Below are 55,675 nucleotides of genomic sequence, written 5' to 3' on the forward strand. Positions count from 1 at the left end.
ATCGCGGCGAGGGCCTCGGCGATGATCGGCTCGACATCGGCAGCATCGGGCGCGGGGACGGGCGGCTCGGCCTCGGCGCGGCGCGTGGTCACGGCGGCGGCAAGCTGCTCCATCATCGTCTCGGACGCCAATGGCTTGGGCGCGGCCTTCTCGGGCTTGGGCGGCTCGGGCGCATCCGCTAGGTCGTCGAACAACAGGCTCGCCGCCTCCTCTCCGGTCGCGGTCGGTAGCGGAGTCAGCTGGGGCGTTGCATCCTTCGGCCCCGTCTCGACCGCGCCGATCTTCACCTTCAAGGGCCGCCGCGAGATCGCGGGACCCAATCCGAGGAACTGCCCGCGCTCCAAATCGCGGATCGCTTCCGCCTGCCGCCGCTCCATGCCCAAGAGATCGGCGGCGCGCGCCATGTCGATGTCGAGGAAGGTGCGGCCCATGAGGAAGTTGGAGGCTTCCGCCGCGACATTCTTCGCCAGCTTCGCGAGCCGCTGCGTCGCGATGATCCCCGCCAGCCCGCGCTTGCGGCCCCGGCACATGAGGTTGGTCATCGCGCCGAGCGAGGCGCGGCGCACGTCCTCGGGCACCTCGCCGCCCGCCGTCGGCGCGAACATCTGCGCTTCATCGACGATGACGAGCGCGGGAAACCACATGTCGCGCGGGGCGTCGAACAGCGTGTTGAGGAAATTGGCGGCGCAGCGCATCTGTCCGTCGGCCTCGAGGCCTTCGAGGCTAAGCACCACGCTCAGACGATGCTCGCGAATGCGGATGGCGAGCTTGCCGATCTCGCTTTCCGAATGCGCCGCGCCCTCGATCACGACATGGCCATAGGCCTCGGACAGCGTCGTGAATTCGCCCTCGGGGTCGATGATGACCTGTTGCACCTGCCCCGCGCTCTTCTCGAGGAGGCGCCGCAACAGGTGCGACTTGCCGCTCCCCGAATTGCCCTGGACGAGCAGCCGGGTGGCGAGCAATTCTTCGAGATTGAGGGGAACGGTCGTCCCGTGCGGGTCGACCCCCATGTCGACGGCGATAGGCATTGCCCCACCCTAGCCACAACTGGTTGCAAGCCCCAAGCGAAACCGGCAGGGGTCCCCGCGCATTGTGCATTTCAAACGGGAGTGTGATCGATGATCCTCAAGAGAGTGGCCTTGGACGGCGATTTCCATGTCGGCAGCCAGATGGGGCTCGACGATGTCGAGACGCTGAAGGCCGAAGGCTTCACCATGGTCATCAACAATCGCCCCGATCACGAAGTCGACGACCAGCCGAGCGCCGCCGATCTCGAAACGGCGTGCAAGGCCGCCGGCATGGAATATGCCCATGTGCCGATCAGCCGGGGCATTTCGCCCGCCGACGTCGCCGCCGAATGCGCCGCGATCGAGAAGGCGGGCAGCGCCAAGACCTTCGCCTTCTGCCGCTCGGGCACCCGCTCGACATTGTTGTGGGCGCTGGCGCATCACGAGAAGGGTCGCTCGATCGACGAGCTGAAGGAAAAAGCGTCCGAGGCGGGCTACAGCCTCGATCCGATCAACCACTTGTTGTGACCCGCGCCCGCGCACGCTAGCAAGCCAGGCGTGCGCGATCCTCTCGATATCCTCCACGACACCTTCGGCTTTTCCGCCTTCCGCGGGGTGCAGGAGGCGGTCGTCAATCGTATTCTCGGCGGGAAGGACGCCCTCGGGGTGATGCCGACGGGCGCTGGCAAGTCGCTATGCTACCAGCTGCCAGCGCTCGCCATGGACGGCACCGCCATCGTCATCTCGCCGCTGATCGCGCTGATGGAGGACCAGGTCCGTTCGGCCCGCGCCAACGGCATCGCGGCGGCTGCGCTGACCAGCGCTTCAGCGGACCGCATCGGTACAGAGCGCGCCTTCGAGGCGGGCGAACTCGACCTTCTCTATGTCGCACCCGAACGCGCCACGACCGATCATTTCGGGCGGCTGCTCGAACGCCAGCGCATCAGCCTCGTCGCGGTCGACGAAGCGCATTGCGTGAGCGAATGGGGGCACGACTTCCGGCCCGATTATCGGCTCCTGCGCCCGCTGCTCGATCATCTTGCCGTGCCGCGTCTCGCGCTGACCGCGACCGCCGACAAGCGCACCCGCGCCGACATTCTCCAGCAGCTCGGCATCGAGCCCGAGGGTCTCATCGTCTCGGGCTTCGACCGACCCAATATCCGCTATCATGTCGTGCCGCGCGCCGGTTTGCCTGGACAGGTTCGCAAGCTTCTGGGCGCGCATGAAGGCGCGGGCATCGTCTATTGCCCGAGCCGCGCGAAAACTGAGGCGCTCGCCGCCGACATCCGCGAGGCGGGGCGTCCCGCGGGCGCCTATCACGCCGGGCTCGAACCGCATATCCGCGCCAACAACCAGGATGCCTTCGTCCGGTCCGAAGACATGGTGATGGCCGCGACCATCGCCTTCGGCATGGGCATCGACAAGCCCGACGTGCGCTTCGTCGCCCATGCCGCCACGCCCAAGTCGATCGAGGCTTATTATCAGGAAACCGGGCGCGCGGGGCGCGATGGCGAACCCGCCGAGGCCTGGCTGTTCTGGGGCGCGGAGGATTTCGCGCGCGCCCGCCAGCGGATCGAGGCCGAGGTCGAGCCGCATCGCCAGGGCGCCGAGCGCGAACGGCTCAATACGCTCGCCGCCTTCGTCGAGGCCTCGACCTGTCGCCGCGCCATCCTCCTCAAGCATTTCGGCGAAAATCCGCCCGAGACCTGCGGCAATTGCGACAATTGCCTCGACCCGCCCGAGACCATCGACGTCACCGTCGTGGCGCAGAAACTGCTCTCGGCGGCGTTTCGCACGGGCATGCGCTTCGGTGTCGGTTACCTCAAGCAGGTGCTGGCGGGCGACGATAACGAGAAGGTGCGCACCAACGGGCATCATGCCCTGTCGGTGTTCGGCATCATGGACGCCGCCGAGCTGCGGCTCGTCCAGCCGGTGGCCCGCGCGCTCGTCGCCCGCGATGCACTGCGCGCCGATGCCTATGGTGGCCTGTCCTTCGGTCCCGGCGCCAAGCCGATCCTCAAGGGCGAGCAAAAACTCGAGATTGCCGAGCCGCCCAAGCGCTCGGGCAGCGGTCGCAGCCGCAAAAACGCCGGCGACCATCCCCCCGACCCCGTGTTCGACGCGCTACGCGAATGGCGCCGCGCCGAGGCGAAGGAACAGGGCGTCCCGCCTTATGTGATCTTCCACGACAGCACCCTGCGGCAGGTCGCGGCGATGAAGCCCGACAGCCTGTCGGCGCTCAGCCAGGTCGACGGCGTGGGCGAGAAGAAGCTGGAGCGATACGGGACAAGCCTGCTCGAGGCCCTCTACGCGGCGCTCTAGTCGGCGACGACCTCGGCATCGGGCGACGACTTGAGGATGTCACGCGCCACGGCGAGGTCGCTGTCATCGACCATCAACCGCACCCATGCCAGCCCGGCCCCGCCGAAGACATTGTTGAGGCCGGTGTCGAACACCACCGCCATGATGTCTTCGGCCTCGAGCCGATGGCGGGCGAGGTCGGCCTCGACCTGGGTGGCGTAGCGCGCGACTTCGACGAGACTCACGCCTCGGTGCCGCCGACGGTAATGGCACTGATGAGGCAGCTCGGCTGGCCGACGCCCGCGGGCACCGACTGGCCGCCCTTGCCGCACATGCCGACGCCCTCGTCCAGCGCCATATCGTTGCCGATGCCGGTAACGCGCTGCATCACTGTGGGCCCGTCGCCGATCAGGGTGGCGCCCTTGATCGGATCGCCCAGCTTGCCCTTCTCGACCTTGTAAGCCTCGGTGCAGCCGAACACGAACTTGCCGCTGACGATGTCGACCTGCCCGCCGCCGAAACTCTTGGCATAGATGCCCTTGTCGATGCGTGAGAGCAGTTCTTGCGGATCGTCTTGGCCGCCCAGCATGAACGTATTGGTCATGCGCGGCATGGGGGCGTGGGCGAAGCTTTCGCGGCGCCCGTTGCCGGTCGGCTCGACGCCCATCAGCCGGGCGTTCAAACGGTCCTGCATATAGCCCTTGAGGATGCCGTCCTCGATCAGCACGTTGCGCTGCGTCGGCGTGCCTTCATCGTCGATCGTCAGGCTGCCGCGCCGATCCTCGATATTGCCTTCATCGACCACGGTGACGCCCTTCGATGCCACCCTTTCGCCGATGCGGCCCGAGAAGGTCGACTGGCCCTTGCGGTTGAAATCGCCTTCCAGCCCATGGCCGACCGCTTCGTGCAGCAGCACCCCGCACCAGCCCGAGCCGAGCAGGACCGGCATGTCGCCCGCGGGCGCAGGCACCGAGCGCATGTTCACATCGGCCATGCGCACGGCTTCATCGACGCAGCGCAACCAGGTCGCGCGCTCGAACAGGCGGTCGTAAAGGTAGCGTCCGCCAAGGCCATGGCTGCCGCTCTCGCGCCGCTCGCCATCGGCCATCACGACCGAGACGTTGAGGCGCACGAGCGGGCGGATATCGGTGCCGATGAAACCGTCGGCGCGGACGATCTCGACCAGGCTCCAGCTGCCCGACAGGATCACGCTGACCTGGTCGATGCGCGGATCGCGCGCGCGCGCTTCGGCCTCGATCTCGCCGATCAGCGCGAGTTTCTTCTCGAACGGCACCGCAACGAGCGGATCGGCGTCGGTATAGAGCCGTACGTTGGTGCCGCGCGGCGGCCCGGCGGGTGCCTGCTTGGACGGATCGAGCAGCCGCAGCGTCTCGGCGGCGCGGTCGATCGCCGCCATGCTCAGTTCATTGGCATGGGCGAAACCGGTCATCTCGCCGGTCACCCCGCGCAGGCCGAAGCCCCGGTCGGTCGAATAGTCGGCAGCGCGCAGGCGTCCATCGTCGAACGCCACCATCTCGCTGGCGCGATATTGCAGATAGAGTTCGCCATCGTCGCGGATCGACAGATGCGCGCGCGCGGCGGCCTGCGCATCACTCGGTTCGAACGCGCCTGACGTATAGAGAAAGCCTCGCGGGCCGAGGCTCACGCCGCATCCTCTTGATCGGCCGGGCCGCCCTTGAGGACGAAACGCCGGTCGCAATATTTACACTCGACATAGCCATTGTCGTCGATGTGATAGTAGACGCGCGGATGGCCGAGCGCGGGCGAAATGTCGCCGGCGCCGTCGCAATGGACGCGAAGCGTGTCGACTCGCAGCGTCTCGGGCGGAGGAATGTTGCTCATCCGCCCCAGATAGCGAGGCACCCCGCGCGCATCAATGACCCGGCTCAGCGGAGGCGCGGCGTTTGCGCTCAATGAGCGCGCGGCAGGGGCGTCCCGCGCAGCGTCAGCGCGCCGATGCCGCCATTCTCATCCTCGACAACGCCCCACAGCTGTTGGTCGACGAGGCGCAGGAGCCGTCCGTCGGCAAGCAGCCGCACGGCGAACGGCTCGCCCCCGCTCGCGATCATCGCCAGCCCGCCCTCGTGGCGGACGAGGTCGTAGGTATATTCATCGAGCCGATAGAGCCCCTCGTAGCGCGCCAACGCGGCCTCGCTCCACGACGCCGCCTCCACCTCTTCGCGATAGGGAAGCGGGAGGCCCATTTCCTCAGCCAGCGCATCGGCCAAGGCGCGATAGAGGATCGGCCCGCGCTCGCTATTGGTCAGGATCACCATCCCCGCTTTCGCCTCGGGCCAACCGAACAGGATCGACTTCATGCCGATATTGCTGCCCGAATGGGCAAAGCGCCGCAGTCCGCCTTCGGTGACCACGCCGAAGCCATGGGCGTAGACCGAGCTGTCGTCGGGTGCGGTGAGCAGGAAGTCGGCCATCGCCGGGCTAATCGGTCCGCCGTCCTCGCCTGCCGCGGCGCGGTTCATCGCGATGACGAAGCGCGCCACGTCGCTCGGCGTCGACCACAGCCCCGCCGCCGCCGCCTCGGGTTGACTGCGATGCCCGCCAGCGATGGGCTGGCCGTCGGCGTCATGCGCATTGCTCGCGGCGGTGGCGGGTTCGTTGAACTGCGATGCGCTCATGCCGAGCGGACTGAGCAGCAGCCGGTCCATGACAGCGGCGAACCCTTCGCCCTCGCTTGCCTCGATCGCCTTCTGGACCACGGTGTAGCCGCCGCCCGAATAGCGAAAGCGCCCGCGCGCCTCGGGCTCGACGCGAACCTTCTCGTTGCTCGCGCCATCGACCCCGTCGAGGATCGCGTCGAGCGTCGGAATTTCCTGATCGGGACCATAGCCGGGAAAGCCCGACACGGTGGTCCCACCGCGATGGCTGAGCAGGTCGGCAAGGCTCACGTCCTCGCCATTCTCCAGCGTCCAGTCCCCGAGCAGCGGCTGGACCGGCGCGTCGAGCGCGATGCCTCGCGTGTCTGCCCAGATAGCCGTCCCCGCCGCGCTCACTGCTTTGGATAGGCTGGCGACCTGGAAGCGGGTGTCGGTGGTCATCGGCTGTGCCACCCAACCCTCACCATGCCGCGCCCATCCGAAACTGCGGGCCGCGACGATCTCATTATCCTCGATGATCGCCACCGACACGCCTGGCACCGCCAGTTCGGCCATCAATGCTTCGATGCTGCGCGGCGTTTCTTCCTCGCCGGCGATGATGACGGCAGGTTGCAGCTGCTCGGCAGCGCGGTCGATCGCATTCGGCATGGCCTGCGTCGTCGCGGCCTGCAGCCCGGCCAATGCCATCAGCGTCACGTACATTGCCCGTCCCCTTAATGCTCCGCCCAGCCGTACCAAGCGGGCGGCGCAGCGCCAGTCCGCCGGTCGATCCCAGCTGTCGCTCGTCGAGCGCGGCTATTGCTTGGGCAGCACGGTGCTCCCCGCCGACAGGCCGGTGACGGTCCCGTCCTCGCCGCGCACGATGTCGACCAGCTGGTCGCTTTCGGGCAAATAGAGCCGGTCTTCCTCGATCAGGATCCCCGGCGCGGTCTCGCCCTCGGGATCGGTCAACAGGAGGCCGTCGCCATCCACGCTGAAGCGGAAAATGCGCTCGCCCAGCTTGTAACCGCCCGCCACCGCGCCGAGCGTTTCGGGGGTCGCTTCGGCGCGCACCAGCCGTTCCTGCTCGTAGCCCGGCCAGCCCATCTCCAGGCCGACCGCACGGGCAAGCGCATCGAACAACGTCCAGCCGCGATCGCCGTTGGTCATGATGACGACCCCTTCGCCGCGCTCGGGATAGGAGACCATCAGCGCCTTGTAGCCTGCGTTCGAGCCCGTATGCGAAAAGCGCAGCGCATCGCCCTCGCCCTCGATGCCGAAGCCGAGCGCGTAATTCGCGCCCTCGGCGGGCGGCGCGATGAGCATGCGCGCGCCTTCGGGGCTTACCGGTGCGCCCGTCTCGCCCGCCAGCGAACGGTTCATCGTGATGAGAAAGCGTGCCATGTCGCTCGGCGTCGTCCACAGGCTCGCCGCCGCCGTCTCGGGATAGAGATGGTAGCCATCGGCGATCGGCCGCCCATTTTCGTCATGCGCGAGCGCCAGCGTCGAGCGAGGCCCGCGCGGCGGCATGTCGAAGCTCGAATGGTCCATGCCGAGCGGCATCAAAACCATCCGCGCCATCACGTCCTCGAAGGACTGGCGTTCCGCTTCCTCGACCAGCAGCTGCGCGACGGTATAGCCGCCGCCCGAATAGCTATAGTCGCCCGGCGTCTTGTCGATGCGCACCACGGGGCTGTTGCCCTCGCCTTTCAGCACGCCGAGCGTATCGGGCATGGCGGCCGCGTCGGCATAGCCTTCGAAGCCCGGCACGCTGGTCCCCGCGCGATGCGACAACAACGTGCGCAAGGTGGCGGGCGCATATTCGCCTTCGTCGAGCTGCCATCCTTCGAGCCGCGCATTGACCGGCTGGTCGAGATCGACCTCGCCGGCCTCGGCCAGCGCCATCACGCCATAAGCGGCCACCGACTTGGACAGGCTGGCGGCCTGGAAGCGCGTGTCGAGATGTGCCGGCACCCGGCCCGCCGGGTCGGCCCAGCCGAAGCTGCGTGCGGCGATGATCTCATTGTCGTCGAAGAGCGCGATGGAGACGGCGGGCACGTTGAGCTCGGCCATCATCTCGTAGATGTCCCGCAGCGGCGGCTCGTCACCGACGACCACGCGCTGTGGGGCGATCGCCTCGATGGCGCGGTCGATGGGGGTCGGCTCGATCGGCGCGCTGGAGATCAGCGCGGCGGACAGGATGGACAGCATAGGTAATTCCCCTCGCGGACACTGCGTGTATCGCCCGTGTAGGACAGCAAAGGGATTGGCGCAACGGCGCGCATGTCGCTAAGGCGCAAGGCATGAGCACTGCCCCCGCGATCCGCATCGACCGCCTGTCCAAGACCTATGCCGGCGGCAAACGTGCGCTCGACGATGTCAGCTTCGAAGTGCCGCAGGGCCAGATCTTCGGGCTGCTGGGCCCGAATGGCGCGGGCAAGTCGACGCTCATCAACATTCTCGCGGGGCTCGTCACCAAGACGAGCGGGACCGCCGAAATCTGGGGCTTCGACATCGACGCCGACCATCGCAGCGCCAAGCGCTCGATCGGGATCGTGCCGCAGGAAATCCTGTTCGACCCCTTTTTCACCCCCGCCGAGGCGCTCGAAATCCAGGCCGGCCTCTACGGCATTCCCAAGGCCGAGCGTCGCACCGCCGAATTGCTCGAGGCGGTGGCGCTGACCGACAAGGCCGATGCCTATGCGCGCACTTTGTCGGGCGGCATGAAACGCCGCCTGCTGGTCGCCAAGGCCATGGTCCATTCGCCCCCCATCCTCGTCCTCGACGAACCCACGGCGGGCGTCGACATCGACCTTCGCCAGCAGCTGTGGGACTATGTCCGAGAGCTCCACGCACGGGGCGTGACGGTGGTGCTGACCACCCATTATCTCGAGGAAGCCGAGGAACTGTGCGACCGCATCGCCATCATCAATCACGGCAAGCTCGTCACCAACGAGCCGACCCGCGAGCTCCTCGCCCGGGCACAGGAAAAGCAGGTCGTCGTCACCTTCGACCGCGCGGTGGCAGGGTTGCCCGCCGACGATCGCTTCGAGAAGATCGAGCGGATCGGCGAGACCGAGGTCGCCATCTCCTATTCGAAGGACAAGGTGAATGCGGGCGAGGTGCTGCGCCTTCTCGCCCGTGAGGGCTATGACATCGTCGATGTACGCACCCGCGAACCTGACCTCGAGGATGTGTTCCTCAGCCTGACGAGAGGCAGCGCTGCATGAGCCATCAAGAGTTCGACATCCTCGTCATCGGTACCGGCGCGGCAGGGCTGACTGCCGCCCTCAATCTCGCCGAGCGGTTCAAGGTCGGGGTGCTCGCCAAGGGCAAGCTCGGCGGGGGGGCGACCGAATGGGCGCAGGGCGGGATCGCCGCCGTGCTCGAGGACGAAGACAGTTTCGAGAACCATATCCGCGACACGATGATCGCGGGGGCGGGGCTGAACGACCGCGAGGTCGTCGAGATGGTCGTCCAGCGCGCGCCGGCGGCAATCGAGAAACTCGCCAAGCTGGGCGTTCCCTTCAATCTCGACACCGACGGCGACTGGCACCTGACGCGCGAGGGCGGGCACAGCCATCGCCGCATCGTCCACGTCCATGACGCCACCGGCTGGGCGGTCGCACAGGCGCTCGAGAAGGCGGCGGTGAGCAACGCCAACATCACGTTGCTACCGAACCGCGTGGCGATCGACTTCGTCCAAGGTCGCCACGGTACCGAATATTCCACCAGCGGCGCGGTCCACGGCGTCTATGCACTCAATCGCGAGAGCGGCGATGTCGAAACGCTGACCGCGCGCGCCACCGTGCTGGCGACCGGCGGGGCGGGGCGGGCCTATCAATTCTCGACCGCGCCGCGCGGCGCCACCGGCGACGGCATCGCCATGGCGTGGCGTAGCGGTTGCCGCGTGTCGAACATGGAATTCATGCAATTCCACCCGACCTGCCTTTATAATCTCGAGGTGAAGAACTTCCTCATCACCGAGGCGGTGCGCGGCGAGGGCGGTTACCTGCTCCACCCGCAGACGGGCGAGCGCTTCATGGCCAATTACGACGAGCGGCTCGAACTGGCGCCACGCGACATCGTCGCCCGCGCCATCGACGCCGAGATCAAGCGCGACGGCCTCGACTATGTCCATCTCGACATCTCGCACCGCGGCGAGGCGTTCGTGAAGGAGCATTTCCCGACCATCTACGACAAGCTGATCGGGCTCGGCATCGACATCACGAAGCAGCCCATCCCCGTCGTGCCCGCCCAGCATTACACCTGCGGCGGGGTCGTCGTGGACATGGACGGGCGCACCGACGCCCCCGGCCTCTATGCAGCGGGCGAGGTCACCCAGTCGGGGCTCCACGGCGCCAATCGCCTCGCCAGCAACAGCCTCCTCGAATGCTTCGTCTTCGGCGATGCCGCGGCCGAACATATCAAGGCGCATTGGGACGCGCTGCCCCAGCCCATCGCCGTGCGCGCCTGGGACGAAAGCCGTGTTACCGACAGCGACGAGGAAGTCGTCATCCAGCAGGTTTGGGGCGAAATCCGCCGCTTCATGTGGAATTTCGTCGGCATCGTGCGCACCACCAAGCGGCTCGAACGCGCCAAGGCCCGTATCGACCTGCTGCGGCAGGAGGTCGACGATTATTACAAGAATTTCCGCGTGACTCCGGATCTCATCGAATTGCGCAGCCTCGTCGAGGTCGCCGATTTGATCGTGCGCTGCGCGCTGGCCCGCCACGAAAGCCGCGGGCTCCACTACACGCTCGATTATCCTGAAACGGCCGAGGTCGCGAAGGATACGGTGCTGGCGCCATGAAGCTGCAATGCGACACCTGCCCCGTGCGTGACAGCGCCGCTTGCGCCTCGCTCTCCATCGAGGAGCGCGACGAGTTGGCGCGGATCGGGTCGCATCGTCATTTGAAGCGCGGCGAGGTGCTGTTTCATGCGGGCGACGAAGCCGATGTCTGCGCGACCTTGAACATCGGGCTCCTGAAGATTTCGCACCTCGATGCCGAGGGCAACGAGCGCATCTTGAGCCTTGTCCACCCGGCGGGCTTCGTCGGCGAGATGTTCGCGCCGGTCGAAAATCACGACGTTGTCGCGCTGACCGACAGCCGCCTGTGCCTGTTCGACCGGCGCGAATATGAAAAGGCGATCGAGCGTTTCCCCGCGCTCGCCCGCGCGCTGCTGCGGCGCTCGGCCGCCGATTTGTTCGAGGCGCGCGCGCAGATCGCATTGGATGCCAAGAAGGGCGCGGGCGCGAAGATCGCCAACCTGCTGCGCTCGCTCGCCCGCGCGGCGAGTGGCTCGCCCTGTCACTCGGCGGGCGAATTCGACCTGCCGCTGACCCGCGGCGAGATGGCGGGCCTCTTGGGCCTCACCATCGAGACCGTCTCGCGCCAACTCACGAAAATGGAAAAGAGCGACATCATCGCCCGCACGGGCACGCGCGGGATCCGTATCACGGACCCCGCGCGGCTCGCGGACCTGGCCGAATAGCCGGGAGGCTAGACCAAGGCGGCGATACTCACCGCGGCGATGCCCCAGCCGACGATGAGGATGGGGAGGATGAGAACCTGCGCCACCGCATCGCCGCCCGAGCTCTTGCCGGTTTCGGTGGCGATGCCCTTGGCGAGCAGCGTGTCGAGACGCATCGCGCGGCTCGAGCGTTCGGGGGCGATCTTGGTCCAGGCCATCGGCACCGCGAAGGCGGCGACGACGAACAGGAAGAAGATCGCCATCGGCAGCACCATTTCGGGATGCGGGAAGCCGACCCCCATGATGCCGAGATAGAGAAGGAAGGCGCCGAAATACATGGCGTGTAGCGCGGCGGGCAGGCCAAAGCTGCGATCCTCCACATCGGTGCGAATGTTGCGCAGCTCAGGCGCGGCGACGCGCTCGGCACTGGCGATAACTTGGGCTTCGGTAAGCGGCTTGGACATTGGGCATCTCCTTTTGGATGCCCTCCTTTTGACGGCCGATTGACGCGGTCGCCTTGATCGCGATCAAAGCTCAGGCAGGAATCCGGAACGGTACCGTTTCATGCCCGCCGACCTCGCCGACGCAGCGCGCGCCCGACCAGATTTCGGCGCGCCGCCCGCGCCGCACCCTGTTGGCATAGTCGATTGCCTCGAGCACGTCGCCGCCGGGCAGCGTCTCGGCATCGACCACCTTGCTCTGTTCGAAATAGAGGATGGAAAAACGGGGCATGACAAAACCTTACGCGTCGGAACCAGAATCGTAAGACGCGCGGCGTGGTTAATGGGTCCGCGCCGCCGCCTCGGTTCGTCGCATCTCCGCCGACGCCCGTCGTTAAGCGCCCCAATTCTCCTTCGCGCCTTCATCATCAGTCCGCTCGCAATGGTCGCCTTCGTCTTCCCCACGGACGAGATCGAGGTTGCGCAGCAGCGGCGGCATGGTGATCCCTTGCACGAAGATCGAGAAAGCGACGACGAGGAAGGCTGCCGAGATGATCGCCGCGCGCTCGGGCACGCTTTCGGGGATCGACAGCGCCAGCGCGAGGCTCAGGGCGCCGCGGAGCCCGCCCCAGAAGAGAATGTGCTTGTAGCGCCACGGGATCGCGAGTTTCGATCTGGTCCATGCATAGGTGACCGGGTAGATCGCCACCGCGCGTCCGGCGAGTTGGAGGACGACTGCGATGGCGGCAATGGGAATGGCGGCCAGCAGGGTCGGCGAGGCCTCGCCATCGCCGATGAGGATGAACACGAAGCTGTTGGCGAGGAAGGCGGCATAGTCCCAGAAACTGAGGACCGCGCCGCGCCCTTCGTCGCTGATCGAGCCGAGCCAGCCGACATTGCCGACCATGATGCCAGCAGCGACACAGGCGAGTACGCCCGACATGCCGAAATGTTCGGCCGCGAGGAAGCTGCCATAGGCCGCGAGCACGGTCAGCGAGATTTCGACGAGCTTGTCCTCGGTCCGCCCCGCGACCAACAACAGCCCACCCGACACGACGAGCCCGATGACGATGCCGCCGCCTGCGATGCGGACAAGGTCCCAAGCCGCACCGCCCACCGACAGCGCTTCAAAGCTGCCCACCGCCGCCACGCCGAGCAGCAGCGCGAACAGCACAGCGGCGACGCCGTCATTGAGCAGGCTCTCGCTCTCGACTAGCAGATGGAGCCGGTGGTCGACCTTGTTTTCCTTGAAGGTGGCAATGACGCTGACCGGGTCGGTCGCGGCGATGAGGACGCCGAAGAACATCGCGCCGAGCCAGCCCCAGCCGACCAGATAATGCATCCCAGCCGCGACCAGCGCGGCTGCGGCCACGACGCCGACGGTAACGAGGCTCAGGAGCAGCGGCAGTTCCTTGCGCAAATTCTTCCACGGGATCTGGATCGCCGCTTCGAACAGGAGCGGCGGCAGCAGAAGCTCGAACACCAGCGTCGGGGTCAGTTCGAGATCGACCCCGATAGGCGTCAGTGCAATGCCGAAGCCCGCGATCACCAGCCCGACCGAATAGGGCAGCCCGATGCGCCGCGTCGCGATCGCCACCAGCGTGGCGACGAAGATCACCAACCCCAGCGTGGTGAAATCGACCGGCGGCGCGTCTTGCGCGGCCCCGGCGGCGAGGATCATCGAAGGCAGGCTCATCGCTTCCCTATCGCCCGGTCAATTCGGCATGGCAACCGGCGGCAAGGCTGCTAGAAGCGCTTCACCATGGCCAAACAGCCCCATCTCTATCTCGTCGACGGCTCGAGCTATATCTTTCGCGCCTATCACGTTCTGCCGCCGATCACGAACAAGGCGGGCACCCCCGCCGGCGCGGTTTATGGCTATACCGCGATGCTGTGGAAGCTCGCCGATGGGTTGAACAAGGAAGACGGGCCGAGCCATCTCGCGGTGATCTTCGATGCCTCGGGCAAGACCCACCGCGACGAATTGTTCGAGGAATATAAGGCCAACCGCCCGCCCGCGCCCGAGGACCTCGTCCCGCAATTTCCGCTGACGCGGGAAGCGACCCGCGCCTTTTCCATCCCCTGCATCGAGGAAGAGGGGCTGGAGGCCGACGACATCATCGCCTGCTATGCCCGCGCCGCCGCCGACGAGGGCTGGCGCGTCACCATCGTGTCGTCCGACAAGGATCTGATGCAGCTGATCGAGACGCGCGATAATGGCGCGGACATCGATATGCTCGACACGATGAAGGACAAGCGCATCCGCCGCGAGGACGTCATCGAGAAATTCGGCGTGCCGCCCGAGAAGGTCGGCGATCTCCTCGCCATGATGGGCGACAAGGTCGACAATGTGCCCGGCGTCCCCGGCGTCGGCCCCAAGACCGCCGCGCAATTGCTCGAGCAATATGGCGATCTCCAGACGATCCTCGATAGCCTCGACGAGATCACCAAGCCGGCTCTGAAGCGCAATCTCACCGAACATCGCGACGCCGCGCTGCTGTCGCGCGAATTGGTCGAGCTCGTTTGCGACCGCCCGCTGCCGCAGACGCTGGAGAGCCTGAAGCTCGACGGCATCCCCGCCGAGCCCTTGCGCGCCTTCCTCGAGGAACAGGGCTTCAAGCGGTTGCTCGACCGCATGGGCGGCGGGTCGAAGAGCGAGGCCGAGCGCGGTAAGGCGGGCGAGACCGGCATGGCGAGCGCCGACCCCGGCCCCGCCGCGCCCCCCGAGCCCGAAAAGATCAGCGTCGACCGCTCGAAGTATGAGACCGTCACCGAGCGAAGCGACCTCGAGCGCTGGATTCTCGCCGCGCGCCACGTCGGTCATGTCGCTGTAGATACCGAGACCGACTGCCTCGACTGCGTCACCGGCAATCTCGTCGGCATCAGCCTTGCGGTCGGCCCCGACGTCGCCTGCTACATCCCTCTGGATCATGGCGGCACCGACCTGCTCGGCGAGCGCCCCGAACAGCTCGGCAAGGCCGCAGTGCTGGCCGCGCTGAAGCCGCTGCTAGAGGACGAGGCGGTGCTCAAGGTCGGCCACAACCTCAAATATGACCTCGCCATGTTCAGCCGCGAGGGCATTGCGATGGCGCCCTATGACGACACGCTCGTCATGAGCTTCAACTTGGATGCCGGGCGCAGCCTCGCGGGGCACGGTATGGACACGCTGGCCAAGCAGCATTTCGAGCATCAGTGCATCGCCTTCAAGGACGTGTGCGGGACCGGCAAGAAGCAGATCAGCTTTGCCGAGGTGCCGCTGGACAAGGCGACCGAATATGCCGCCGAGGACGCCGATATCGCGCTGCGCCTGTGGCAGCGCCTCAAACCTCGGATGGCGCCCGAACGCGCCGCCACCGTCTACCAACGCGTCGATCGCCCGATGCCCGCCGTCCTGTCGCGGATGGAACTGCGCGGCATCAAGGTCGACCGCGCCGCGCTGGCCAGCCTGTCGAAACAGTTCGCCGAGGACATGGCCGCGCTGGAAGCCGAAATCTACGCCGCCGCCGGCGAGGAATTCACCATCGGATCGCCCCAGCAGCTCGGCAACATCCTGTTCGAGAAGTTGGGCGCCAAGGGCGGGCGCAAGGGCAAGTCGGGCAATTATTCGACCGACCAGAGCGAACTCGAACGGCTCGCGGGCGAGGGCTTCGAGGTCGCCACCAAGGTGCTCGAATGGCGGCAGCTGTCGAAATTGAAATCGACCTATACCGACGCGCTGCAGGAACAGATCAACGCCAAGACGGGCCGCGTCCACACGAGCTACAGCCTCGCGGGCGCCCAGACCGGGCGCCTGTCGTCGAACGACCCCAACCTCCAGAACATCCCTATTCGCACCCCCATCGGCGCCAAGATCCGCGACTGCTTCGTCGCCGAGGAGGGCCACAGCCTCTTGAGCGCCGACTATAGCCAGATCGAGCTCCGCCTCGCCGCGCATATGGCCGACGTGCCCCAGCTGAAGGACGCCTTCCAGCAGGGACAGGACATTCACGATCGCACCGCGACCGAATTGTTCGGCGAGGTGACGAAGGAAACCCGCGGAAAAGCGAAGACCGTCAACTTCGCCATCCTCTACGGAATTTCCGCCTTCGGCCTGTCGAACCGTCTCGACATCTCGCGCGAGGAAGCCAAGGCGATCATCGACACCTATTTCCAGCGCTTCCCCGGCATCCAGAACTATATCGCGCGCACCATCGCCGAGGTGAAGGAAACGGGTTTCACCACCACGCTGTTCGGTCGCAAGACGCATTTTCCGAACATCAATTCGAAGATGCAGAACGTGCGATCGGGCGCCGAACGCGCCGCCGTCAACGCCCCCATCCAGGGAACCAGCGCCGATCTCATCAAACGGGCGATGGCACGGATGGACGCAGCGCTGGCCGACGCCGGTCTCGATGACGTGAAGATGCTCCTCCAGGTGCATGACGAACTCCTCTTCGAAGTCCCCAAGGGCAAGGAAGAGGCCGCCGCGGCGGTGATCCGCCCGGTAATGGAGCAGGCCGCCGCGCCCATGCTGTCGATCGACGTGCCGCTCGAGGTCGAGATCGGCTGGGGCGACAATTGGGGCATGGCACATTGATCGGCCGCGGAGGAAGAAACACGTGAGCACCCCCAAGGCCGATGGCGGCAAGGGCGACCTCGCCGCGTTGGCGCGTGGCGGCCGCATCAATTTCATCGGCTTCCTCTTGCGCCTGTTGGGCCGCATCCCCTTCCTCTTCATCGCCGGGCGCTTCTATGGCGCCGAGGCGCTGGGGCGCTTCGCCTTCGCGCTGATCGTCGTCGAATTCGCCGCCCAGCTGTCGACTCTGGGCCTCAAGCGCGGGCTCGCCCAGCAGCTCAGCAAGTCGCCCGAGGAAGCGCATAACAATGTCGCTTGGGATGCGCTTATGGTGGCCTTCGCGGGCTCGCTGGTCGCCATGGCGATCCTCTTCATCTTCCCCTGGATGATGTTTCCGGGCAGCGAGGTGCGCGGGCTGGAACGCCTTCTTCCCATCACGGTCCTCGCGCTCGCCTGGACCGAGATCGCGCTTGCCGCCTGCAACTATCGCCACGACGTCAAGGTCACGGTGCGTAGCCGCGCCATCGTCGAGCCATGGATCCTGTCGATCGTCGCGGCGGTCTGGATTTCCATCTCGACCGACGACGGCCTCATCATCGCTTATGTGTTCTCGATGGTCGGGGCGTTCGTGACCGCCATGCATGCGTTCATCAGGGCGTACGGTCTACCGCTGAACTGGTCGCCGCATATCCGCGAACTTGGCCGCATGGCGCTGCAGAACCTGCCCGTCGCCGCCGCCGATGCGACCGAATGGATGACCCGCCGCCTCGATCTCATCGTGCTCGGCTTCTTCTTCTCGCCGACCATCTACGGCATCTATTATGCCGCGCAGGCGCTGGCCTCGCTGCCGGGCCGCCTCAAGACCAGCTTCGAGCCGATCATGGGCCCTGTGATCAGCCAGAATATCGAGGCGGGCAACATGACCGCCGTCGGCCAGCAGGTGCGCCAGGTCGGCTTCTGGATCATCGCCGCGCAGGCCGGCATCGGCCTTGCGCTCGGCATCCCCGCCATGGCCGTCCTCAACCTCGTCGGCGAGGAATTCGGCTCGGGCTATATCATCCTCGCCGTCCTGCTCGCCGCCGAGGTCATCGCCGCGATGGCCGCGGTCAGCGACGCCGCGCTCATCTATCTGGCGCGCCATCGCAACATGATCATCGGCTTCATCATGCTGGGGATCGAGGCGGCGACCGGCGCGGCCGCCATCCTCATCCTGCGCTCCTTGGGCTATCCACCCGAAATACAGGCCGCGGGTGCTGCCGCCGGGCTCGCCATCGCCTTCGGCTTTGCTGCAGTCGCCAAAGCTTGGCTCCTCTCGGGCATCGTCAACACCAGCGTGTCGGGCTGGCGCTGGCCGCTCGTCTGGGCGGCGGTGGCCACTGTCCCGCTCGGTCTCATGATCGGCCGCCTGCCCGACTGGGCGCAGCTCACCATGGGCGCGCCGACCATTCTCCTCATCTTCGGCATCGTCGTCTGGCGCTGGGGCTTCGGGCCGGAGGATCGCGAGCTGTTCAAGATGAGAAAGGGCGAAGCGAGCAGCGCCGAATTGCCCGCGCCCGGTTCGACGGGCGATACGCCGAGCTAGGCGCTAGCGAAATGGTTGGCGGATAGCGGCGCGGGGCGGCCCGCGACGTCGGTCCTGTCGCGCTAAAGCACGCAGGCCGTCCGCCTTTCGCTGTCTCTCGACAAAAGCGCGCGTTGCTCGCGCAACGCCGCGCTTCTGCTCGGCAGCTCAATGTCGAAAGTGTCGCATCCCGGTGAAGACCATCGCCAGCCCGGCCTCGTCGGCCGCCGCGATGACTTCGGCGTCGCGGATCGAACCGCCCGGCTGGATCACTGCCGTCGCGCCCGCTTCCGCCGCCGAGATCAGCCCGTCGGCAAAGGGAAAGAAGGCATCGGACGCCACCGCGCTGCCGATCGTGCGCGGATCGTCGAAGCCGTGCGTTTCCGCCGCCTCGCGCGCCTTGATCGCCGCGATGCGCGCCGAATCGCGCCGGTTCATCTGCCCCGCGCCGATCCCCGCCGTCGCCCCGTCCTTGGCATAGACGATGGCGTTGGACTTCACATGCTTAGCCACCGTCCAGGCGAACAGACAGTCCTTCAGCTCCTGCTCGCTCGGCTGGCGCTTGGTCACGACCTTGAGATCGTCTTTGCTGATCATGCCATTGTCGCGGTCCTGTATCAGGAGGCCGCCCGCGATTGGCTTGAACATCTGCCCGGGGCGCGCCGGATCGGGAAGGTCGCCGGTAAGCAGCAGGCGCAGATTCTTCTTCTTGGCGAAGACAGCCTTGGCCGCATCGTCGGCATCGGGCGCGACGACGACTTCGGTGAAAATGTCGGTGATGGCGCGCGCGGTGGCTTCGTCGAGCGGGCGGTTGACCGCGACGATCCCGCCGAAAGCGCTGACGCTGTCGCACTGCAGGGCGTCGGTCCAGGCGGTGAGCAGATCATCCGCCTGCGCGACCCCGCAAGGGTTGGCATGCTTGACGATCACGCAGGCCGGCGGCCCGTCGCGAAATTCGGCGATCAGCTCATAGGCTGCATCGGCATCGTTGAGATTGTTGTAGCTGAGCGCCTTGCCCTGGACCTGCTCGGCCCCCGCCAACCCCGGACGCACCGCCTGCGGGATATAGAGCGCCGCCTTCTGGTGCGGGTTCTCGCCATAGCGCAGCTCGTCGGCCTTGGTCATCGCGATGGAGCGCGTCTCGGGATAGGCCTGGCCGAGGTCGGCAAAGGCGAACCAGCTCGAGATCGCCGCGTCATAGCTCGCGGTCAGCGCATAGGCCTTGTGCGCGAGCATGGTGCGGAATTCCTGCGTGAGCCCGCCATGGCCCGACAGTTCGCCGATCACCGCGTCATAGTCGGCCGGATCGGTGACGACTGCGACACTCGCATGGTTCTTGGCCGCCGAGCGCACCATGGCGGGGCCGCCGATGTCGATATTCTCGATGATCGTCTCGCGGTCCGCGCCCGAGGCCACCGTCTTCTCGAACGGATAGAGGTTGATCACCACCATATCGATCGGCCCGATGTCATGCGCGTCCATCGCGCCCAGATGCTCTTCCTTGTCGCGCCGCGCGAGGATGCCGCCATGCACCTTGGGGTGAAGCGTCTTCACGCGCCCGTCCATCATCTCGGGAAAGCCGGTGAGGTCGGCGACGTCCTTCACCTCGAGCCCCATGTCGCGCATCGCCTTGGCCGTACCGCCGGTCGAGACGAGCTCGGCACCATGCGCCGCCAGCGCACGCGCCAACGGCTCCAACCCCTCCTTGTCCGATAATGAAATAAGCGCGCGGCGGATGGGGGTGTGGGTAGCCATGATGGTCCTTAGCTCGAGCGGCGGAATTGCCAGTTGACGGTCGCGCCCTCCTTGCCCGCCTCGGCGGCGATGACAAGCTGGCTTGCGTTGATCGGGCGCGCACCCGGCGCGATGACGAGGCTCTGGTCGAGCGACAGCGCGCCGCCGGTGCAGCGGAACTGCCATGGCGGCGCATTGCGGGGGCGCAACAGCGCGCCCTGTCCGTCGGCGGTCGGAATGACCTCGACATCGGGGGCGATGTGAAAGCGCAAGAGGAAGGGTAGCGTCTTGCGCCTGAGGCGCCGTCCCTCAGGCTTGAGATTGTCTTCGCCGCGCACCTCCTTGCCGTCATTGGACAGCGCGAGCTTGCGTTCGTGCATCAGCCCGAAGCGCTTGAGATAACCGTCGTGCGTCGCGGTCAGGCGGCTGAAATGATCGTCCTCCTTGCGCTCCACCTCAATGGCCGGGATGCCTTTTTTCGGCACTCCTTCATCGTCGAGCGGTGTCGAGTTGGCGCCATCGAGGACAAGTCCCGAATGGGCGTCCGATCCGCGCAGTCCCGCGACCAATGCTGGCGGCAGCCGGTCGGGCCGCGTGCCGGGGCCCCCGCAGCTCATCACCAGCCGCTGCTCGCCATCGCAAATCTCGATCGCCAGCGTGGAGGCGTGGGCGCTTGGCGCATGCGGCGGCAGCGGCGGCGGCGCGGCGTCGATCTGCACCACCGTGCCGAGCGCCGACAGGCGGTGATAGCCCCAGCCGCGCGGCTTGCGCAGCGGCCGGGCGCGCATGCCGCAGCCTTCGACCAGCGCGTTCAGCGCCTGCGGATCGCCGGGATGCCCACCCTGCCAGCTGGCGAGGCCGCCATCGCCCATGCGCACCCCGTGCAGCGCGGCGAGCGCGGCGCTCGCAGCATCCTCCAGCGCATCGGGCAGCGCCTGCTTGGCGGCAAAATAAGCGGCGCGGACCAGCCCCAGCCGGTCGACCAGCAGCGCCTGTTCCCACGGCCGCCGACTGATCAGCCCGCCGTCCTCATGCTGGCCCTGCCCCAGCGCTCGCATCAGCCCCGCCTCGGCGCGCGCCACACGCGGCAGGTCGCCTTCCATGCACAAGCACGCCGCCGTCATCCCCGCCCATGCGGTGATCCGCGGCAGCCCCGGCGGCACCTTGTCTGCGCTCTCGCCCAATTGGCGCGCGGCGCGAGCCATGGCGTTGAGCAGGCTGCGCCGATACTCCTCGTCGCGGCTCGACAGGATGTAGGGCGCATAGGCCAGCCAGAAGAGCAGCCGTTCGCCCATGAGGTCACTCGCCCAGGCGGCATCGGGTTCGGCACCATGAACGTGCAGCCAGCGGCGCACCACCGCCTCCCCCAGCCGCGAGCCCTGTTCGCGCCCGGCGGCGGCGGCAAGGTCGCGCAGCCACGAAAAACCATGCAGGTGTCGGTGCAGCGGCTGCGCGAGGTCGAGCGTCGAGAAATCGAGCCCCTGCAGCGCGAACCGCTCGCCGTCGTGCAGGAGGACGCCCTGCCCGAGCGCCTCGCCCACGCCGCGATCGCCCTCGACATGGTCGCGCGCCACCGCCGCCAGCCGCAGCGACTGGCGTTTGCCCCCGAGCAGCCGACCGAGCCAGCCGCCCTCGCCCATCAGGCTTGCTTCAGCGCTTCGATGTTGGCGGCATAGGCGCCCGGCCCGCCACGGAAGACCGCGCTGCCCGCGACCAGCGCGGTCGCGCCCGCGCTCTTGCACGAGGGGGCGGTGTCAGGATCGACGCCGCCATCGACCTCGATATGGAAATCGAGCCCGCGCTGCTCCTTCAGCTTTGCGATGGCCTCGACCTTGCGCAGCTGGTCGTGGATGAACTTCTGTCCGCCAAAGCCGGGATTGACGCTCATCACGAGGACGAGGTCGGCGAGGTCGAGCAGATAGTCGATCGATTGCTCGCTCGTCCCCGGATTGATGACCACGCCCGCCTTCTTGCCTAGGCCGCGAATGGTCTGGAGCGTGCGATGCGCATGCGCGCCCGCTTCGGGATGGATGGTGATGATGTCCGCACCTGCCTCGGCGAAGGCCTCGAGATACGGGTCGACCGGGCTGATCATCAGATGGACGTCGAAGGGCTTGTCGGTGTGCGGGCGCAGCGCCTTCACCACCGCCGGACCGATGGTGATGTTGGGCACGAAATGCCCGTCCATCACGTCGACATGGATCCAGTCGGCCCCCGCTGCATCGATGGCGCGAACTTCCTCGCCGAGCTTGGCGAAATCGGCGGACAGGATCGAGGGGGAGATGATGGTCATGATGGTCTTCCCAATGCCCTGATCAGGCGGCGCGGACAAGGTGCGCGATGAAGAAGCCGTCGAGCCCGCCGGCCTCGGCGAGCATCCCCGGCACGATCCTGAGCCAACCCTTCGCGCTCGGCCTCAAGCCCGCCATCTCGGGCACCGGCGCGATCTCGAAATCGGGATGGCGCGCGAGGAAGGCGGGAATCTGCAATTCCCCCTCCTCGGGCTCTAGGCTGCAGGTAGCAAAGACAAGGCTCCCGCCCTTCTTCACCAGCCCCGCCGAAGCATCGAGCAGCTGCGCCTGCAATTCGGCCATTTCGGCGATGATGCGCGGGCTGGCGCGCAGCAGGCTCTCGGGATGGCGGCGAAAGGTGCCGGTCGCGCTGCAAGGCGCATCGAGCAGCACCGCATCGAACGGATCGGCCTTGTGGCGGCGAAGGTCGCGGGTGACGACCCGCGCCGACAGGCCGGTGCGCGCAAGGTTCTGCTTCACCCGCTCCAAGCGCCGTTCAGACAGGTCGAGCGCGGTGACCTCATGCCCTGCGGCCGCGAGCTGGAGGGTCTTACCCCCCGGTGCCGCGCAGGCATCGAGCACCCGCTTAGCCTTTGCGGGGATTAGCCGCGCGGGCAGCGAGGCGGCAAGGTCCTGCACCCACCATTCGCCCTCGTCGAAACCTGGCAGCCCGGTCACCGCATCGCCCGAGGTCACGCGGACATGGCGGGGCGCGAGGCGCGCGCCCTCGGGCGCGGCGGCGTCATCACTCTTGAGGCTGATGTCGAGCGGCGGACGCTCACCCAGCATTTTGCGCGCGGCCTCGAGCGCCTCGTCGCCCCACAGCGCCCAGCGGTCGGCCACCCCGTCCGGGAGCTGCGGCACCTTGAGGTCGGGCAGTTGCTGCTTCAACAGCTTCGAGATCACGCCATGGACCAGCCGACGCTGGCCGCCGACCACCAAGGGCAGCGCGGTGGCGACGACCGCATGATGCGGGATTTCGAGGACGATGGCCTGCGTGAGCGCAAGCCGCAGCACCTGCCGCACCTTCGCATCCTCGGCCACAGGCCTCTCCATCGCCCCGTCGATCAGTGCATCGAGGTCGGGCAGCCGCCGCAGCGTCTCGCCCGCGATGGCGTGCGCGAGCCGCGCATCGTCGGGCTTCAGCCCCGTCGTCGCGGCGGGCCCGGCGGCCTCTAGCGTTTCGGCGCGGCGCAGCACGGCGTCGAGCAATCTGAGGGCGGCGCGGCGTGCGCCGGTCCCAGCGGGGTCGGGGCTACGGTTGTTTTGCGGTCTTGGCATGCGTCCCCTTAGCGCCCAAATGCAAGGGATGAAACGCCCTAAACATCTCGAACCGCCCGAATATCTCTCGCCATCGCCCCCCGTGCCCGAACCCGAGAAGGTCGAGGTCGACGAACCGCCCGTCGGCGAGGAAGAGAAAAAGGACCCGACCCGCTACGGCGATTGGGAACGCAAGGGGATCGCTTGGGATTTCTAGGCAAGCGCCCGAGCGTAGCGACGCCGGCCTGAAAGGCCGCCGGAGCAGCGCGAGGAGCGCGCGAGGCCGCCCTCGCGCCCTAGGCGCTCACCTCAGGCATTTTCCGGCCGCGCCGGGCGGCTCAAGATCTGCTCCACCGCCGCCTCGATATCGACCGCGCCCGACAGGAGCGCCGCCACCGTCTCGACGATCGGCATGTCGATGTCGCGATCCTTGGCGATCTTGGCCAGCACCGGCGCGGTATGCGCGCCTTCTGCCACCGTCGTGCGATCGCTCATCAGTTCCTTCGCCGACTTGCCTTCGCCGATCGCCTTGCCAAGCGAGAAATTGCGGCTCGCGGTCGAGGTGCAGGTGAGGACGAGGTCGCCCAGCCCCGACAGGCCCGCCAGCGTCTCCTCGCGCGCGCCCACCGCCGCGCCGAAGCGCTTCATCTCGGCGAAGCCGCGCGCGATGATCGCGGCGCGCGCATTCTGCCCCATCGCCCGACCCTCGACGATCCCGCAGGCGATCGCGAGCACGTTCTTGATCGCGCCGCCGACCTCGGCCCCGGCGATATCGTCGGTCGAATATAGCCGGAATTGCGGCAGCGCGAGGCGCTCGTGCAGCGCCGTGCCCAGCGCCTCGTCCTCGCATGCCAGCGTCACCGCCGTCGGCAGCCCGCGCGCGACCTCATGCGCGAAGCAGGGCCCCGAGAGCACCGCGATGGGCGACGAGGCGCAGATATCCTTCGCGACATGGTGCAACAGCTGGCCCGAACGCTCCTCGATGCCCTTGGAGCACAGCACCAAAGGCATGCCGGGACAGGGCGCACGTTCGAGCACCGCGCGCATATGCTGGGCGGGCGTCACCACCAGCCAGGCATCGGCCTCGGCAAGGTCGGAGAAATTGTTGGTGGCGCGAATGCTCGGCTCGAGCGGAATGTCCTTCAGATAGACGGGGTTCTGGTGGATCTTGTTGACCGCCCGCGCGACATCCTCTTCCAAGGCCCAAAGCAGCACCTCGCGCCCGCCGGTCGCGGCCACCTGCGCAAGCGCAGTCCCCCAGGCGCCCGCGCCGACAACCGCGATCTTCTCGGTCTTGCTCATGCTTTCACTCCTGCCCCGCGGACCTTTTCGGCTTGCCTGTCGAGCGGCCAGCGCGCCCGCGCCGGCGTATCGAGCGGATCGGTCAGTCCGGCCGCGAACCGCTCCGCCCCGGCCCAGCCGATCATCGCCGCATTATCGGTGCATAGCCACAAGGGCGGCACCGAAAAGCGGCGATCATGCTCGGCGGCGAGCGCTTCCAGCGCCCCGCGCACCGACTGGTTGGCCGCCACCCCGCCCGCCACGACGAGCGCGGGGGCATCACTCTTGTCCAGCGCGATGCGGGTCCGGTCGACGAAACAGTCGACCACCGCCTGCTGGAAACTCGCCGCGATATCGGCATGGCTGTGCTGATCGGCGACCACCGCGCGCTGCACCGCGCTCTTGAGGCCGGCGAAGCTGAAATGCGGCTCCCCCGAGCCGACCAGCGGGCGCGGCAAGGGCACGGCCTCGGGATCGCCCTGTTTCGCCAATTCTTCCACTGCCGGTCCGCCGGGATAGCCCAGCCCCATCAGCTTGGCCGCCTTGTCGAACGCTTCGCCCGCCGCATCGTCGATGGTGGTCGCGAGCCGCCGATAGTCATCGACCCCGCGCACTTCGAGCAATTGGCAATGCCCCCCGCTGGCGAGCAACAGGAGATAGGGAAAGTCGAGATCGGGATCGGTGAGCCGCGGCGACAGCGCATGGCCCTCGAGATGATTGACCGCGATGAGCGGCTTGCCCGTCGCCAGCGCCAGCCCCTTGCCCGCGAGCAGCCCGACCATCACCCCGCCGACCAGCCCCGGCCCCGCCGTCGCGGCGATCGCATCGACGTCGCCCGGCTCCATGTCGGCGTCGACTAGCACTTGCCGAACGAGGTCGGGCAGGATCTCGGCATGCGCGCGCGCGGCGATCTCGGGAACGACTCCGCCGAAGGGCGCGTGACGTTCGGCCTGCCCGATCACACCCTGCGCGATGATCTGCCGGTCCGACGTCACTAGCGCGGCGGCGCTGTCGTCGCAGGAGCTTTCAAGGGCGAGAATGACGGCCATCGGCGCTTCCTTAGACCCGCTGCCCCTGCAAAAGCCAGCATCACTTGCAGCACGGGCAGCCATGAGGCAGGGACGGGCCATGACTTTCCGTTTAGGCACGCGCGGCTCCCCGCTCGCCCTCCTTCAGGCCGAAATGGTCAAGGCGGCGCTCATCGCGGCGCACGGCTGGGGCGAGGATGACGTCACCATCGTCACCATTTCCACGCGGGGCGACCGCGACCGTGTCGCGCCCCTCACCGAGATGGGTGGCAAGGCGGTCTGGACCAAGGAACTCGACCGCGCGCTCCTGAACGGCGAGACCGATGCCAGCGTGCACAGCATGAAGGATGTGGAAAGCGATCCGCACCGCCCCGAGGGGCTCGGCATTGCCGCGATGCTGCCCCGCGCCGACGTGCGCGACCGGCTGATCGGCGCGGACAGCGTCGAAGCGCTGCCGCAAGGCGCGATGATCGGTACCGCCTCGCCGCGCCGCGCCGCCCAGCTCAAGCGCTTGCGCCCCGACATCGCGACCACGCTGTTGCGCGGCAATGTCGCCACTCGGCTCGCCGCCGTGGCCGAAGGGAGGGTTTATGCCACGCTGCTTGCCGCCGCGGGCCTGTCACGCCTTGGCAGCGACGAAGGCAGCGCCATTCCCGTCGAGACGCTGCTCCCCGCTCCTGCACAAGGCGCGATCGGAATCGACGCCCGCGCCGACGACGAGCGCGCGCGCCTTCTGCTCGCCGCCATCGACCATGGCGACACCAGCCGCGCCGTCCGCCTAGAGCGCGCCTTCACCGCGGCCTTGGGCGGCGATTGCCATTCGCCCGTCGCGGCGCTCGCCAAGATGGACGGCGATCGCGCCCGCCTGCGCGCCGCGCTCTACGCCGAGGATGGCAGCGACGAGATCAGCCGCGACGTGACGCTCGCCGCAGAGGATCATGCCGGCGCCGCCACCCTCGCGCGCACCATGCTCGCCGAGGCGCCCGCCAGCATCGCGGGCCTGTTCGACTGATGCGTCCCATCCTCCTCCTCCGCCCCGAGCCCGGCGCCAGCCTCAGCGCCAACCGCGCCGCCGACATGGGGATCGAGGGGGTGGAGACCCTCCCGCTGTTCAAGGTGCGTCCGATCGAATGGACCCCGCCCGACCCCAAGCGGTTCGACGCCATTCTCATGACCAGCGCCAATGCCGCGCGCCACGGGGGCGAAGGGCTCAAGGCCCTGCGCGACCTTCCCGTCCATGCCGTCGGCGAGGCCACCGCCGCCGCCGCCAAGGCCGCCGGGCTGATGGTCGACGAGGTCGGTAATGGCGGGATCGATGCGCTGCTCGACCGCATTCCGGCGGACGCGCGCCTCCTGCACCTCGCGGGCCAGCATCGCCGCGCTCCTGCCGACGCCCCGCAGACGATCGTCCCGCTCGCTGTCTATTCCTCAGTCGCACGCGAGGATCCCCTCGGGCTCGAGCGGCTGGCGGGCGCTATTGCAGTCGTCCACAGCCCCCGCGCGGGCAAGCGGCTCGCCGAACTCGTCGCGCGCGAGGGCATCGACCCCGCCACCATCGCGGTCGCCGCGATCAGCGAGGACGCTTGCCCGCCCGGCAGGATGGACTTCGAGGAGGTCGCCGTCGCCGCGCGCCCTCGTGACCGCGAACTCTTGCAACTGGCCGCGCATTTGCGCGACAAGGGGCGATGAGCTGGAAAAAGCGGGTGGGGCTGGGGGCGGCCCTCATAAGTATCGGCATGGTCACGACGCTTTATGGCGTCAGCCATTGGGAGGCGGGCCAGCGCTGGCTCGGCCTCTCGCCGGACGCGGCCGATGACGTGACGGTAGAAGCCGTCGCCACAGCGGAGCGGCGCCCGCTTGCCGCCTTGCAGGTGCCCGGCGCCGCGGACGATCCCGCCCCGTCGGTGCCGACGCCCGTCGCCTCCGACTCCGATACCGACGCCCGCATCGCCGCGCTTGAACGGGCGATGGTGCGCGCCGAGGGGGCGGCCGGGCGCGCCGACGGCCTGCTCATCGCTTTTGCCGCGCGCCGCGCCGCCGAGCGCGGGCTGCCCCTCGGCGTCCTCGAGCCCCTGCTTGTGGACCGCTTTGCCGCACGTCACGAGGCCGCGGTCGGCACCCTCATCGCCAATGCGCGCGACCCCGTCCTGCTCGACGATCTCGTCGAAGTCTATCAGGGACTGGGCGATGAATTGCGCGGCCCAGGCCCCGATGCCTCGATGCTCGACCGGGTGCGGCGGACGCTCGGCAGCCTCGTCATGGTCTATCCCGCGAGCGAGGCCAATCCGCGCCCCCGCGCCCGCTTCGAACGCGCGTTGGTCGACCTCAAACTCGGCAATGTCGAAGGCGCACTCGCCGAGACGATGCGCTTGCCCGGCGCGCGGGGCGAGACCGCACAGCGCTGGGTCGGCGACGCGCGCCGCTACATCGCGACGCAGCGCGCGCTCGACACCATCGAGACCGCCGCCTTGCTCAACCGAGAGAATATCGCGACCAATTGATTTCGTCTCCGATATCTTTTTCGGACAGCCTTGGTTAAGCCTTTTTCTGCTAGATAAAAGCTCAGCAAAAACCGGGGCTTAGGGGAACGACTTCACAGATGGCAAATTGGCTTGGCAAAGCATTGATCGGGGGCGCGATGGTCCTCTCGTCGGTAGCGAGCGCGCAGCTCGTGGCCGAGGACGCTCGCCAGACCGTGCCGACGCGTCCGCCGCTCGAGATCGACCTCGACGCGGCCGAAAATGACGAGGGCGTTGATCCGCGTGCGCCTTCTACCACCGATCTCGCCATCACCATCCCGCCGCGTCCGGCGGTCATCAATCCGCCCCATGTCGCCGAGCTCGACGCCCGCATTCATGAGCGCGTCAAGCGCTTCAGCGGCACCAGCGGCCTGGCGATAAAGGCGATCGATCAGGGATGGGAAGCCGGGTGGCAGACCGACCGTCTGTTTCCGCAACAGTCGGTGTCCAAGCTGTGGGTGAGCCTGACCGTGCTCGACCAGGTCGACCGGGGTCGCCTCAGCCTTGGCCAGACGCTCCGCTTCGATCGCGATGACGTCACCCTCTGGTCCTCGTCGACGGCGGGCCAGATCCTCAAGGGCGGCTACAGCCGGTCCTTGGACGGGCTCATCTTCGATGCGCTGACCAAGTCGGACAATCACGCCAACGACAAGATGCTTCGCCTCGTCGGCGGGCCCGAGGCGATCCGCCGCATGGTCAATGACAAGGCGCTTGGCGACATTCGCTTCGGCGAAGGCGAGCGCGTCATGCAGGCGCAGATCGCCGGCCTCAGCTGGCGCCAGTCCTATGCCTATAACAATGGCTTCAACCGCGCCCGCGCCGCCGTGCCTTCGGGTCAGCGTCGCGCCGCTTTCCAGAATTATGTCGACGATCCCTTCGACGGCGCCGCGCCGATGGCGATCGCCCGCGCGCTGGCCCGGCTCGAACGCGGCGAATTGCTGTCGCCGCAATCCACCGCCAAGATGCTGACCACCATGGGCATGACCCGCACCGGCAAATTGCGCGTGAAGGGCGGATTGAAAGCCGGCTGGGAATGGAGCCACAAGACCGGCACCGGCCAGACACTCGGCGGCTGGCGCGGCGGCTTGAACGATGTCGGCATCCTCACCGCGCCCGACGGCACCAGCTATGCGCTCGCCTTCATGACCGTGCCCAATCCCGACGACGGCAGCGCGCAGGAACTGATGCGTGACGTCACCCGCATGGTGATCGACCATCACGAGCGCTACGGCCGCACCGGCAGCATTGCCAGTCGCTAGCGCCTCCCGTTAAGGCGGGGGCATGGACCGCGCTTTCTTCGATCTCCTCCGCGACCGCGCGCGACGCGCTATCGCGGGCGTCACCGATCTGACGCCGGACAACAAGCTCGACACTGGCTTCGATCCGGTGACCGAGGCGGACCGCGCCGCCGAACGCGCGCTGCGCGAGGTCATCGAGGCGCATTTTCCGAACCATGGCATCTGGGGCGAGGAATATGGGTGGAGCCGCGAAGGTGCCAACCGTCACTGGAGCCTCGATCCGATCGACGGTACGCGCGCCTTCATCTGCGGCCTGCCGAGCTGGGCGATACTGGTCGGTCACCTCGAAGACGGCGAACACATCGCCGGCATGATCGACCTGCCCGACCTCGACACGACTTATGTCGGCGTGGATGGCGAGACCCGCCTCAACGGTGACCCGGTACGCACCAGCGGCTGCGCCTCGCTTGCCCAAGCGCGCATCGCCACCACCGATCCCTATCTCTTCGATACGGGCGAAAAGCGTCGCTTCGAGTCGCTGCGCAGCGCCGCGCGACTGACCCGCTACGGCATGGACGCCATGGCCTTTGCCAAGGTCGCCAGCGGGCACCTCGACCTTGCCACCGACACCGGCCTGAAGCGCCACGATTATGACGCGCTCGTCGCGGTCGTGCGCGGCGCGGGCGGTCATGTCGGCAATTGGTCGGGCGGCAGCGACCTGTCGGGCGGTGACGTCATCGCGGCTGCCAGCCAAGCGCTCTACGACGAAGCGGTGCGCACGCTCGCCTAGGCCGCCTGCCCCGCCGCGACCCCGCTCGCCCAGGCCCATTGGAAATTATAGCCGCCAAGCCAGCCGGTCACGTCGACCGCCTCGCCGATGCAGAACAGGCCAGGCACCTTCTTCGCTTCCATCGTCTTCGACGACAGTTCGGCGGTCGAGATGCCGCCCACCGTCACCTCGGCCTTGGCGAAGCCCTCGCTGCCATTGGGCAGGAAGTCCCAACCCCCAAGCCGCGTCTCGGCGTGCGCCAGTGCCTTGTCGGGCAGGCCTTGCATCGGGCCTTTTAGCCCAAGCCGCTCTGCCAGCGTCCCCGCCAGCCGCTCGGGCAAGCGCTCGGCGAGCAGCGTGCCGACCTGCCGATTGGGCGCCGTGCGCTTGGCCTCGCGCAACCAGCCCTCGCCCTCGCTTGGCAGGAAGTCGATGCGCACCGCCTCGCCATTCTTCCAATAGCTCGACACCTGCAGAATCGCCGGCCCCGACAGCCCGCGATGCGTGAACAGCGCAGCCTCCTTGAACGGCGGCCCCGCCATGGCACGGGCCACCACCGGCGCTGCCACCCCCGCCAGTCCGCGGAACAGCAATTGGTCGCCCGCCAGCGTCAGCGGCACCAGCGCCGGACGCGGCTCGACGATCTTCATCCCCCATTGGCGTGCGAGGTCGTAGGCAAAGCTCGTCGCGCCCAGCTTGGGGATCGACAGACCGCCCGTCGCCAGCACCAGAGAATTTGATATCACTTTTCGTGCGCCGACCGTGGCGACGAATTCTTCCCTTTTTCGCGCCACTTCCGCCGCCTGCCCGAACGCAAACTCGACACCGGCTGCGCGGCACTCGTCCATCAGCATGGCAACGATCTGCTTGGCCGAACCATCGCAGAAAAGCTGCCCGAGCGTCTTCTCGTGCCACGCGATGCCATGGCGATCGACCAGCGCGATGAAGTCGGCGGGCGTGTAGCGCCGGAGCGCCGACTTGGCGAAATGCGGGTTTTGGCTGAGGTAATTAGGATCGCCCGCGCCGAGGTTGGTGAAGTTGCACCGCCCCCCGCCCGAGATCAGGATCTTCTTTCCCGGCGCGTCATTATGGTCGATCACCAGCACGCGCCGTCCGCGCTGCCCGGCGGTCATCGCCGCCATCAGCCCCGCGGCGCCAGCGCCCATCACGATCACATCATAGGGGTCCATCGCCCGCGCCTAGATCAGCCGTGACGGCGCTGCAACTCGGCGGTGACGTCGGCCAGCGCCAATCCCTGGTCTTTCAGCAGCACCAGCAGGTGATAGAGGAGGTCCGCCGCCTCGTTGGTCAGCTCCTCTGTATCGCCTACGGTTGCCGCCAAGGCTGCCTCGACGCCCTCCTCGCCGACCTTCTGCGCGACCCGCTTGGTGCCCTTTGCGAGCAACCGCGCGGTATAGCTGTCCTCGGGATCGGCCCCCGCGCGCTCGGCGATCACCGCTTCCAGTCGCGCAAGGAAATGCGGCGCGACGTCGACAGCGAAGCAGCTGTCCATGCCCTTGTGACAGGTCGGCCCGGCGGGATCAGCAATGATCAAAATCGCGTCGCCATCGCAATCCATATGGACCGACTGCACGGCAAGGCTGTTGCCGCTGCTCTCGCCCTTGACCCACAGCCGCTCCTTCGACCGGCTCCAGAAGGTCACCACGCCCGTCTCGATGGTCGCCTCCAGCGCCTCGCGATTCATATAGCCGAGCATCCGCACGCGGCCATCATCCGCGCCTTGCACGATCGCGGGCAACAGCCCGTCCATCTTGTCCCAGGCCAATGCCTTCACATCGATCATCGCCGTACCTCCATCCCTTGGCCCGCCAGATAATCCTTCAGGTCGCCGATCGCGATCCGCCGGTCGTGAAACACGCTCGCCGCCAACGCGCCCGAACAGCCAACGCCGAAGGCTTCGGCGAAATGCTGTGGCGTGCCCGCCCCGCCCGAAGCGATGACAGGCACGTCGACCGCCTCGCACAGCGCCTCCAGTTGCACGAGGTCATAGCCTTTACGAACCCCATCATTGTTCATCGCGTTGAGGACGATCTCGCCCGCCCCCAGCGCCACCGCCTCGCGCGCCCAGTCGAGCGTTTGCAGCCCCGCATCCTGCGTCGCTTCTGGCCGCCCGGTGAATTTCTTCACCCGCAGCACGCCGTCCGCATCGGTGAAACTGTCGATCCCCAGCACCACGCACTGACGCCCGAAGGCCTCCGCCAGCCGGGTGATAAGGGCTGGATCGCGCAGCGCGGGCGAATTGACGCTGACCTTGTCGGCCCCTGCGCCGAGCACCGCCGCCGCCTTCTCGACGCTGTCGATCCCGCCCGCCACGCTGAAGGGAATGTCGATCACCGCCGCCACCTTGTGAACCCAGTCCACATCGACGCTGCGACCATCCGCGCTGGCGGTGATGTCGTAGAAGACGAGCTCGTCGGCGCCTTCGCGCACATAACGCTCGGCATTCTCGACGATATCGCCAATCGCGCGATGGTCGCGAAACTGCACGCCCTTCACGACTACCCCGTCGGCGACGTCGAGGCAGGGAATGATCCTAGCCGCGGGCACGCTCGATCCCCTCCGCCACGCTGAACGCGCCTTCCCAGATCGCCTTGCCGGTGATCGCCGCCGCCGCGCCCGCTTCACGCAGCGCATCGAGATCCTCGAGCGTCGCGACGCCGCCCGACGCCTGCACCGCCTTTTCGGGATAACGTTCGGCCAACGTAGCGTAGAGTTCGGTGTTGGGCCCGGCCATCATCCCGTCCTTGGCGATGTCGGTGACGAGCAGGTGTTGCACGCTCGGGAATTGCGCCAGCACCTCATCGAGCGCCATGCCGCTATCCTCGGCCCAGCCGTGCTTGGCCACCATCGGCACCCCGCCGCGCAGATTAACGTCAAGCGCCAGCGTGATCCGATCGGGCCCGAAATAGCCAAGCATGTCGGCAAAGGCCCGCGGCTCGTTCAAGGCAAGGCTACCGACCACGACCCGCGCCACGCCTGCCTCGAACAGCGGCTTGGCATGCGCGGTCCCGCGAATGCCGCCCGCCACCTGCAAGGGAAGGATCGACGCCAGTTCCATCAACAGGTCGTGCTGCACCGGGCTTTTCGCGCGCGTGCCGTCGAGATCGACGACATGCGCCATTACCGCCCCCGCGTCCCGGAATGCTTCGAGCGCTTCGCTGGGCGAGGGGTCGTAATCGGTTCGCGCATCGAAATCGCCTTGGCGAAGGCGCACGGGTTTGCGGTCCATGAGGTCGAGGGCGGGCAGCAGGATCATGAGGTCAGGAAGGCTTTCAAAAAGGCCGCGCCGGGCGCGGAGGAACGTTCGGGATGGAATTGCGCACCCCAATAGGGGCCGCGGCGCACGATGACAGGAAACGTCCGGCCATAGGTCGCCGACGCCGCATCGGCCTCGCTCGGGGGACAGGCGAAACTATGCGCGAAATAGAGGTGGTCGCCGTCCTCGACCCCTAGCCCCGCCGCCACGTCGTGGAGCCGCGTCCAGCCCATATGCGGCACAGGGCGGCCGGGCGCGGGAGAAAGTGACGTCACTTTTCCCGGCAGGATGCCGAGCAGCGGCGTGTCGGTTTCGTCCGACCCCTCGAACAAGAGCTGCATCCCGACGCAAATGCCGAGCGTCGGCCCGCTCCGTCCGCGCAGCACCTCGGCCAGCCCCGCTTGCTCGACCCGCTGCATCGCATAGCCGGCATGGCCAACACCGGGCAGGATCACCCGCTCGGCCTTGGCGATGACGTCAGGGTCGCGGGTACGCAGCGGCGGCGCCCCGATGCGCTCGAACCCCAAACGCACCGATTCCACATTGCCATAGCCAAGATCGATCAGCGCAAGGTCGGTCACAGCGACCCCTTGGTCGAGGGAATGCCGCCCCCGCCGCCCGTGCTCAATCCCTGCCGCAGCGCGCGCCCGAACGCCTTGAAGGCGCCCTCGACCTTGTGATGGTCATTGTCGCCCTCGACCTTCACGTGGATCGCCGCGCGCATGCTATCGGCGAGGCTGCGGAACACGTGCGGGGTCATCTCGGTCGGAAATTCGCCCAGATGCTCGGCCTCGAACGATCCGTCGAACTTGGCGAAGGGCCGCCCCGACAGGTCGATCAGCACCTCGGCGCGCGTTTCGTCCATCGGCAACGCAAAGCCGAAGCGCCCGATGCCGGCGCGGTCGCCCAGCGCCTCGTCGAGCGCCGCGCCGAGCGCCAGTGCGACATCCTCGATCGTGTGATGCGGGTCGATATGCGTGTCGCCGGTGCAGGCGAGGGTGAGCGAAAAGCCGCCATGGCTCGCCACCTGGTCGAGCATATGGTCGAAAAAGCCGATCCCCGTGGCGATCGATCGTTCCGGCTCGGGCGCATCGAGGTCGATCGACAGCGCGATCTGCGTCTCGCTCGTATCGCGCGTGACGCTGGCGCGGCGGCGCTTGGGCCCATCCTCGCGGATCCCGAAGACGCTCAGCAGCGCGCGGTTTTCGGCCTCGGTGCCGATCGTCACCCGCACGCCGCCCGGCGCGGCATTGGGTCGAAAGCGCACCTTGACCGCCGCCGCCTCGAGCCGCTTCGCCAGCGCTTGCGGGTCGGCGACGACGAGGAACAGGTAATTGCCGCCCTCGTACAGCGCTTCGACCTCGTCCACACCGCGCAACAGCGCCGCAAGCCGCGCCCGCTCGGCGAGCAGCGTCTCGACCCGCTCGGCATGGATCGGCATCCGCTCGGGCGCCAGCGCCGATAGCGCCGCGGCGATCGACGGCCCCGGCAGCGGATAAGGCGGCGACACGCGCGCCAGCCAGTCGATCACATTGGCATCGGCGATCGCACAGCCGATCCGCGCCCCCGCCAGCCCATAGGCCTTGGACAGCGTCCGCAAGACAATGAGATTGTCGAGATTGCCGGCATCGGGCGCGAGGCTCGGCGCGTCCGAAAACTCACCATAGGCTTCGTCCGCCACCACCAGCGTGTCGGGCAGCGCGGCGGCGATCTCGCGCACCGTGTCAACCGCAATGGGCGTACCGGTCGGGTTGTTGGGCGTGCACAGGAATAGGAGCTTCGGCGCGATACCGTCCTTCGCCGCCTTGAGCACCGCGCCCGGATCGAAAGCGAAATCCTCGCTCATCCGCACACTGTCGACCTTCGCCCCCTGGATGCGCGCGAATTGCGCATAAGCGGAAAAGGTCGGCTCGACGACGAGGATGCGATCCTCGCCCGGCCGCAGGAAGGCGCGGCACAACAGATCGATGGCGTCATCGCTGCCCCGCGTCACCCACAAGCGCTGCGGGAAGACGCCATAAAGCCCTGCCATCCGCCGCCGTAGCGCATCGGGTTGCGGCTCGGGATAGCGGTTGATGTCCTTGCCCCCCGCCAGCGGCGCAAAGGGGTTCTCGTTAGCGTCGAGCCGGATCGTCCCCGGCACCGGCGCGCCCGCAAGATCGGTGCTCGGCAGGCCCCGCAGCTCGGGCCGGGCGAGGCGATCGCCGATCGGTTGGTCGCTCATCGCACGCCCTCCTTCTCGCCCGCGCGGATCTCGGCGGCCCGCGCGTGCGCCTCGAGCCCCTCGAGGCGCGCGAGGATCGCCGCTGGCCCCGCCAGTCGCCGCGAGGCCTCGGTCGTCAAACGCTGCACGCTGATCGCCTTCAGATAGGTCAGCGCGGTGACACCGCCGGTGTAGCGCGCCGCGCCATCGGTCGGGAGCACGTGGGACGAGCCCGCCAGATAGTCGCCGAAGCTCTCCGCCGCGCCCTCGCCGACGAAGATCGCGCCGGCATTGGTCACGCTTTCGGCCAGCCGCGCGGCCTGTCCGTCCTCCAGCGCGATGCTGAGATGCTCGGGCGCATAGGCGTTGGCGATGGCGACAGCCTCGCCCAGGTCGGCACAACGGATCGCCCGCGTCGGCGCGAAGTTGCCTCCCATCGCGGCGGCCTGCGCGTCGACCTCGTCGAGCACGCGCTCCAGTATGCCCTCATCGGGGCTGACCACCAGCACCTGCGCATCCGCGCCATGTTCGGCTTGGCTCAACAGGTCGGCCGCCACCCGCGCCGGATCGCTGTCCTTGTCCGCGATCACCAGCAATTCGCTCGGCCCCGCGGGCAGGTCGATACCGGGGCCGCCGGGCAGGCTCGCGACTTGCGCCTTGGCCGCCGCGACCCAAGCATTGCCGGGCCCGCAAATACGGTCGACGGCCTCGATCTCGCCCGCGCCAAAGGCCAGCGCGGCCACCGCCTGCGCCCCGCCGATCGTCCAGATCGCCTCGATCCCGCAATATTTGGCTGCCAGCGCCACCGCCGGGTCGAGCCCGCCTCCGGCACGCGGCGGCGTCACGACGGTCAATCGCTCGACCCCCGCAACCCGCGCCGGGATCGCCAGCATCAACAAGGTAGAAAAGAGCGGTGCCTTGCCGCCCGGCACATAAAGCCCCGCCGATCCCAGTGGCGCCCAGCGCTTCTCGACCGTCAGCCCCGGCACGGTCTCGACCGACACGGGGGCGGGCAGCGTCGCTTCGTGGAAGCGCCGGATATTCTCCGCCGCCATTTCGATCGCTGCCACTGCCTGCGCGGGCAGCTGCGCCCGCGCCTGTTCGGCATAAGGCGCCACTGCGAGCCGCTCGGGTGCCGCGCCGTCGATCCGTTCGGCAATTTCGCACAGCGCGTCCCAGCCGCCGCCGCGGACCTTGGCGATGATGTCGCGCACCGCCTCCTGCATCGCGCCATCCTCGCGCCGCTCGGGCCGCGCCAGCGCGGCCTTGCGCCCCTGGGCGTCGAGCGCGCTCCAGTCGATCACCCGGTTCACAGCATCATCTTTTCGATGGGCATGACGAGAATGTCGCGCGCGCCAGCCGCTTTCAGCGCTTCCAGCGTTTCCCAGAAAACCGATTCTCGCGCCACCGCCTGCACCGCGACATGACCGTCCATCCCCATCAGCGGCATCACCGTCGGCGCTTCGGCGCCCGGCAGGATGCGGGTGATGTCGGCGAGCGCCTCCTCAGGCGCATTGAGCACGATATATTTGCTCTCCGCCGTCGCGATGACGCCCAGCATTCGTGTTTTGAGCGCCTCGGCACGATCCACCATCGGCGGGGCCATCGCGGCGCGCGTACGGATGAGCACGCTTTCGGATTCGAGAATGGTGTGCACTGGTTTCAGGCCGTTCGCCTCTAGCGTCTGCCCGGTCGAGACGAGATCGCAGACATAATCGGCGATGCCCAGCCGCGGCGCCAGTTCGACCGCGCCATGCATGGTCACGACTTCGGCCTCGATCCCCTCGCGCGAGAGCCAGTCGCGGGTCAGCAGCGGATAGCTGGTCGCGATGCGCTTGCCCTCGAGCATCGCGGGCGACCAATCGTCGACCACCGGAATGGCGATCTTGAGCGCGCAGCCGCCAAAGCCCAGCCGCGCCAGAACATCGACATCCTCGTTGGCCGGGTCGAGCCGATATTCCTCGAGCACGTTCAACCCCACGATGCCGAGATCGCATACCCCGTCGCCGACCAGCGTGGGAATGTCGTCATCGCGTACCAGCATGAGGTCCAAGGGGAAATTGGTCGCCCGCGCGGTCAGCTGTCCCTTGGCGCTGCGGATCTTGATCCCCGCCTTGGCCAGCAACCCGTCACCGGCATCCGCCAGCCGCCCCGATTTCTGCACCGCCATGCGCAGGCGGGTGATGGTCGTCGTCATTGCTCGTCCCTGTCGATTGTGGCCTCATTCGTGGCGGCCTCGTTCATCGCCGCCAGCGCGGTGCGATAGCCCCCCGCCGTGCCGCCCTTCAGGAATCGCGCGACGCGGGTGATGGTGGTGGTCGACACGCCGGTCAGCTCGTGAATCTGGCGATAGGTCCAGCGCTCCTCGTCCAGGAGCCGCGCGACGTGCCACCGTTCCGCCAGCGCGCGCCGTTCGGACGGCGTGCACAGATCATCGAGCAGCATGGCGATCGCCGCCGGATCATCGAGCCGCGCCAATACGGCGCTCAATTGCCGCTCCGCCTCGACGGGCGACTCGGCCCCGCTTCCAGCTACCCGTTCCCTGATTTCTGCCATAAGCTTGTTCCAACGTGTTAAAACGCTGGAATGCATTTAGCGGTCCTTCTGTCGATTGCAAGGGGCTCTTTGTCGAAACACGCTGAAGCGCGCGGCGGTCGGCGTCAGGCTACGCTGCGACGAAGGAGATCCTCTGATGACCAGCCTCGCCCTATTGCTGTCGGCCAGCCTGCTCGATCCGGCCACCCCGACCCCGATCCACGCCGCGGGTCTGGACGATGTCGTCCTCTACGAGCCGCTCGGGCGCATCGATCCCGCGCAGATCGATGATCAGGGCATCCATGTTCTCAGCCTGATGGGTCGAGAGGATCTGGCCATCGCGCACCGCGACTATGAGCGCGGAACTTGCCCGACCGATCCCACCGCAGACCCGATGGCCCTGATTCTGGAACGCGCTGCGCAAACGCGGATCGTCATCATCAACGAGCAGCACACCCGCTCGCGCTCACGCCTTACCACCGCGCAGCTCATTCCGGCGCTGCACGATCTTGGTTATCGCCATCTCGCGCTCGAGGCCTTCTCCAATCCGCCCTCGGACACAGGCTCCGTCACCCTAAAGGATGGCAAGCCTCGCGAGTTAGACGGCGGCTATACGCGCGAGCCGACCTTTGCTGCCGTTCTGCGCGAGGCAGGCGAGCGCGGCTGGCAGTTTCACGCCTATGAAATCATCCATGACGAGGAGAGCCTCGCGCTTTCACCCCTCGATCGAACCAATCGGCGCGAGCAGGCACAGGCCAACAATCTCGTCCGAGTGCTCGCCGCCATGCCCGCCGATGAAAAACTCCTCATCCATGTCGGCTACAGCCATGGCATGGAGACACCTTACGATCTCGGCGAGGATGGCACGATCCATTGGATGGGGCTTCGTCTCGCCGCCGCCACCGGCATCGACCCGCTAACGATCAGCCAGGTCGATTGCGTCCACGATGGCTCGGGCCTGCGCCTCGTCACCGATCCGGATCGACAGCGCGAGGGCTATGACCTGACCGTCGCGATCCCCGCCGAACGGCTGGTCGAGGGCCGCCCTGCGCACCGCGTCGAAGCGATGGGCCTCGAACCGCGCGCCATCCCCACGGCCTGGCGCCCCGCCACCGGCTGGCATGTCATCGAGGTCCGCGGCCCGGGCATGGGGCTGGACGAAGTCCCTCTCGATCGCATCGCCATCCATGCCAGCGAGACCACGCTCCCCGCCTACCTCGTCCCGGCCGAAGGCGACCACGAGGTGCGCATCATCGCCGTAGCCGACGCGCCGGGCGACTGAACGCCCGTCCGCCCGACCACGGCCTTTTTGCCGCTTGACGCGCGCGCCGAAATGCGGCTTCCTCGCGTGTATGCGTAAGACCGCTCTCGTTTTGATCTCCTCGACCGCTGCCCTGCAGTGGTGGTGGCGTTCGTCCTGACGGCGGCGCCCGCGCTCACGCATCTGTGAACGACGAGCCCGCCACCGAGCGGGCTTTTTCACGACCTACGATCAGGTCCGCTCTCTTCCCCTCTCCCTCCCGAGACCAAAGAGACCCCCGACATGATCATCGTGATGAAACCCGACGCCACCCAGGATACCATCGACCGCCTCCTCGGGCGGATCGAGGAAAAAGGACTGAAGCCGCTCCACATGCCCGGCGCCGAACGCGTCGTGTTGGGCGCGCTGGGCGATGAACGCGTGCTCGCCGAACTCGCGCTGGAGGCCGATCCCTCGGTTGAGAGCGTCAAGCCCATCCTCGCCCCCTACAAGCTGGCCGCACGCGACCTTCACCCGCACGACAGCCGGGTGAAGATCGGCGATGTCGCCGTCGGCGGCGGCCGCTTCGCACTCATCGCCGGTCCCTGCGCGGTCGAGAGCGAGGACCAGCTTCGCGCTTCGGCCAAGGCCGCCAAGGCGGGCGGCGCGCGCATCCTTCGCGGCGGCGCCTACAAGCCGCGCACCAGCCCCTACAGTTTCCAGGGCAAGGGCCCCGAGGGGCTCGACCTCCTGCGCGACATCGGCGCCGAACTGGACATGCCGGTGGTCACCGAACTGGTCGACACCAAGGATCTCGACCGCTTCCTCGACACCGCCGACGCCATTCAGATCGGCACCCGCAACATGCAGAATTTCGAATTGCTCAAAGCGGTCGGCCAATGCGGCAAGCCCGTCATCCTCAAGCGCGGCATGGCGGCGCGCATCGACGACCTTCTCATGGCCGCCGAATATGTGCTCGCCGGGGGCAATGACGACGTCATCCTATGCGAACGCGGCATCCGCACCTTCGAGACCGCGACGCGCAACACGCTCGACCTCGCCGCCGTCCCGCTGCTCAAGGAAAAGACCCACCTCCCGGTCATCGTCGACCCCAGTCACGGCACGGGCAAGCGCAGCCTCGTCGCCCCCATGACGCTCGCCGCCGCCGCCGCCGGAGCCGATGGCGTGATGGTCGAGGTGCATATCGACCCCGCCACCGCGCTGTCCGACGGCCCGCAGTCGCTCTACCCCGAACAGATGGAGGCATTGGGCCACCAGCTGTCGCGCCTACTCCACGCGCTGGGCCGCGACTTGTGAGCCACCTCCGCCTCCTCTCCCGGCGCCTGCCAGGCGTGCACGACCCGGTCGCGCTCTTCGCCGCGCTCCATGCCGAGGGGCGTGCGCGCATGATCTTCCGCCGCACCGGCGGCACCGCCGCGATCTTGTGCGACAGCGCCATCGCGATCGATGCCAAGGGCAATGGCGCCGAGGTCCGGGTCGCGGGGGCGCAAGGGGCGGCGCTCCTCGCCCCGCTCCTCGCCCCGCTTGCCGCGCAGGTCGTCGAGCAGGACGCCGAATCCGCCCGCCTGTCCTTTCCCCCGCCCAGCGAGGATGGCGACGAGGCCGAGCGCGCCGCGCGCCCCACCGCGCTCCACTTGCTGCGCGCCGCCGCTGCGCTCGCGGGAGACGGCGAGGATGACAGCCACGCCTTGGCGCTCTTCACCCTCATCGGCTTCGATCATGCCGACATGGTCGAACCGATCGGCGTCGCCGCGCCCGGCGGTCCGCTCCCCGACCTTCTCGCCCGGCTCGCAGAGACGCTCGTCGTCGTCGAACCTTCGGGCAGCGCACGTGTCCTCGCCATCGCCGCCGTCACCGGGCAGCAGGGCGAGGACCACCGCTTCCTCTGCCTCGCGCAGGAAAAGCTCGGCGCGCTCGCCGCCCGGATCGACCAGGCCCGCGCGCCCCGGCTCGACGAGGCCGCCGCCACGACCGTCACGACCGATGCGGACGATGCCGCCTTCGCTGCCACCGTCAAGGCGCTCAAGGACAATATCGCGGCGGGCGACATCTTCCAGGCGGTGCCCAGCCGCGCTTTCGCGCTGCCCTGTCCCGACCCGCTTGCGGCCTTCCGCCGCCTCGTCGCCGCCGACCCCTCGGCCTATCAGTATTATGCCCAGACCCGTCACGGCATCCTCTTCGGCGCCTCGCCCGAAAACGCCGTCCATCTCGCGCCGTCCGCCGACGGCCTGCGCCTCTCGGTCAGCCCGATCGCCGGCACCCGCCCGCGCGGCACCACTCCGGACGAGGACGACCGCCTCGAGGCCGAGCTTCGCCTCGACACCAAGGAGACCGCCGAGCATCTCATGCTGGTCGACTTGGCGCGCAACGACGTCGCCCGCATCGCCCGCCCCGGCACGCGCCGCGTCACCAGTCTGATGCGCGTCGAACGCTTCGCCCGCGTCATGCACATAGTCTCGACCGTCGAAGGGCTGCTCCCCGAGGGCGGCGATCTCGTCGATGCAATCCGCGCCTGTCTCAACGTTGGCACCTTGTCGGGCGCGCCGAAGCTGCGCGCCATCGAGCTGATCCGCGCTCACGAGGCGCGCCAGCGCGGCTTCTACGGCGGCGCCATCGGCGTGCTTGGATCGCGCGGCGCCTTCGACAGCGCAGTGGTCATCCGCTCGGCCTTCGTCACGAACGGCATGGCCGAGGTGCGCGCGGGCGCGGGCGTCGTCGCTCACTCCGACCCCGCCGCCGAGGCTGCCGAGACGCGCGCCAAGGCGAGCGCCGTCCTCGCCGCGCTGGGAGCCGCCGCATGAAGCTCCTCGTCATCGACAATCGCGACAGCTTCACCTTCAACCTCGTCGAGGCCTTCCGCCTCGCAGGCGCCGATGTGCAAGTGCGCCGCAATAGCATCAGTGTCAGCGAAGCCCTTGAAACTGCGAAAAATGGTGCGCTTCTCCTCTCACCTGGCCCCGGCGCACCCGCCGATGCCGGGAATATCCTGCCCCTCTGCAACGCCGCGCGGGGCCGCGTGCCGCTAATCGGCATCTGTCTTGGCCACCAAGCCATCGTCGAGGCTGCAGGCGGCACCGTCACCCGCGCCCTCGCTCCTGCCCATGCCCTCGCCCAGCCGATGCGCCATTCAGGGACCGGTCCTTTCGCCGATCTGCCCGACCCGCTCATCGTCGGGCGCTACCATTCGCTTTGCACCCCCTCCCGCGACCTCCCCGACCGCTTCACGGTCGATGCCGAACATGACGGCATGGCGATGGCAGTGCGCGACGAGGCCGGGCTCCAGCTCGGCCTCCAATTCCACCCCGAATCGATCCTCACCCCGCGCGGCGACCTTCTCGTCCGCAATCTCCTGACATGGGCCAAGGTCGCCCTCGACCGTCCTGCCCGCGCTGCCTGAAAGACCCCCTCATGATCGCTCAGCTTCCCGCCGACCACGGCCCCGTCCCCAATCCCCTGCCCAAGCTCCTGTCGGGCGAGGACCTTCCCGCCGAGGCAGCGTGCCACCTGTTCGAGCGCCTCGTCCTCGGCCGCCTGTCCGAAGCCGAGATTGCCAGCGTCCTCGTCGCGCTGCGCATGAAGGGCGAGACGGCGGCGGAAATGATCGGCGCCGCGCGTGCGCTCGCCGAGGCGGCCGAGGCCTTTCCCTCCCCCGACACGCTCTTCGCCGACTGCTGCGGTACCGGCGGCGATTCTTCGGGCATCATCAACGTCTCGACCGCCGCCGCCTTCGTCGCCGCCGCCTGCGGGCTACCCATTGCCAAGCATGGCAACCGTTCGGTCAGCTCCAAATGCGGCTCGGCCGACGTGCTCGAGGCGCTGGGCGCGCGCATCGACCTGCCCGCCGCCCAAGCGCGCGAGCTGCTCGACGACACCGGCTTCACCTTTCTCTATGCCCCCGCCTATCACCCCGGCATGCGCCACGCGGGCCCCGTCCGCCGCCAGTTGGGCGTGCGCACGGTGATGAACCTCCTCGGCCCCTGCATCAATCCGGCGCGCCCAAAGGTGCAGTTGCTCGGCGTCGCCGACCCCACCCTCATGCGCCGCATCGCCCGCACGCTGGAAGCGATGGGCGTCGAAAAGGCGCTGGTCGTCCATGGCGCTGGGCTCGACGAACTCGCACTCCACGCCGACAGCCGCGCGCTGCGCCTCGACGATGGCACCCTCACCGAAGAGACCATCGTCCCCGAGGAACTCGGCCTCGACCCCGCGCCGCTGAAAGCGCTCGCGGGCGGCGACGCCGAGGACAATGCAAAACGCCTGCGCGCCATCCTTTCGGGCGAAGGGAGCAAGGCCGAGCGCGACATGGTCGCCCTGAATGCCGGTGCGCTGTTGCACCTTGCCGGATTGCACGCCACGCTCGCCGACGCGGTCGCCGCTGCCGGCGCGGCAATCGACGAGGGCAAGGCGGGGGCGGTGCTCCAGACCTATGTGGAGGCAAGCAATGCGTGACGTTCTTGGAGATATCGTAACCCGAAAGCGCCGCGAGGTGGCCGATCGCTTCGCCACGCGTCAGCCCAGCGCCCAACCGACCAGCCGCAGCCTTGCCGCCGCCCTGTCCAAGCCCGGCGCACGCTTCATCATGGAGGTGAAGCCCCGCTCCCCCTCGGGTCATGTTGCCAAGCACAGCCCCGAGGCCGCGCTCGCCGCATATCGCCCCGTCGCCGATGCCATCAGCATCCTCACCGACGAGGCCGACTTCGGAGGGTCGCTCGACCTCCTCTCGCGCCTCCGCAAGGATTATGGCGGACCCATCCTCGCCAAGGATTTCATCGTCGATCCGCGCCAGGTCACCGAAGCCCGCGCCGCGGGGGCCGATGCCGTCCTCGCCATGCTCTCGGTCCTGACCGACGATGAAACCCGCGCCGTCATCGACGAAGCGACCCGCCTCGGCATGGACGTGCTCGTCGAGACCCATGATGAAGAGGAGTTGGATCGCGCCCTCGGCCTCGGCGCCGCCCTCATCGGCATCAACAACCGCGACCTCAAGAGCCTCACCACCGACCTTGCCGTGACCGAGCGCCTCGCCCCCAAGGTACCGCGCGGCGTCACGCTGATCAGCGAGAGCGGCATCGCCACCTATGCCGATGCGCAGCGGCTCGCCCCCCATGTCGACGGCTTTCTCGTCGGCTCGGCACTGATGGCCGCCGACGACATCGCCTTTGCCGCCCGAACGCTCGTCCATGGCCCGGTCAAGCTATGCGGCATGACCCGCGTCGCCGACGTCGCCCTCGCCGCCCGCCAGGGCGCCAGCCATGTCGGCTTCATCTTCGCTCCCGGCACGCCGCGCGCCATCGACGTCGAGCGCGCGCGCACGCTCACCATGCTGGCCAGCGATTTCGGCATGAAAACCGTCGGCGTGTTCCGCGACATGACCGTCGATGCCATCGCCGAGGCGAGCCGCATCCTGCGCCTCGACGCGGTCCAGCTGCACGAGGCCGATGCCGACGCGAAAGTCTCGGCGCTGCGCGACAAACTGCGCCCCGGCACCGAGTGCTGGGCGCTCTCCAGCGTCGGCGAGAACGGCCCCGCCCCCGTGCCGCAGGCCGACCGCACGCTGTTCGACAGCTTCGTCGGCGGCCAGTCGGGCGGCACCGGCATCGCCTTCGACTGGGCGCAGGTCGCGGGCCGCGACGATCTCACCCGCGCGTTCCTCGCGGGCGGCATCGGCCCCGACAATGTCCAGCTCGCCGCGCGGGCGGGCGCCTATGGCCTCGATATCTGCTCGGGCGTCGAAAGCGCGCCCGGGACCAAGGATCCCGCCAAGATCGAGGCGCTGTTTGCCGCGCTACGCCATCCCGACCGGAGGAGCGGCCAGTGAAGCAGGACGGCCGTTTCGGCGATTTCGGCGGCGCTTATGTGCCCGAAATCCTCGTCCCCGCGATCGAGCAATTGGAAGGCGCCTATCTCGCCGCGGTTCGCGACGAGGATTTCCTCGCCGAGCTCGATCATCTCCTGAGAACCTACGCCGGTCGCCCGACTGCGCTGACCCGCTGCCGCAACATCGGCGATGATCGCGTGCGCCTGTACTTGAAGCGCGAGGACCTGCTCCACGGCGGCGCGCACAAGACCAACCAGGTCATCGCGCAGGCGCTGCTCGCCAAGCGCATGGGCAAGACCCGCCTCATCGCCGAGACGGGCGCGGGCCAGCATGGCGTCGCCACCGCCATCGCGGGCGCGCTGTTCGGCATGGAAACGCGCATCTACATGGGCGCCCTCGACGTCGAGCGGCAGGCCTTGAACGTCTTTCGCATGCGCCTCATGGGCGCCGAGGTCGTGCCCGTCGAAATCGGCAGCCGCACGCTGAAGGACGCGGTCAACGAGGCCTTGCGCGACTGGACCGCCAGCTTCGCCGACACCCATTATCTCCTCGGCACCGTCGCCGGTCCCCACCCCTTCCCGCAGATGGTGCGCGACTTCCAGGCGGTGATCGGCAAGGAGGCGCGCGAACAGATGCTGGAGCGCGAGGGCCGCCTTCCCGACAGCGTCATCGCCTGCGTTGGCGGCGGCTCCAATGCCATCGGCATCTTCCACCACTTCGTGCCCGACGAGGGCGTCGCGCTGGTCGGCGTCGAGGCGGCGGGCAAGGGCATGGACAGCGGCGAGCATGGTGCCACCCTGCAAAAGGGAAAGCGTGGCATCCTCCACGGTGCAGAGACCTATCTGATGCAGGACGACCATGGCCAGGTCGGCGAAAGCTGGTCGGTCTCGGCAGGCCTCGACTATCCCGCCGTCGGCCCCGAACATGCTCATCTCATGGCCTCGGGCCGCGCCACCTATGTCGGCGCGACCGACGCCGAAGCCATCGCCGCCTTCCAGCGCCTCGCGCGCGAGGAAGGCATCATTCCCGCCCTCGAGACCGCCCATGCGCTCGCCGAGGGGTTCAAGCAGGTCGAAGCCGCGCAAGCCGCGGGCGAGGAGAAGGTCATCCTCGTCAATCTCTCCGGTCGAGGCGATAAAGACATTGCGCAGGCACAAAAGCTTCTGGGGGAAGTTTTTGGCCAAGCACAGGCGATGCAGTTGGTAGGCCTCGCGTCATGAGCAGTCAGCGCTACGGCAAGATGTTCGCCCGCCTCGATGCCGCGAACGAGGGCGCGCTGGGCGCCTTCCTCATGCTCGGCGACCCCGACGCCGACACCAGCCTCGCGCTGCTCACCGCCTGTGTCGAGGGCGGGGCCGACATGCTCGAGGTCGGCATCGCCTTCTCCGATCCCGTCGCCGACGGCCCGGTGATCCAGGCCGCCGCCGACCGCGCGCTCGCCGCGGGCATGACGCCGCAGGCCTCGCTCGATCTCATCGCCGAGGTGCGCGCCGCGCATCCCGACGTGCCGATCGGTATTCTCACCTACGCCAATCTCGTCGTCTCGCGCGGCATCGAGGCTTTCTGCCGTGCCGCCACCGAGGCGGGCGCCGACAGCCTGCTCGTCGCCGACGTGCCCAGCCTCGAAGCACCGCGCTTTGCCGCCGCCGCGCGCGCCGTCGGGCTCGACCCCGTGCTCATCGCCGCGCCAAACACCGGCGATGCCGCGCTCGAACGCATCGCCGACCTCGGGTCGGGCTATACCTATTGCGTTGCCCGCACGGGCGTGACGGGACAGCGAAGCGACATGGCGCTCGACCATGACGCGCTGTTCGAGCGGCTTCGTGCCTTGGGCGCGCCGCCCCCTATCCTCGGCTTCGGCATCTCGACGCCCGAACAGGTTCGCGCCGGTATCGCGGCGGGCGCGGCTGGCGTCATCTCGGGCAGCGCCATCGTCGCCGCGGCGCAGGGTTCGGACGATCCGGTCGCCGCCGTTCGCGCCCTTGTCGCCGAGCTCAAGTCGGGAACGCGCTAGGCCGACGCCTCACCGTCCTTCTCGGCGATCTTGCGCGACAGTTCGCGGCTGTCGGCAAGGTTGCGCGTCGCCAGCGACGTCTCGCGAAGGAAGAAGGTCAGTGCCGCAAAGATCAGCCCCATCGCTCCGATCCACGCAATCGCGACCCACGTCCCCATCGCGGTGCGCACGAAGGCCGAGACGAACAGGAGCGCGACGACAAGGCAGATCATCAGCGCCGCCGCGGTCGACAGGTTGACCGCATGATGCGCATAGCGTTGGCGCCTCAGCAGCAGCGGCAATTGTTCGGCCAGCCGCACATTGTCGCGCTCTTCCAGCGCGCTCTCGATGAGATTCACCCGCTCGACCAGCCAGGTCAGTCGCCCGTTCATCACATTGAGAAACGCCCCGATCCCCGCCAGCAGGAACACCGGCGCAAGGCTCGTCTGCAAGATCCCCTGCACCTTCGGCGTCGACGCCGTCCGCGCGATGAGGTCGGATACCCCGACACTCGCCAGCAATTCGATCATGAGGCTCCCCTTCATGCGCGACTGTAGCGCTACCCGGTCGAAGCAAAAACCAAAAACACCGAGGCGATTCGCCAAAGCCGGGGCCTGCCCCGGCGTCTCGACGAAAGACAAGCGATCGCCGCGCCCACGGAGCATCCGCGTCGCGACGTCATCGTCTGGTCGATTTAGGAAAATGGAGCGGGCGAGGCGATTCGAACGCCCGACCCTCACCTTGGCAAGGTGATGCTCTACCCCTGAGCTACGCCCGCTCACTGGCGTGCCGGGAATCAGGCGCTTGGCGCTGTCTCCCGACTGGGTGGACGGGCAGATAGCGGGGACCGCCCATCGCTGCAACCCTAAATTTGCGTCCCGGTTGTGCAATGCCCCGCGAACCCCATATGACGGACGAACCGAACATGAATTGATGGGGACGAGCACCATGGCCACGCTGGGAATGACCGAGGACGACAAGGCGGCGCTCAAGCGTTTCGAGGAGGAGGTAATCAACCCCTCCATGTCCAAGCTGGTCATCCTCCAGTTCACCGCCAGCTGGTGCGGGCCGTGCAAGCAGCTGACCCCGATCCTGGAACAGGTCGCGGCCGATTATGCCGACAAGGGCGTCATCCTCGTGAAGGTCGATGTCGACGAGCAGAAATTCATCGCTGCCCAGTTCCGTATCCAGTCGGTGCCGACCGTCTATGCGATCTTCCAGGGCCAGCCGCTCGGCGACCTCACCCAATATCGTACCCCCGGCCAACTCGGCCAGGTATTGGACCAGATGGTCCGCCAGCTCCCGCTCGAGGGCGAAGCGCAGACGGTCGAACAGCAGCTCGAACCGCTCCTTGCGATGGGCGAAGAAGTACTCGAGGCAGGCGATGGCGAACGCGCCATGATCCTCTTTTCGCAGCTCATGGAAATGGCTTCCAACCATCCCAAGGTGGTCGCCGGCATGGCGCGCGCGCAAATCCTCGGCGGACAAGTCGAGGCGGCGAAGACACTCCTCGACGGGCTCGATGACAAGATCGCCGCCGACCCCGCCGTCGCGCAGGCCCGCGCCCAGCTGAAGATGGCGAGCATGGGCGAGGAGGCCGTCGACACCAGCCCCTATATCGCGCGATTGGAAGCCGACGCGAACGACCATGAAGCGCGCTACAAGCTCGCCGAGGCCGCCATGGCCGCGGGCCAGCGCGATGCCGCCGCCGACAACCTTCTCGAAATCATCGGGCGCGACAAGGATTGGGAAGAGGGCAAGGCACGCTCCACCTTCCTTGAACTGATCGAGGCCGCGGGGCTGGAAGACGACTGGTCGCGCCAGCAGCGCCGCCGCCTCTCGGCCAAGCTCTTCACATGATGGATGCCCGCCCCACCCGCGTGCGTATCTTTCCGCTCGCCGGGGCGATCCTCTTCCCGCGCGCGCAATTGCCGCTGCACATCTTCGAGGCGCGCTATCGCGACATGGTACGCGCCGCGATCGACGGGGATGGCCGCATCGCCATGATCCAGCCGCTCGATCCCGAGGACGACCAGCGCCTTCACCAGGTCGGCTGCATCGGCGACATCGTCGCGCTCGAGGAGCTGGACGACGGGCGCTTCAACATCATCCTCGAAGGCGTCGAGCGCTTCCGCTTCATCCGCGAACCCGAAGTCGACACGCTCTACCGCCAGTTGGACGTCGACCTCGCCGCCTTCGATGACGACATCGTCGGCACGCTGGGCCCCGCCCGCCGGGTCAGCGTCGAGGAGGAAGCCCGCGCCTTCGGCACCGCATTGGGGCTCGATGTCGACTGGGAAGCGGTCAGCCAGCTCGACGACGAGACGCTGGTCAACGCCATCGCGCAGGTCGCCCCCTTCGACATCCCCTCCAAACAGGCGCTGCTCGAAGAAGCCAATCTTGCCGGCCGCGCCGACCTCCTCGTCCAGCTCATGCAGTTCCAGCGCATCGCGCCCGGCGGACCCGAGGCCGACCAGACCCTGCAATGAGCGCCGACCTGTCGGGTCGCTGGACCGGCGCCTACTTTTACGGGCCCTCGATGCGCAGCTTCGGCTTCACGGCGCAGCTGCGCGACGCCGGTGGGGCGCTGTCGCTTCTCATCGACGACGATCCCTCGCCCCTTCATCGCGGCGCAGCGCTCCTGAGCGCCACCGCCTCCGGATCGCGCGAGGGCAGCAGCGTCCGTTTCACCAAGATCTACGACGACCTCGTCCGCTTTCCCGATCCGGTGCACTATGAGGGAGAGGTCGACGCCGACGAGGCGGAGATCGCAGGCCGCTGGTCGATCCGCGGCGTGAGCGGCACCTTCATCATGACCCGCCCGCGCCAACGGGCCGCCGTCCGCGAACGCGCCGTAGAAGAGTTGCTCCCTCGCTAGGCGACCCGGCTTGCATCTGCGCGCGATCGCGGCGACACATGGCGACAGGGGGACGATCCATGAAAACCGCATTCACGCTTTTTCGCATCGCTTATGGTGCCTGGTTCCTGTTCTGGGGCCTCGCGCCCTTCCTCGGGATCAAGCCGCCCGCGACGACGCAGCCCGACGCGGTGGCGCTGCTCGAGGCCAATCGCGCCGCTTTCCCGATGCAGCTCGCCTCCGCCAGTTTCATCGTTGGCGGGGCCGCTCTCATCTGGAAGCGTACCGCGCCGCTGGGCGTCGCCATCCTCGCGCCGACCGTCGTGTGGATCTTCCTGTTCCATGTGACGCTCACCGCCGATTATCCCTGGGCCGCCTTCTGGCTCGTCGGGCTGATCATTCTCGGTTTTCGCATGCGGAAAGCCTACCGCCCGCTCGTCACCTGGAAGGACTGAGTCTTCAGATCGGCAATCCGCGCAGCAGGAGCGGCAGGTCGCCAGAGGTGCCTTGCGCCTCGGCCTTCAGCCGTTCTTTCAGCGGGCCGATCCTATCGATCAGCCCCATGCCCAGCCGCCGCACCGCCGACGCGGTGCGCCCCGGAACCCCGAACATGCGCACGAAACCATCGGTCGACAGCGCCACGCCCAAGGCATCGACCCCGCGCCAGCGCGCATAACGCTCGAGCAGCGTCGCATCGCCGAGGTCCATCCCCAGCCTGCGCCCCTCGACCAGCACTTCAGCCAGCGCCGCCGCATCGCGATAGCCAAGGTTCACCCCCTGCCCCGCGATCGGATGCACGCCATGGGCGGCATCGCCGATCAACACCAGCCGCTCGTCGGTCACCCGCGCGGTGCGGTGATAGCCGAGCGGATAGGTCGAGCGCGGGTTGAGCATCGCGAACTTGCCGAGGAAACCACCCGCCGCCGCCTGCGCCTCGCCTGCGAAATCCTCGTCCGAGAGCTTGAGCAGCCCCGCGCTATTCTCCTTGGGCACCGACCAGACGATCGCAGAGCGATGCGTCCCGTCTTCAAGATCGTTCATCGGCAAGAGCGCGAATGGGCCCTGCGGATAGAAAATCTCCCACGCCACGCCTTCGTGCGGCTTTTCGTGGCTCAACACCGAGACGATCGCGTCATGGTCATATTTCCAGGTCGCGACGCGAATGCCCGCCGCCGCACGGCTCGGCGAATTGCGCCCCTCGGCCGCGACCAGCAAGGGCGCGGCGATCTCGCTGCCATCGTCGAGCGTCATGCGCACGCCATGGGCATCGCGCACCGTCTGCACCGCATGGCGCCCGAAGCGCAGGTCGAGATGCTTGGCCGCGCGCGCCCGCGCGATCAGGGCCGAGCGCAAGTGTCTGTTTTCATGCATGAACCCCAGCGGCCCGTCCTCGTCTGCATCGAAAGACAGCGCGCCCGGCTGAAGGCCGTCGGCGACCCGGATCGTCTCGATCGGACAGCCGGGCTGCGGGAAATGGTCGGTGATGCCGACGACATCGAACATCCGCTGCGAGGAGGAACTGACCGCGCTGGTGCGCCCGTCGAAGGCGGTATTGGCGCGCGCGTCGGGGTCGGCGGGGTCGACCAGCGTGGCCTTGAGGCCCGCGCTGTCGAGCGCGGCGGCGAAAGCGAGGCCGACGAGACCGCCGCCCTGGATGATGACATCGCTCATGGCCCTCTCGATAGGCATTTTCGCGCGGGTGCGATAGGGCGTTGACCGCCCCCATGGCGCGCCCGCTATATTGGAGCGCACGAAGGGGAATGGGCATGGCGACCAAGGCGACCAAGGCGGTCAAGGCAACGCGCGGCAAGAGCGCCGCGAAAGACACAAGTCCGGGATTCTTGAGCGTGATCGGACGGCGTCTGGGCGGGCTTGGCCTGCTCGGCGGCGGGGTCGCGCTCGCCTTGTCGCTCGCCAGTCACTCGCGGACCGACCCCTCGCTGTCGACCGCGGCGGGCGGTCCGGCGGACAATTGGCTCGGCGGGCTGGGCGCCTATGCCAGCGACATTGTCCTCCAGGCCTTCGGGCTCGCCGCCATCCTGTTCGTGCCCCTGCTCCTTGTCGGCGGCTGGCGCCACCTGCGCCTTGCCGAAACCGGCAGCGGCTGGCGCCCGGTCCTCCTCGGCATCGGGGCCGCGCTCGGTATCGGCACGGCCTTGTCGCTCTTGTCCGACAGCAACGTCAGCGAACTGCCTGCCGGCTGGGGCGGGCTCGGCGGCATGGGCGGCGCAGGACTGGTCGATGCCGGCGTCGCGCTGATTGGCGATGCCGTGATCGAAGGGCCGGTGCGCCTCTCGCTCCTCATCATTGCCGCGCTGGGCGGCATCGCACTGTTCCTCATGGCGCTTGCGCTGCGAGAGGAAGAACGCGAGACGCTCGCCGGACTGGTCCCCAGCCGCGATGCGCTCCCGACCCCCAGCCTGCGCCGCGAGAAGACCGTCAAGCCATTGAAAGAAAGGAAGAAAGAGCGAAAGACGGCGCGTCCGCCCCGCTCCGAGGTCGAGGTCGCCGAGCCTGCCGCGCCGGTCATCGCCGCCGCCAGCCCGCGCCCCAAACGCCCTGCCAGCGGCCAGCAGGCCAGCCTCGCCCTCGGCGATGGCTACGAACTCCCCGCGCTCGAACTGCTCGCGCCTCCGGGCGAGGCGGTCAACGCCAAGATCGACAAGGCCGCGCTCGAGCGCAACGCGCGCCTGCTCGAAAGCGTGCTCGAGGATTTCCACGTCCGCGGCGACATCGTCGAGGTAAAGCCCGGCCCCGTCGTCACCATGTATGAGCTCGAACCCGCCAGCGGCATCAAGGCCAGCCGCGTCATCCAGCTCGCCGACGACATCGCGCGCAACATGTCCGCCCTCTCGGCACGCGTCGCCACCATCCCCGGGCGCAGCGTCATCGGCATCGAACTGCCTAACAACGAACGCGACATGGTCAACATGCGCGAACTCCTGGCGTCCGAAGATTTTGCCGGCGACAATCGCTCGCTCCCCATCATTCTCGGCAAGAATATCGGCGGCGAGCCGGTCATCGCCGACCTCGCCCCCATGCCCCACCTGCTCGTCGCGGGCACCACCGGCTCGGGCAAGTCGGTCGGCCTCAACGCGATGATCATGAGCCTGCTCTATCGCCTGAGCCCCGACGAGTGCCGGATGATCATGATCGATCCCAAGATGCTCGAACTGTCGATCTACGACGACATCCCGCATCTCCTCGCCCCCGTGGTGACCGAGCCGCAAAAGGCGATTCGCGCCCTCAAATGGACCGTCGAGCAGATGGAGGAACGCTATCGTATGATGGCCAGCCTGTCGGTGCGGCAGCTCTCAGGCTTCAACAAGAAGGTCGTCGAGGCCCGTGCCAAGGGCAAGCCATTGGAGCGCAAGGTGCAGACCGGTTACGACGCCGATACCGGCCAGCCGACCTACGAGATCGAGGAACTGGATTACGCGCCCTTGCCTCAGATCGTCGTCGTCGTCGACGAACTTGCCGACCTCATGATGACCGCGGGCAAGGAAGTCGAATTCCTCATCCAGCGCCTCGCCCAGAAGGCGCGCGCCGCCGGCATCCACCTCATCATGGCGACGCAGCGCCCGTCGGTCGATGTCATCACCGGGGTCATCAAGGCGAACCTGCCGACCCGCATCAGCTTCGCCGTCACCAGCAAGATCGATTCGCGCACCATCCTCGGCGAGCAGGGCGCCGAACAGCTGCTCGGCAAGGGCGACATGCTCTACATGCCCGGCGGCAAGAAGATCGAGCGCGTCCACGGCCCCTTCGTGTCTGACGAGGAAGTGCGCGCGGTCGCCGATTTCTGGCGCGGCCAGGGCACGCCCGACTATATCCAGGCGGTCACCGAGGAGCCTGAGGACGGCGGGTTCAGCCTCGATGGCGAACCCACTGGCGACGAGGATCCCGAGACGCAACAGCTACGTCAGGCGATCCAGATCGTCGCCACCAGCCAGAAGGCCTCCACCTCCTACCTCCAGCGACAGCTGCGCGTCGGCTACAACACCGCCGCGCGCCTGATCGAGCGGATGGAGGATGAAGGCCTCGTCGGCCCGCCCGACCATGTCGGTCGGCGCGATGTCCTCATCGACCGCGACGGCCAGCCGATCTAGCCTTCGCTTCGGCTGAACGGCGCGGAACCGCGGGGTTCAGAGCGCATTCAACCGTGGACGCCTATCAGGGCCTTTAGATTTTCAGGAGTTCCATGCCGATGATGTCCATCGCCAAATATGCCGCGCTTCCCGTTGCCGCTCTCGCCGTGACCTTGACGGCGCCGGTCGACGCCCAGCGCGCCAAGCCGAGCATCGAACAGGTCGAGGGTCATCTCGCCGCGACCCGGTCGATGACCGCGACCTTCACCCAGACCGACGGCAAGAATCGCTCGGTCTCGGGCCAGCTCAGCCTCAAGCGCCCGGGCAAGGTGCGCTTCGATTATGGCAGCAACGCGAACATGCTGCTCGTCGGCGATGGCTCCAACCTCCACTTCATCGACTATGAAGTCGGCCAGAAATCGAGCTGGGAGATCAAGAATTCGCCGCTCTCGGTGCTCTTGGACAACAATCCCGACCTTGGCCGCATCGCTCGCATCGTGCCGAGCCAGGATGATCGCGTCGTCATCGTGCGCGCCCGCGATGCGCGCCGCCCCGAATTCGGCACGCTGATCCTCGCTTTCACCAAGAACCAGGCCTATCCGGGCGGCCTGCGCCTCGAAGGCTGGACCGCGATTGACGCGCAGAACAAGCGCACCGCGATCAGCCTCAAGAACCAGCGCTACAATGTCGCGATTGCCGACAGCAAATTCAGCTATCGCGATCCGGCATAAGGATTTTTTCCGTTTCGAATGAAAATTTTGTTCAGCAATTTGAAAGCAATCGACTCGTATAAAAATAGGTGATCGTCGATATCCGGGGTTTCCCCCTGTTACCCGGGACAATCGACCATCGCCTTGCGTGACGAACGCTAGGTCGGCCCTCGCTCCACGCCCCCGGAGCGGGGGCCTTTTGCATATGGGTCCGAGCCCCGCGGCGCGAAGGTTTGCGGGGGGCGAGCAGGACCGCTAAGGATCGCCGCAAATCTCCTTTTGCCAAGAAGGCCCCTTCGTGACCCGTCTCAAGATTGCCAGCTGGAACATCAACTCGGTGCGCGCGCGTCCCGACCTCGTCAGCCGTTTCCTCGAACAGGCCGATCCCGATATCCTCTGCCTCCAGGAAACCAAGGCCGACAACACGGCCTTTCCGCAGGGCTTCTTCACCGAACGCGGTTACGAGCATATCGCGCTCAACGGCCAGCGCATGCACCATGGCGTGGCCACCATTTCGAAGATCCCGCTCGAAGAGGACCTGCGCCACGACTGGCAGGACAATGGCGAGGCGCGCCATATCGGCGTGCGGATCGCAGGGACGTTCCGGCTCGAGAATGTCTACATTCCCGCCGGCGGCGACATTCCCGACCGCGACGAGAATCCCAAATTCGGCCAGAAGCTCGATTTTCTTGAGCGCATGACGTCGTGGGCTCAAAAGTTGGCTGAGCCGACTTTGCTCGTGGGTGACTTCAATGTGGCACCTCTGGAGTGCGACGTGTGGAGCCACAAGGCGCTTCTCAAGGTCGTCAGCCACACGCCGATCGAGGTCGAGGCGCTCGCCCGTCTCCAGCAGGCG

At 67.5% G+C, this 55,675-nt stretch carries 54 protein-coding genes and 1 tRNA gene (2 of these 55 only partly in view); 28 read left to right on the plus strand and 27 right to left on the minus strand.

Annotated elements, in window-relative coordinates; all coding sequences use genetic code 11:
* A protein-coding gene (locus tag NUW51_RS10095) for an ATP-binding protein (RefSeq protein ID WP_265587392.1) crosses the window boundary here: on the minus strand, positions 1 to 1,031 show its 5' portion. The gene continues 430 nt to the left of window position 1, outside the view; 1,031 of the gene's 1,461 nt are visible here — the first part of the coding sequence; it begins with the start codon at positions 1,029 to 1,031; its stop codon lies beyond the left edge, outside the window.
* Between the two features lie 90 nt (positions 1,032 to 1,121).
* Between NUW51_RS10095 and NUW51_RS10100 the strand changes: the two genes are divergently transcribed.
* Both NUW51_RS10100 and recQ read left to right on the plus strand, forming a co-directional pair.
* The gene (locus NUW51_RS10100) at positions 1,122 to 1,538 is read left to right on the plus strand and encodes a TIGR01244 family sulfur transferase (RefSeq protein ID WP_265587393.1); all 417 of its coding nucleotides are present in this window, start codon (positions 1,122 to 1,124) and stop codon (positions 1,536 to 1,538) included.
* Positions 1,539 to 1,568: 30 nt separating this feature from the next.
* Positions 1,569 to 3,332: a DNA helicase RecQ gene (gene recQ / locus NUW51_RS10105; protein ID WP_265587394.1), complete on the plus strand. Its 1,764-nt coding sequence runs from the start codon at positions 1,569 to 1,571 to the stop codon at positions 3,330 to 3,332.
* Here recQ and NUW51_RS10110 read toward each other — a convergent pair.
* The 5 genes from NUW51_RS10110 to NUW51_RS10130 form a co-directional block, all read right to left on the minus strand.
* Complete coding sequence (locus NUW51_RS10110; RefSeq protein ID WP_265587395.1) at positions 3,329 to 3,556, minus strand: putative signal transducing protein; 228 nt, start codon at positions 3,554 to 3,556, stop codon at positions 3,329 to 3,331. The genes recQ and NUW51_RS10110 overlap by 4 nt on opposite strands.
* Entirely contained in the window at positions 3,553 to 4,977 is a 1,425-nt protein-coding gene (gene tldD / locus NUW51_RS10115; protein ID WP_265587396.1) for a metalloprotease TldD, read from the minus strand. The genes NUW51_RS10110 and tldD overlap by 4 nt, the downstream gene beginning before the upstream one ends.
* Positions 4,974 to 5,174, minus strand: coding sequence for a zinc-finger domain-containing protein (locus tag NUW51_RS10120; protein WP_265587397.1), 201 nt, complete (start codon positions 5,172 to 5,174; stop codon positions 4,974 to 4,976). Before NUW51_RS10120 ends, tldD begins: the two co-directional genes overlap by 4 nt.
* A 68-nt stretch (positions 5,175 to 5,242) precedes the next feature.
* Complete coding sequence (locus NUW51_RS10125) at positions 5,243 to 6,649, minus strand: serine hydrolase domain-containing protein (protein ID WP_265587398.1); 1,407 nt, start codon at positions 6,647 to 6,649, stop codon at positions 5,243 to 5,245.
* 93 nt (positions 6,650 to 6,742) lie between these two features.
* Entirely contained in the window at positions 6,743 to 8,137 is a 1,395-nt protein-coding gene (locus NUW51_RS10130; RefSeq protein WP_265587399.1) for a serine hydrolase domain-containing protein, read from the minus strand.
* 92 nt (positions 8,138 to 8,229) lie between these two features.
* On the opposite strand from NUW51_RS10130, the gene NUW51_RS10135 reads away from it, so the two are divergent.
* Genes NUW51_RS10135 through NUW51_RS10145 form a run of 3 tightly spaced genes read left to right on the plus strand, consistent with a single transcriptional unit; the run spans position 8,230 to position 11,422 of the window.
* Positions 8,230 to 9,156, plus strand: a complete 927-nt coding sequence (locus NUW51_RS10135) for an ABC transporter ATP-binding protein (protein WP_265587400.1) — start codon at positions 8,230 to 8,232, stop codon at positions 9,154 to 9,156.
* A complete protein-coding gene (gene nadB, locus NUW51_RS10140) occupies positions 9,153 to 10,739 on the plus strand; it encodes an L-aspartate oxidase (RefSeq protein WP_265587401.1) in 1,587 nt (528 codons plus the stop codon). Before NUW51_RS10135 ends, nadB begins: the two co-directional genes overlap by 4 nt.
* A complete protein-coding gene (locus NUW51_RS10145) occupies positions 10,736 to 11,422 on the plus strand; it encodes a Crp/Fnr family transcriptional regulator (protein WP_265587402.1) in 687 nt (228 codons plus the stop codon). The genes nadB and NUW51_RS10145 overlap by 4 nt, the downstream gene beginning before the upstream one ends.
* Positions 11,423 to 11,430: 8 nt before the next feature.
* Here the strand turns inward: NUW51_RS10145 and NUW51_RS10150 are convergent, their stop codons facing one another.
* The 3 genes from NUW51_RS10150 to NUW51_RS10160 form a co-directional block, all read right to left on the minus strand.
* The gene (locus tag NUW51_RS10150) at positions 11,431 to 11,865 is read right to left on the minus strand and encodes a hypothetical protein (RefSeq protein WP_265587403.1); all 435 of its coding nucleotides are present in this window, start codon (positions 11,863 to 11,865) and stop codon (positions 11,431 to 11,433) included.
* 70 nt (positions 11,866 to 11,935) lie between these two features.
* Positions 11,936 to 12,133, minus strand: a complete 198-nt coding sequence (locus NUW51_RS10155; RefSeq protein WP_265587404.1) for a hypothetical protein — start codon at positions 12,131 to 12,133, stop codon at positions 11,936 to 11,938.
* Positions 12,134 to 12,235: 102 nt separating this feature from the next.
* Positions 12,236 to 13,537: a cation:proton antiporter gene (locus NUW51_RS10160; protein WP_265587405.1), complete on the minus strand. Its 1,302-nt coding sequence runs from the start codon at positions 13,535 to 13,537 to the stop codon at positions 12,236 to 12,238.
* Positions 13,538 to 13,603: 66 nt separating this feature from the next.
* Between NUW51_RS10160 and polA the strand changes: the two genes are divergently transcribed.
* Both polA and NUW51_RS10170 read left to right on the plus strand, forming a co-directional pair.
* Entirely contained in the window at positions 13,604 to 16,417 is a 2,814-nt protein-coding gene (gene polA, locus NUW51_RS10165) for a DNA polymerase I (protein ID WP_265587406.1), read from the plus strand.
* A gap of 22 nt (positions 16,418 to 16,439) precedes the next feature.
* The gene (locus NUW51_RS10170; RefSeq protein WP_265587407.1) at positions 16,440 to 17,978 is read left to right on the plus strand and encodes a lipopolysaccharide biosynthesis protein; all 1,539 of its coding nucleotides are present in this window, start codon (positions 16,440 to 16,442) and stop codon (positions 17,976 to 17,978) included.
* Positions 17,979 to 18,125: 147 nt separating this feature from the next.
* Here NUW51_RS10170 and purH read toward each other — a convergent pair whose 3' ends face one another.
* From purH to NUW51_RS10190, 4 genes are read right to left on the minus strand one after another with little or no spacing between them, the layout of a single operon-like run.
* Positions 18,126 to 19,712, minus strand: coding sequence for a bifunctional phosphoribosylaminoimidazolecarboxamide formyltransferase/IMP cyclohydrolase (gene purH, locus NUW51_RS10175; RefSeq protein ID WP_265587408.1), 1,587 nt, complete (start codon positions 19,710 to 19,712; stop codon positions 18,126 to 18,128).
* An 8-nt stretch (positions 19,713 to 19,720) separates the two neighbouring features.
* Positions 19,721 to 21,331, minus strand: a complete 1,611-nt coding sequence (locus NUW51_RS10180) for a heparinase II/III family protein (RefSeq protein ID WP_265587409.1) — start codon at positions 21,329 to 21,331, stop codon at positions 19,721 to 19,723.
* Entirely contained in the window at positions 21,331 to 21,984 is a 654-nt protein-coding gene (gene rpe, locus NUW51_RS10185; RefSeq protein WP_265587410.1) for a ribulose-phosphate 3-epimerase, read from the minus strand. The genes NUW51_RS10180 and rpe overlap by 1 nt, the downstream gene beginning before the upstream one ends.
* 22 nt (positions 21,985 to 22,006) lie before the next feature.
* Positions 22,007 to 23,263 carry an RsmB/NOP family class I SAM-dependent RNA methyltransferase gene (locus tag NUW51_RS10190; RefSeq protein ID WP_265587411.1) on the minus strand — a complete coding sequence of 419 codons (1,257 nt, stop codon included), beginning with the start codon at positions 23,261 to 23,263 and terminating at the stop codon, positions 22,007 to 22,009.
* A 28-nt stretch (positions 23,264 to 23,291) separates the two neighbouring features.
* On the opposite strand from NUW51_RS10190, the gene NUW51_RS10195 reads away from it, so the two are divergent.
* Positions 23,292 to 23,459, plus strand: a complete 168-nt coding sequence (locus NUW51_RS10195) for a DUF1674 domain-containing protein (RefSeq protein WP_407696341.1) — start codon at positions 23,292 to 23,294, stop codon at positions 23,457 to 23,459.
* A gap of 92 nt (positions 23,460 to 23,551) precedes the next feature.
* Here the strand turns inward: NUW51_RS10195 and NUW51_RS10200 are convergent, their stop codons facing one another.
* On the minus strand, positions 23,552 to 24,544 hold the full coding sequence (locus NUW51_RS10200; protein WP_265587413.1) for an NAD(P)H-dependent glycerol-3-phosphate dehydrogenase: 993 nt from the start codon (positions 24,542 to 24,544) through the stop codon (positions 23,552 to 23,554).
* Complete coding sequence (tsaD, locus tag NUW51_RS10205; protein WP_265587414.1) at positions 24,541 to 25,572, minus strand: tRNA (adenosine(37)-N6)-threonylcarbamoyltransferase complex transferase subunit TsaD; 1,032 nt, start codon at positions 25,570 to 25,572, stop codon at positions 24,541 to 24,543. The genes NUW51_RS10200 and tsaD overlap by 4 nt, the downstream gene beginning before the upstream one ends.
* A 79-nt stretch (positions 25,573 to 25,651) precedes the next feature.
* On the opposite strand from tsaD, the gene hemC reads away from it, so the two are divergent.
* The 5 genes from hemC (at position 25,652) to NUW51_RS10230 (ending at position 30,098) form a co-directional block, all read left to right on the plus strand.
* Complete coding sequence (gene hemC, locus NUW51_RS10210) at positions 25,652 to 26,563, plus strand: hydroxymethylbilane synthase (RefSeq protein ID WP_265587415.1); 912 nt, start codon at positions 25,652 to 25,654, stop codon at positions 26,561 to 26,563.
* Positions 26,563 to 27,240, plus strand: a complete 678-nt coding sequence (locus NUW51_RS10215) for a uroporphyrinogen-III synthase (RefSeq protein ID WP_265587417.1) — start codon at positions 26,563 to 26,565, stop codon at positions 27,238 to 27,240. The genes hemC and NUW51_RS10215 overlap by 1 nt, the downstream gene beginning before the upstream one ends.
* Positions 27,237 to 28,052 carry a hypothetical protein gene (locus tag NUW51_RS10220; RefSeq protein WP_265587418.1) on the plus strand — a complete coding sequence of 272 codons (816 nt, stop codon included), beginning with the start codon at positions 27,237 to 27,239 and terminating at the stop codon, positions 28,050 to 28,052. The genes NUW51_RS10215 and NUW51_RS10220 overlap by 4 nt, the downstream gene beginning before the upstream one ends.
* 98 nt (positions 28,053 to 28,150) lie before the next feature.
* Positions 28,151 to 29,329 (plus strand): serine hydrolase, encoded by a 1,179-nt coding sequence (locus NUW51_RS10225; protein WP_265587419.1) that lies wholly within the window; start codon positions 28,151 to 28,153, stop codon positions 29,327 to 29,329.
* Between the two features lie 22 nt (positions 29,330 to 29,351).
* Positions 29,352 to 30,098: an inositol monophosphatase family protein gene (locus NUW51_RS10230; RefSeq protein ID WP_265587420.1), complete on the plus strand. Its 747-nt coding sequence runs from the start codon at positions 29,352 to 29,354 to the stop codon at positions 30,096 to 30,098.
* Here the strand turns inward: NUW51_RS10230 and NUW51_RS10235 are convergent.
* Genes NUW51_RS10235 through NUW51_RS10275 form a run of 9 tightly spaced genes read right to left on the minus strand, consistent with a single transcriptional unit; the run spans position 30,095 to position 38,113 of the window.
* Positions 30,095 to 31,267, minus strand: coding sequence for a BaiN/RdsA family NAD(P)/FAD-dependent oxidoreductase (locus NUW51_RS10235; protein ID WP_265587421.1), 1,173 nt, complete (start codon positions 31,265 to 31,267; stop codon positions 30,095 to 30,097). The two genes, NUW51_RS10230 and NUW51_RS10235, sit on opposite strands and share 4 nt — an antisense overlap.
* 14 nt (positions 31,268 to 31,281) lie before the next feature.
* Positions 31,282 to 31,881, minus strand: a complete 600-nt coding sequence (hisIE, locus tag NUW51_RS10240) for a bifunctional phosphoribosyl-AMP cyclohydrolase/phosphoribosyl-ATP diphosphatase HisIE (RefSeq protein WP_265587422.1) — start codon at positions 31,879 to 31,881, stop codon at positions 31,282 to 31,284.
* Positions 31,878 to 32,645, minus strand: a complete 768-nt coding sequence (gene hisF, locus NUW51_RS10245) for an imidazole glycerol phosphate synthase subunit HisF (protein WP_265587423.1) — start codon at positions 32,643 to 32,645, stop codon at positions 31,878 to 31,880. Before hisF ends, hisIE begins: the two co-directional genes overlap by 4 nt.
* Positions 32,632 to 33,354, minus strand: coding sequence for a 1-(5-phosphoribosyl)-5-[(5-phosphoribosylamino)methylideneamino]imidazole-4-carboxamide isomerase (locus NUW51_RS10250; RefSeq protein ID WP_265587424.1), 723 nt, complete (start codon positions 33,352 to 33,354; stop codon positions 32,632 to 32,634). The genes hisF and NUW51_RS10250 overlap by 14 nt, the downstream gene beginning before the upstream one ends.
* Complete coding sequence (gene hisH / locus NUW51_RS10255) at positions 33,351 to 33,935, minus strand: imidazole glycerol phosphate synthase subunit HisH (protein WP_265587425.1); 585 nt, start codon at positions 33,933 to 33,935, stop codon at positions 33,351 to 33,353. The genes NUW51_RS10250 and hisH overlap by 4 nt, the downstream gene beginning before the upstream one ends.
* A complete protein-coding gene (gene hisC, locus NUW51_RS10260) occupies positions 33,932 to 35,578 on the minus strand; it encodes a histidinol-phosphate transaminase (RefSeq protein WP_265587426.1) in 1,647 nt (548 codons plus the stop codon). Before hisC ends, hisH begins: the two co-directional genes overlap by 4 nt.
* A complete protein-coding gene (hisD, locus tag NUW51_RS10265) occupies positions 35,575 to 36,870 on the minus strand; it encodes a histidinol dehydrogenase (protein ID WP_265587427.1) in 1,296 nt (431 codons plus the stop codon). The genes hisC and hisD overlap by 4 nt, the downstream gene beginning before the upstream one ends.
* Positions 36,867 to 37,754: an ATP phosphoribosyltransferase gene (hisG, locus tag NUW51_RS10270; protein WP_265587428.1), complete on the minus strand. Its 888-nt coding sequence runs from the start codon at positions 37,752 to 37,754 to the stop codon at positions 36,867 to 36,869. The genes hisD and hisG overlap by 4 nt, the downstream gene beginning before the upstream one ends.
* Positions 37,751 to 38,113, minus strand: coding sequence for a YerC/YecD family TrpR-related protein (locus tag NUW51_RS10275; protein WP_265587429.1), 363 nt, complete (start codon positions 38,111 to 38,113; stop codon positions 37,751 to 37,753). Before NUW51_RS10275 ends, hisG begins: the two co-directional genes overlap by 4 nt.
* A gap of 136 nt (positions 38,114 to 38,249) precedes the next feature.
* Here NUW51_RS10275 and NUW51_RS10280 point away from each other — a divergent pair, with 136 nt between their 5' ends.
* From NUW51_RS10280 to trpA, 8 genes are all read left to right on the plus strand, one after another.
* Positions 38,250 to 39,374 (plus strand): hypothetical protein, encoded by a 1,125-nt coding sequence (locus NUW51_RS10280; protein WP_265587430.1) that lies wholly within the window; start codon positions 38,250 to 38,252, stop codon positions 39,372 to 39,374.
* 261 nt (positions 39,375 to 39,635) lie between these two features.
* The gene (gene aroF, locus NUW51_RS10285; protein ID WP_265587431.1) at positions 39,636 to 40,649 is read left to right on the plus strand and encodes a 3-deoxy-7-phosphoheptulonate synthase; all 1,014 of its coding nucleotides are present in this window, start codon (positions 39,636 to 39,638) and stop codon (positions 40,647 to 40,649) included.
* A complete protein-coding gene (locus tag NUW51_RS10290) occupies positions 40,646 to 42,154 on the plus strand; it encodes a chorismate-binding protein (protein ID WP_265587432.1) in 1,509 nt (502 codons plus the stop codon). The genes aroF and NUW51_RS10290 overlap by 4 nt, the downstream gene beginning before the upstream one ends.
* Entirely contained in the window at positions 42,151 to 42,750 is a 600-nt protein-coding gene (locus NUW51_RS10295; RefSeq protein WP_265587433.1) for an aminodeoxychorismate/anthranilate synthase component II, read from the plus strand. Before NUW51_RS10290 ends, NUW51_RS10295 begins: the two co-directional genes overlap by 4 nt.
* 11 nt (positions 42,751 to 42,761) lie before the next feature.
* A complete protein-coding gene (gene trpD / locus NUW51_RS10300; RefSeq protein ID WP_265587434.1) occupies positions 42,762 to 43,802 on the plus strand; it encodes an anthranilate phosphoribosyltransferase in 1,041 nt (346 codons plus the stop codon).
* A complete protein-coding gene (trpCF, locus tag NUW51_RS10305; RefSeq protein WP_265587435.1) occupies positions 43,795 to 45,171 on the plus strand; it encodes a bifunctional indole-3-glycerol-phosphate synthase TrpC/phosphoribosylanthranilate isomerase TrpF in 1,377 nt (458 codons plus the stop codon). Before trpD ends, trpCF begins: the two co-directional genes overlap by 8 nt.
* Positions 45,168 to 46,391 (plus strand): tryptophan synthase subunit beta, encoded by a 1,224-nt coding sequence (gene trpB / locus NUW51_RS10310; protein WP_265587436.1) that lies wholly within the window; start codon positions 45,168 to 45,170, stop codon positions 46,389 to 46,391. The genes trpCF and trpB overlap by 4 nt, the downstream gene beginning before the upstream one ends.
* Positions 46,388 to 47,185, plus strand: a complete 798-nt coding sequence (trpA, locus tag NUW51_RS10315) for a tryptophan synthase subunit alpha (protein ID WP_265587437.1) — start codon at positions 46,388 to 46,390, stop codon at positions 47,183 to 47,185. The genes trpB and trpA overlap by 4 nt, the downstream gene beginning before the upstream one ends.
* Here trpA and NUW51_RS10320 read toward each other — a convergent pair.
* Together NUW51_RS10320 and NUW51_RS10325 are read right to left on the minus strand one after the other, a co-directional pair.
* Entirely contained in the window at positions 47,182 to 47,694 is a 513-nt protein-coding gene (locus NUW51_RS10320) for a DUF2721 domain-containing protein (protein ID WP_265587438.1), read from the minus strand. The genes trpA and NUW51_RS10320 overlap by 4 nt on opposite strands.
* A gap of 173 nt (positions 47,695 to 47,867) precedes the next feature.
* Positions 47,868 to 47,942: transfer RNA gene (locus tag NUW51_RS10325), tRNA-Gly, on the minus strand.
* 170 nt (positions 47,943 to 48,112) lie between these two features.
* On the opposite strand from NUW51_RS10325, the gene NUW51_RS10330 reads away from it, so the two are divergent.
* From NUW51_RS10330 to NUW51_RS10345, 4 genes are read left to right on the plus strand one after another with little or no spacing between them, the layout of a single operon-like run.
* Positions 48,113 to 49,024, plus strand: a complete 912-nt coding sequence (locus NUW51_RS10330; protein ID WP_265587439.1) for a tetratricopeptide repeat protein — start codon at positions 48,113 to 48,115, stop codon at positions 49,022 to 49,024.
* Entirely contained in the window at positions 49,021 to 49,653 is a 633-nt protein-coding gene (locus NUW51_RS10335) for an LON peptidase substrate-binding domain-containing protein (protein ID WP_265587440.1), read from the plus strand. The genes NUW51_RS10330 and NUW51_RS10335 overlap by 4 nt, the downstream gene beginning before the upstream one ends.
* Positions 49,650 to 50,042 carry a hypothetical protein gene (locus tag NUW51_RS10340; RefSeq protein ID WP_265587441.1) on the plus strand — a complete coding sequence of 131 codons (393 nt, stop codon included), beginning with the start codon at positions 49,650 to 49,652 and terminating at the stop codon, positions 50,040 to 50,042. The genes NUW51_RS10335 and NUW51_RS10340 overlap by 4 nt, the downstream gene beginning before the upstream one ends.
* 59 nt (positions 50,043 to 50,101) lie before the next feature.
* Positions 50,102 to 50,476, plus strand: a complete 375-nt coding sequence (locus NUW51_RS10345; RefSeq protein ID WP_265587442.1) for a hypothetical protein — start codon at positions 50,102 to 50,104, stop codon at positions 50,474 to 50,476.
* A gap of 4 nt (positions 50,477 to 50,480) precedes the next feature.
* Here the strand turns inward: NUW51_RS10345 and NUW51_RS10350 are convergent, their stop codons facing one another.
* A complete protein-coding gene (locus NUW51_RS10350; protein ID WP_265587443.1) occupies positions 50,481 to 51,692 on the minus strand; it encodes a UbiH/UbiF/VisC/COQ6 family ubiquinone biosynthesis hydroxylase in 1,212 nt (403 codons plus the stop codon).
* A 95-nt stretch (positions 51,693 to 51,787) separates the two neighbouring features.
* Between NUW51_RS10350 and NUW51_RS10355 the strand changes: the two genes are divergently transcribed.
* The 3 genes from NUW51_RS10355 to xth form a co-directional block, all read left to right on the plus strand.
* Positions 51,788 to 54,130, plus strand: a complete 2,343-nt coding sequence (locus tag NUW51_RS10355; RefSeq protein WP_265587444.1) for an FtsK/SpoIIIE family DNA translocase — start codon at positions 51,788 to 51,790, stop codon at positions 54,128 to 54,130.
* 92 nt (positions 54,131 to 54,222) lie between these two features.
* Positions 54,223 to 54,840, plus strand: a complete 618-nt coding sequence (locus tag NUW51_RS10360) for a LolA family protein (RefSeq protein ID WP_265587445.1) — start codon at positions 54,223 to 54,225, stop codon at positions 54,838 to 54,840.
* A 277-nt stretch (positions 54,841 to 55,117) separates the two neighbouring features.
* On the plus strand, positions 55,118 to 55,675 hold the 5' portion of the coding sequence (gene xth, locus NUW51_RS10365) for an exodeoxyribonuclease III (RefSeq protein ID WP_265587446.1). Its footprint extends 234 nt past the window's final position; only the first 558 of its 792 coding nucleotides appear in the window; its start codon is at positions 55,118 to 55,120; its stop codon lies off the right edge, out of view.

The sequence above is a fragment of the Sphingomicrobium arenosum genome, assembly GCF_026157085.1.
Classification (GTDB): Bacteria; Pseudomonadota; Alphaproteobacteria; order Sphingomonadales; family Sphingomonadaceae; genus Sphingomicrobium; species Sphingomicrobium arenosum.

Excerpts from the sequence above, each read along its gene's own strand:
- NUW51_RS10100 (WP_265587393.1), top strand. The coding sequence starts at position 1,122 with ATGATCCTCAAGAGAGTGGCCTTGGACGGCGATTTCCATGTCGGCAGC.
- NUW51_RS10120 (WP_265587397.1), bottom strand. The coding sequence starts at position 5,174 with ATGAGCAACATTCCTCCGCCCGAGACGCTGCGAGTCGACACGCTTCGC.
- NUW51_RS10125 (WP_265587398.1), bottom strand. The coding sequence starts at position 6,649 with ATGTACGTGACGCTGATGGCATTGGCCGGGCTGCAGGCCGCGACGACG.
- NUW51_RS10130 (WP_265587399.1), bottom strand. The coding sequence starts at position 8,137 with ATGCTGTCCATCCTGTCCGCCGCGCTGATCTCCAGCGCGCCGATCGAG.
- NUW51_RS10135 (WP_265587400.1), top strand. The coding sequence starts at position 8,230 with ATGAGCACTGCCCCCGCGATCCGCATCGACCGCCTGTCCAAGACCTAT.
- nadB (WP_265587401.1), top strand. The coding sequence starts at position 9,153 with ATGAGCCATCAAGAGTTCGACATCCTCGTCATCGGTACCGGCGCGGCA.
- NUW51_RS10145 (WP_265587402.1), top strand. The coding sequence starts at position 10,736 with ATGAAGCTGCAATGCGACACCTGCCCCGTGCGTGACAGCGCCGCTTGC.
- NUW51_RS10150 (WP_265587403.1), bottom strand. The coding sequence starts at position 11,865 with ATGTCCAAGCCGCTTACCGAAGCCCAAGTTATCGCCAGTGCCGAGCGC.
- NUW51_RS10155 (WP_265587404.1), bottom strand. The coding sequence starts at position 12,133 with ATGCCCCGTTTTTCCATCCTCTATTTCGAACAGAGCAAGGTGGTCGAT.
- NUW51_RS10160 (WP_265587405.1), bottom strand. The coding sequence starts at position 13,537 with ATGAGCCTGCCTTCGATGATCCTCGCCGCCGGGGCCGCGCAAGACGCG.
- polA (WP_265587406.1), top strand. The coding sequence starts at position 13,604 with ATGGCCAAACAGCCCCATCTCTATCTCGTCGACGGCTCGAGCTATATC.
- purH (WP_265587408.1), bottom strand. The coding sequence starts at position 19,712 with ATGGCTACCCACACCCCCATCCGCCGCGCGCTTATTTCATTATCGGAC.
- NUW51_RS10180 (WP_265587409.1), bottom strand. The coding sequence starts at position 21,331 with ATGGGCGAGGGCGGCTGGCTCGGTCGGCTGCTCGGGGGCAAACGCCAG.
- rpe (WP_265587410.1), bottom strand. The coding sequence starts at position 21,984 with ATGACCATCATCTCCCCCTCGATCCTGTCCGCCGATTTCGCCAAGCTC.
- NUW51_RS10190 (WP_265587411.1), bottom strand. The coding sequence starts at position 23,263 with ATGCCAAGACCGCAAAACAACCGTAGCCCCGACCCCGCTGGGACCGGC.
- NUW51_RS10195 (WP_407696341.1), top strand. The coding sequence starts at position 23,292 with ATGAAACGCCCTAAACATCTCGAACCGCCCGAATATCTCTCGCCATCG.
- NUW51_RS10200 (WP_265587413.1), bottom strand. The coding sequence starts at position 24,544 with ATGAGCAAGACCGAGAAGATCGCGGTTGTCGGCGCGGGCGCCTGGGGG.
- tsaD (WP_265587414.1), bottom strand. The coding sequence starts at position 25,572 with ATGGCCGTCATTCTCGCCCTTGAAAGCTCCTGCGACGACAGCGCCGCC.
- hemC (WP_265587415.1), top strand. The coding sequence starts at position 25,652 with ATGACTTTCCGTTTAGGCACGCGCGGCTCCCCGCTCGCCCTCCTTCAG.
- NUW51_RS10215 (WP_265587417.1), top strand. The coding sequence starts at position 26,563 with ATGCGTCCCATCCTCCTCCTCCGCCCCGAGCCCGGCGCCAGCCTCAGC.
- NUW51_RS10220 (WP_265587418.1), top strand. The coding sequence starts at position 27,237 with ATGAGCTGGAAAAAGCGGGTGGGGCTGGGGGCGGCCCTCATAAGTATC.
- NUW51_RS10225 (WP_265587419.1), top strand. The coding sequence starts at position 28,151 with ATGGCAAATTGGCTTGGCAAAGCATTGATCGGGGGCGCGATGGTCCTC.
- NUW51_RS10230 (WP_265587420.1), top strand. The coding sequence starts at position 29,352 with ATGGACCGCGCTTTCTTCGATCTCCTCCGCGACCGCGCGCGACGCGCT.
- NUW51_RS10235 (WP_265587421.1), bottom strand. The coding sequence starts at position 31,267 with ATGGACCCCTATGATGTGATCGTGATGGGCGCTGGCGCCGCGGGGCTG.
- hisIE (WP_265587422.1), bottom strand. The coding sequence starts at position 31,881 with ATGATCGATGTGAAGGCATTGGCCTGGGACAAGATGGACGGGCTGTTG.
- NUW51_RS10250 (WP_265587424.1), bottom strand. The coding sequence starts at position 33,354 with ATGATCCTGCTGCCCGCCCTCGACCTCATGGACCGCAAACCCGTGCGC.
- hisC (WP_265587426.1), bottom strand. The coding sequence starts at position 35,578 with ATGAGCGACCAACCGATCGGCGATCGCCTCGCCCGGCCCGAGCTGCGG.
- hisG (WP_265587428.1), bottom strand. The coding sequence starts at position 37,754 with ATGACGACGACCATCACCCGCCTGCGCATGGCGGTGCAGAAATCGGGG.
- NUW51_RS10275 (WP_265587429.1), bottom strand. The coding sequence starts at position 38,113 with ATGGCAGAAATCAGGGAACGGGTAGCTGGAAGCGGGGCCGAGTCGCCC.
- NUW51_RS10280 (WP_265587430.1), top strand. The coding sequence starts at position 38,250 with ATGACCAGCCTCGCCCTATTGCTGTCGGCCAGCCTGCTCGATCCGGCC.
- aroF (WP_265587431.1), top strand. The coding sequence starts at position 39,636 with ATGATCATCGTGATGAAACCCGACGCCACCCAGGATACCATCGACCGC.
- NUW51_RS10295 (WP_265587433.1), top strand. The coding sequence starts at position 42,151 with ATGAAGCTCCTCGTCATCGACAATCGCGACAGCTTCACCTTCAACCTC.
- trpD (WP_265587434.1), top strand. The coding sequence starts at position 42,762 with ATGATCGCTCAGCTTCCCGCCGACCACGGCCCCGTCCCCAATCCCCTG.
- trpCF (WP_265587435.1), top strand. The coding sequence starts at position 43,795 with ATGCGTGACGTTCTTGGAGATATCGTAACCCGAAAGCGCCGCGAGGTG.
- trpA (WP_265587437.1), top strand. The coding sequence starts at position 46,388 with ATGAGCAGTCAGCGCTACGGCAAGATGTTCGCCCGCCTCGATGCCGCG.
- NUW51_RS10320 (WP_265587438.1), bottom strand. The coding sequence starts at position 47,694 with ATGATCGAATTGCTGGCGAGTGTCGGGGTATCCGACCTCATCGCGCGG.
- NUW51_RS10330 (WP_265587439.1), top strand. The coding sequence starts at position 48,113 with ATGGCCACGCTGGGAATGACCGAGGACGACAAGGCGGCGCTCAAGCGT.
- NUW51_RS10335 (WP_265587440.1), top strand. The coding sequence starts at position 49,021 with ATGATGGATGCCCGCCCCACCCGCGTGCGTATCTTTCCGCTCGCCGGG.
- NUW51_RS10340 (WP_265587441.1), top strand. The coding sequence starts at position 49,650 with ATGAGCGCCGACCTGTCGGGTCGCTGGACCGGCGCCTACTTTTACGGG.
- NUW51_RS10345 (WP_265587442.1), top strand. The coding sequence starts at position 50,102 with ATGAAAACCGCATTCACGCTTTTTCGCATCGCTTATGGTGCCTGGTTC.
- NUW51_RS10350 (WP_265587443.1), bottom strand. The coding sequence starts at position 51,692 with ATGAGCGATGTCATCATCCAGGGCGGCGGTCTCGTCGGCCTCGCTTTC.
- NUW51_RS10355 (WP_265587444.1), top strand. The coding sequence starts at position 51,788 with ATGGCGACCAAGGCGACCAAGGCGGTCAAGGCAACGCGCGGCAAGAGC.
- NUW51_RS10360 (WP_265587445.1), top strand. The coding sequence starts at position 54,223 with ATGCCGATGATGTCCATCGCCAAATATGCCGCGCTTCCCGTTGCCGCT.